37 protein-coding genes, 1 tRNA gene and 1 pseudogene (1 of these 39 only partly in view) are annotated in these 43,904 nt (G+C 72.6%); 18 read left to right on the top strand and 21 right to left on the bottom strand.

Annotated elements, in window-relative coordinates; all coding sequences use genetic code 11:
• The 3 genes from AB0K65_RS13015 to AB0K65_RS13005 form a co-directional block, all read right to left on the bottom strand.
• The coding region (locus AB0K65_RS13015) for a hypothetical protein (RefSeq protein ID WP_365715875.1) at window positions 1-1,010 on the bottom strand (1,010 nt) is incomplete at its 3' end.
• A gap of 120 nt (window positions 1,011-1,130) precedes the next feature.
• Window positions 1,131-3,794, bottom strand: a complete 2,664-nt coding sequence (locus AB0K65_RS13010) for an SUKH-4 family immunity protein (RefSeq protein WP_365715874.1) — start codon at window positions 3,792-3,794, stop codon at window positions 1,131-1,133.
• Between the two features lie 7 nt (window positions 3,795-3,801).
• A complete protein-coding gene (locus AB0K65_RS13005; protein WP_365715873.1) occupies window positions 3,802-4,788 on the bottom strand; it encodes an HNH endonuclease in 987 nt (328 codons plus the stop codon).
• Window positions 4,789-5,031: 243 nt separating this feature from the next.
• Between AB0K65_RS13005 and AB0K65_RS13000 the strand changes: the two genes are divergently transcribed.
• Together AB0K65_RS13000 and AB0K65_RS12995 are read left to right on the top strand one after the other, a co-directional pair.
• On the top strand, window positions 5,032-5,541 hold the full coding sequence (locus tag AB0K65_RS13000) for a YwqJ-related putative deaminase (protein WP_365715872.1): 510 nt from the start codon (window positions 5,032-5,034) through the stop codon (window positions 5,539-5,541).
• A 10-nt stretch (window positions 5,542-5,551) separates the two neighbouring features.
• Window positions 5,552-6,043 (top strand): SUKH-3 domain-containing protein, encoded by a 492-nt coding sequence (locus AB0K65_RS12995; RefSeq protein ID WP_365715871.1) that lies wholly within the window; start codon window positions 5,552-5,554, stop codon window positions 6,041-6,043.
• 80 nt (window positions 6,044-6,123) lie between these two features.
• On the opposite strand, the gene AB0K65_RS12990 is transcribed toward AB0K65_RS12995, so the two are convergent.
• A complete protein-coding gene (locus tag AB0K65_RS12990; RefSeq protein ID WP_365715870.1) occupies window positions 6,124-7,452 on the bottom strand; it encodes a histidine kinase in 1,329 nt (442 codons plus the stop codon).
• A 139-nt stretch (window positions 7,453-7,591) separates the two neighbouring features.
• Between AB0K65_RS12990 and AB0K65_RS12985 the strand changes: the two genes are divergently transcribed.
• The 7 genes from AB0K65_RS12985 (at window position 7,592) to AB0K65_RS12955 (ending at window position 13,179) form a co-directional block, all read left to right on the top strand.
• Window positions 7,592-7,667: transfer RNA gene (locus AB0K65_RS12985), tRNA-Gln, on the top strand.
• 108 nt (window positions 7,668-7,775) lie between these two features.
• Complete coding sequence (gene glmU, locus AB0K65_RS12980) at window positions 7,776-9,224, top strand: bifunctional UDP-N-acetylglucosamine diphosphorylase/glucosamine-1-phosphate N-acetyltransferase GlmU (protein ID WP_365715869.1); 1,449 nt, start codon at window positions 7,776-7,778, stop codon at window positions 9,222-9,224.
• Window positions 9,225-9,345: 121 nt separating this feature from the next.
• Entirely contained in the window at window positions 9,346-10,320 is a 975-nt protein-coding gene (locus tag AB0K65_RS12975; protein ID WP_365715868.1) for a ribose-phosphate diphosphokinase, read from the top strand.
• A 238-nt stretch (window positions 10,321-10,558) separates the two neighbouring features.
• Window positions 10,559-11,149 (top strand): 50S ribosomal protein L25/general stress protein Ctc, encoded by a 591-nt coding sequence (locus AB0K65_RS12970; protein WP_365715867.1) that lies wholly within the window; start codon window positions 10,559-10,561, stop codon window positions 11,147-11,149.
• Between the two features lie 115 nt (window positions 11,150-11,264).
• A complete protein-coding gene (gene pth / locus AB0K65_RS12965; protein ID WP_365715866.1) occupies window positions 11,265-11,861 on the top strand; it encodes an aminoacyl-tRNA hydrolase in 597 nt (198 codons plus the stop codon).
• A gap of 39 nt (window positions 11,862-11,900) precedes the next feature.
• A complete protein-coding gene (locus AB0K65_RS12960) occupies window positions 11,901-12,344 on the top strand; it encodes a hypothetical protein (RefSeq protein ID WP_365715865.1) in 444 nt (147 codons plus the stop codon).
• A gap of 94 nt (window positions 12,345-12,438) precedes the next feature.
• Window positions 12,439-13,179 carry an LPXTG cell wall anchor domain-containing protein gene (locus AB0K65_RS12955; RefSeq protein ID WP_365715864.1) on the top strand — a complete coding sequence of 247 codons (741 nt, stop codon included), beginning with the start codon at window positions 12,439-12,441 and terminating at the stop codon, window positions 13,177-13,179.
• Between the two features lie 74 nt (window positions 13,180-13,253).
• Here AB0K65_RS12955 and ppc read toward each other — a convergent pair whose 3' ends face one another.
• Complete coding sequence (ppc, locus tag AB0K65_RS12950) at window positions 13,254-15,983, bottom strand: phosphoenolpyruvate carboxylase (RefSeq protein ID WP_365715863.1); 2,730 nt, start codon at window positions 15,981-15,983, stop codon at window positions 13,254-13,256.
• A 307-nt stretch (window positions 15,984-16,290) separates the two neighbouring features.
• On the opposite strand from ppc, the gene AB0K65_RS12945 reads away from it, so the two are divergent.
• Together AB0K65_RS12945 and AB0K65_RS12940 are read left to right on the top strand one after the other, a co-directional pair.
• Complete coding sequence (locus AB0K65_RS12945) at window positions 16,291-17,274, top strand: fatty acid desaturase (RefSeq protein ID WP_365715862.1); 984 nt, start codon at window positions 16,291-16,293, stop codon at window positions 17,272-17,274.
• Complete coding sequence (locus tag AB0K65_RS12940; protein WP_365715959.1) at window positions 17,274-17,960, top strand: TetR/AcrR family transcriptional regulator; 687 nt, start codon at window positions 17,274-17,276, stop codon at window positions 17,958-17,960. The genes AB0K65_RS12945 and AB0K65_RS12940 overlap by 1 nt, the downstream gene beginning before the upstream one ends.
• A 72-nt stretch (window positions 17,961-18,032) precedes the next feature.
• On the opposite strand, the gene AB0K65_RS12935 is transcribed toward AB0K65_RS12940, so the two are convergent.
• Window positions 18,033-18,875, bottom strand: a complete 843-nt coding sequence (locus tag AB0K65_RS12935) for a trans-aconitate 2-methyltransferase (RefSeq protein ID WP_365715861.1) — start codon at window positions 18,873-18,875, stop codon at window positions 18,033-18,035.
• Between the two features lie 132 nt (window positions 18,876-19,007).
• Between AB0K65_RS12935 and AB0K65_RS12930 the strand changes: the two genes are divergently transcribed.
• Window positions 19,008-19,505, top strand: a complete 498-nt coding sequence (locus AB0K65_RS12930; protein WP_365715860.1) for a MarR family transcriptional regulator — start codon at window positions 19,008-19,010, stop codon at window positions 19,503-19,505.
• Here the strand turns inward: AB0K65_RS12930 and AB0K65_RS12925 are convergent.
• The 15 genes from AB0K65_RS12925 to rsmI all read right to left on the bottom strand — a co-directional run bounded on the left by AB0K65_RS12925 (window position 19,464) and on the right by rsmI (window position 37,922).
• The gene (locus AB0K65_RS12925) at window positions 19,464-20,228 is read right to left on the bottom strand and encodes a response regulator transcription factor (RefSeq protein ID WP_365715859.1); all 765 of its coding nucleotides are present in this window, start codon (window positions 20,226-20,228) and stop codon (window positions 19,464-19,466) included. The two genes, AB0K65_RS12930 and AB0K65_RS12925, sit on opposite strands and share 42 nt — an antisense overlap.
• A gap of 364 nt (window positions 20,229-20,592) precedes the next feature.
• Window positions 20,593-21,741, bottom strand: coding sequence for a galactokinase (gene galK / locus AB0K65_RS12920; protein WP_365715858.1), 1,149 nt, complete (start codon window positions 21,739-21,741; stop codon window positions 20,593-20,595).
• Entirely contained in the window at window positions 21,738-22,706 is a 969-nt protein-coding gene (galE, locus tag AB0K65_RS12915) for a UDP-glucose 4-epimerase GalE (RefSeq protein WP_365715857.1), read from the bottom strand. The genes galK and galE overlap by 4 nt, the downstream gene beginning before the upstream one ends.
• Window positions 22,703-23,746 carry a galactose-1-phosphate uridylyltransferase gene (gene galT, locus AB0K65_RS12910; protein ID WP_365715856.1) on the bottom strand — a complete coding sequence of 348 codons (1,044 nt, stop codon included), beginning with the start codon at window positions 23,744-23,746 and terminating at the stop codon, window positions 22,703-22,705. The genes galE and galT overlap by 4 nt, the downstream gene beginning before the upstream one ends.
• Before the next feature lie 209 nt (window positions 23,747-23,955).
• On the bottom strand, window positions 23,956-24,636 hold the full coding sequence (locus AB0K65_RS12905) for a response regulator transcription factor (RefSeq protein ID WP_365715855.1): 681 nt from the start codon (window positions 24,634-24,636) through the stop codon (window positions 23,956-23,958).
• A 215-nt stretch (window positions 24,637-24,851) separates the two neighbouring features.
• Window positions 24,852-26,624, bottom strand: coding sequence for a PQQ-binding-like beta-propeller repeat protein (locus AB0K65_RS12900; RefSeq protein ID WP_365715854.1), 1,773 nt, complete (start codon window positions 26,622-26,624; stop codon window positions 24,852-24,854).
• Window positions 26,625-26,669: 45 nt separating this feature from the next.
• Window positions 26,670-28,247, bottom strand: a complete 1,578-nt coding sequence (locus AB0K65_RS12895; protein WP_365715853.1) for a PQQ-binding-like beta-propeller repeat protein — start codon at window positions 28,245-28,247, stop codon at window positions 26,670-26,672.
• Between the two features lie 16 nt (window positions 28,248-28,263).
• Window positions 28,264-30,075 carry a PQQ-binding-like beta-propeller repeat protein gene (locus tag AB0K65_RS12890; protein ID WP_365715852.1) on the bottom strand — a complete coding sequence of 604 codons (1,812 nt, stop codon included), beginning with the start codon at window positions 30,073-30,075 and terminating at the stop codon, window positions 28,264-28,266.
• Between the two features lie 111 nt (window positions 30,076-30,186).
• Window positions 30,187-32,001, bottom strand: coding sequence for an ABC-F family ATP-binding cassette domain-containing protein (locus AB0K65_RS12885; RefSeq protein ID WP_365715851.1), 1,815 nt, complete (start codon window positions 31,999-32,001; stop codon window positions 30,187-30,189).
• A 183-nt stretch (window positions 32,002-32,184) separates the two neighbouring features.
• Window positions 32,185-33,156, bottom strand: coding sequence for a 4-(cytidine 5'-diphospho)-2-C-methyl-D-erythritol kinase (locus AB0K65_RS12880; protein WP_365715850.1), 972 nt, complete (start codon window positions 33,154-33,156; stop codon window positions 32,185-32,187).
• Window positions 33,153-34,013, bottom strand: a complete 861-nt coding sequence (gene rsmA / locus AB0K65_RS12875) for a 16S rRNA (adenine(1518)-N(6)/adenine(1519)-N(6))-dimethyltransferase RsmA (RefSeq protein WP_365715849.1) — start codon at window positions 34,011-34,013, stop codon at window positions 33,153-33,155. Before rsmA ends, AB0K65_RS12880 begins: the two co-directional genes overlap by 4 nt.
• Window positions 34,010-35,275, bottom strand: coding sequence for a ubiquitin-like domain-containing protein (locus AB0K65_RS12870; RefSeq protein ID WP_365715848.1), 1,266 nt, complete (start codon window positions 35,273-35,275; stop codon window positions 34,010-34,012). Before AB0K65_RS12870 ends, rsmA begins: the two co-directional genes overlap by 4 nt.
• Window positions 35,276-35,347: 72 nt before the next feature.
• Complete coding sequence (locus AB0K65_RS12865) at window positions 35,348-36,217, bottom strand: TatD family hydrolase (protein ID WP_365715847.1); 870 nt, start codon at window positions 36,215-36,217, stop codon at window positions 35,348-35,350.
• Between the two features lie 153 nt (window positions 36,218-36,370).
• Window positions 36,371-36,904 carry a hypothetical protein gene (locus AB0K65_RS12860; RefSeq protein WP_365715846.1) on the bottom strand — a complete coding sequence of 178 codons (534 nt, stop codon included), beginning with the start codon at window positions 36,902-36,904 and terminating at the stop codon, window positions 36,371-36,373.
• Between the two features lie 139 nt (window positions 36,905-37,043).
• Window positions 37,044-37,922, bottom strand: a complete 879-nt coding sequence (gene rsmI, locus AB0K65_RS12855) for a 16S rRNA (cytidine(1402)-2'-O)-methyltransferase (RefSeq protein ID WP_365715845.1) — start codon at window positions 37,920-37,922, stop codon at window positions 37,044-37,046.
• 61 nt (window positions 37,923-37,983) lie between these two features.
• On the opposite strand from rsmI, the gene AB0K65_RS12850 reads away from it, so the two are divergent.
• From AB0K65_RS12850 to AB0K65_RS12825, 6 genes and pseudogenes are all read left to right on the top strand, one after another.
• A complete protein-coding gene (locus AB0K65_RS12850; protein ID WP_365715844.1) occupies window positions 37,984-39,726 on the top strand; it encodes a phospholipid carrier-dependent glycosyltransferase in 1,743 nt (580 codons plus the stop codon).
• Window positions 39,727-39,787: 61 nt separating this feature from the next.
• A pseudogene (locus tag AB0K65_RS12845) lies at window positions 39,788-40,036 on the top strand (tyrosine-type recombinase/integrase); the annotation flags it as partial.
• Window positions 40,037-40,082: 46 nt separating this feature from the next.
• The gene (locus AB0K65_RS12840; RefSeq protein WP_365715843.1) at window positions 40,083-40,880 is read left to right on the top strand and encodes a hypothetical protein; all 798 of its coding nucleotides are present in this window, start codon (window positions 40,083-40,085) and stop codon (window positions 40,878-40,880) included.
• A 384-nt stretch (window positions 40,881-41,264) separates the two neighbouring features.
• Window positions 41,265-42,905, top strand: a complete 1,641-nt coding sequence (locus AB0K65_RS12835; RefSeq protein ID WP_365715842.1) for a penicillin-binding transpeptidase domain-containing protein — start codon at window positions 41,265-41,267, stop codon at window positions 42,903-42,905.
• Window positions 42,906-42,966: 61 nt separating this feature from the next.
• Entirely contained in the window at window positions 42,967-43,449 is a 483-nt protein-coding gene (locus tag AB0K65_RS12830; RefSeq protein WP_365715841.1) for a YbaK/EbsC family protein, read from the top strand.
• On the top strand, window positions 43,446-43,904 hold the 5' portion of the coding sequence (locus tag AB0K65_RS12825) for a DMT family transporter (protein WP_365715840.1). 393 nt of this gene lie beyond the right edge of the window; the window shows 459 of its 852 coding nt (coding positions 1-459); it begins with the start codon at window positions 43,446-43,448; the stop codon falls past the right edge of the window. Before AB0K65_RS12830 ends, AB0K65_RS12825 begins: the two co-directional genes overlap by 4 nt.

Genomic DNA, 43,904 nt, shown 5'->3' with positions numbered 1-43,904 from the left:
TCCGGTTCGCGGTCCCGGTCCTCGCGGTCCGGTTCGCGGTCCCGGTCCTCGCGGTCCGGTTCGCGGTCCCGGTCCTCGCGGTCGGGGTCCGGTTCCCGGTCCTGCTCCTGCCCGCCCCGGCCCTCGCCCCGGTCGCGGTCGCGCTCCCGGGCCGGGGCGACCCGGCCGGTCAGCGCCGCCAGGGACGTACGGATGTGGTCCATGTGGGCCAGGATCTCCTCGCGGGCCTCCTCGTGCTCGCGCAGCACCCGCTCCGTCTCGCGCTCCGCGCGCTCCTGACGCATCCTCGCCTCCGCGAGGATCTCCGCGGCCCGCGCCTCCGCGTCCTCTTGTCCGTGGCGGGCGTTCTCCTCCGTCTCGGCGTACGCCCGCTTCGCCGCGTCCCACCGCGACTCGGCCGCACCGAGCAGCTCCGTGTGCCGCGCCTCCTGCTCCACCCGCCGGGCCGTCGCCGCGCGGTCGGCGTCCTCCGTGAGCGACGCCTGCTTCCGCCGCTGCGCGGCGAGGAGCGCCTCGGCCCGCCGCCGCGTCTCCTCCAGCCCGGCCCGGCCCTCGCCCCGCAGCTCCTCCGCCTCGCCACGCGCCCGGGCCCGCAGCTCCTCCGCCTCGGCACCGGCCGCCCCCAAGGCCGCCGCGACCGCGGCGTCCGCCTCGGCGAGCACCCCGTCCGCGTGCGCCCGGGCCGCCTCGGCCACCGCCCGGGCCGCCGCCCGCGCCTCCTCGCCGAGGGCCTGCGCCGCGGCCTCTGCGGCGCGTACGAGCTCCTGTTGCTCCGTCTCCGCCAGCTCCAGGATCCTGCGCGCCCGCTCGCTCAGGGAGTCGTACCGCTGCGGCGCCAGGTTCTCCACGGCCTGCCGCAGCCGCGCGGCCTCCGCCTCCCGCTCCTCGACGAGGGCGGTGAGCCGTGCCGCGCGCTCCCAGGCGTCGTCGCGTTCGCCGGTGAGGGAGGTGACGTGGCGGTCGACCTGCGCGGGGCGGTATCCGCGACCCCGTCCGACGGCGAAACCCATTCCTGACGCCCCTTCCGGTCCTGGCTGACCTCTCCAGGATGCGGCATCGGGCAGGACAAAAGGCGCCCGACTTGGATACGTCGGACGCCTTCCGTCATAAACCGGCCAGGGCCGACAGCCCTAGAGCAGGCCGTCCCACATCTGCTCCAGGAGCACCGACCACCAGCTGTCCGGGGACGCCAGCGCGGCCGGGTCCAGCATCGCGAGCTGCGCCTGGAAGTCGACCGTCCAGCGGCCCGCCTGCTCGGGGTTGAGCCCGAACCGCAGCCGCCACATCCGCCCCAGCAGCGCCATGGACCGGGTGAACTCCGGCAGCCCGCTGTTCACGAACTGCGGTGGCACCGGCTGCCCGCCCGGACCGGACTCGACCGGTACGGCGACGATGTGCGCCGTACCGTACTGGACACAGATCGCCCGTCCGAAGTCGGAGCCGATCACGAGGTACGAGCCCGCGTCCGACGCCGGCTGGATCTGGCGCTGCGCGGCCAGTTCGGCGAGCGTCGGGACGACCGGCTGGGCCGGCTGGGCCCAGAAGAACGGCCCGAAGTCGGCCGGAAGACCCGCCCAGACGAGCGTCAGCGCCACCACCTCGGGCACGCCCTGCCGGGACACCGCCCGCTGGTCGAACCGGCAGATGCCCGGACCGAACGCGCCCGCCAGCTCCTGCGCGACGCCCTCCGGCGGGACCGGCGGGAGCGGCTGCACCTGCGGCAGCGGCGCTCGGACCGGGGCCGGGCGGGCGGGGCCGTCCGCCACCTGGTGCAACTCCCCCTGATGGGTGAGGAGCTGCCGCATGCCCTGCTGCCGGCTGGAGTGACCGGTGCCGTACGGGGCGATGTTGGTGATCCGCGCCTGCGGCCAGGTCTCCCGGATCATCCGGGCGCAGTAGCCACCGGGCAGCTCACAGGACTCCAGCTCCGTGTGCAGTTCGAGCACCTGCTGCGGCGGCACGTTCATGGCGCGCAGCTCGTGCAGGATCTGCCACTCCGGGTGCGGGGTGCCGGGCGCGGACCGGCGGATGATCTGCGCCTCCGACCCGTCGGGCGCGCGGTAGCGCAGCACGGCCTGGTAGCCGGGGCCGACGGTCGGCTGCCCCGTCGGCTGTTGCGGATAGCCGTACGCCGGCGGCGGCACGGCGGCGCCCAGGGGTCCGGGTGCCGGTGCCGGCGGGGGCGGGACGGCCGGACCACCGGGGCCGGGCTGCGCGAGCATCGTCGCCGCGTGGTGCACTCCCGGCGCACCGGGAGCGGCCGGAGCCGCGGGCGCGCCGGGGGCACCCGGAGGGCCGGGGGGCGTCGGCGGGCCACCGGGGCCCGGGTTGGCCAGCATCGTCGCGGCGTGCTCGACCCCGCCGCCCCGCGTCCCCGGCGCGCCGGGCGGCGCGGGCGGAGGCGGCGGCGTGCCGGGGCCGCCCTGGCTCGGGTGCGCGAGCATGGTCGCGGCGTGGTGCACGGGCTGCGGAGGCGTCGGCGGCCCCGGGGCCGCGGGCGCGCCGGGAGGCCCGGGAGGCTGGGGCCCGTCGGGTCCCAGCTGCGCCACCATCTGCGTCGGTACGTAGGCCCCGGCGGGGGCTCCGGGCACACCGGGCGCCTGCGGCGGCGGAGGTGTCGTGCTCCCCCCGCCACGGGTACCGCGCGGCGGCAGGGCGGCCTTGCTCGTGGCGGCGTCCGCGATGTCCCCGGCGCCCGGCACACCGGGCGCCGGCGTGCCGGAACCCGCGGCGCCAGGACCGGCGGATCCTCCGGGTCCCGCGGGCGGCGGAGTCGCGCCGCCGCCCGCCGGCGCACCGGCGTCAGCGCCGACGGGCCCCGACGGAGCACCGGGGGTGCCGGGAGCCGGAGACGCGCCGGGCCCGCCGGGGGCCGCAGGCGCTGACGCCTCGGGCCCGTCCGGCCGGGGGGCCTGGGGGTCCAGCCTCGGGGCGATGGCGGTCGGCGGCAGCGCGCTGCCGCCGGACATCAGCGCCGTGGGAGCGTCGGCCCCGACCATCGGCGGCGGGGTGTCGTCGTCGTCCGCGCCCGACAGCGGCGGCGCGAAGACCGTCGCCGGCAACGGCACCGACCCGTCCGCGCCACCCGAACTCGCGTTCGCGTCGGCCCACGCGGACGAACCGCCCGCACCGCCCGAGCTCGCGTTCGCGTTCGCGTCGGCCCACGGCGACGAACCGCCCGCACCGCCCGAGCTCGCGTTCGCGTCGGCCCACGGGCTCGCGGACGAACCGCCCGCACCGCTGTCGCCGCCCGTGGCGTCCGAAGCGCCCACGCCTCGCGCGCCCCCGGCGCTCGCGTCCGCCCACGGGCCGCTCGGCGCGCTCGCCGGCACCCCGTCCTGAGCCGTCGGATCGTAGTCGGGCACGGAGTCCGGCGTCGCCGGACTCCCGCCCGTCTGGGAGGCGTTCGGGCCCTTCGGCGGCAGACCCAGCTTGTCCGCCGCGTCCTGCAGCCACTCCGGCGGACTCAGCAGGAACGACGTCTGGTTCAGATCCACCCGCTCCGGAGGCGCCGCCGCCGGGCCCGTGTCCTCCGCCGCCCCGTACTCCTCCTCGTAGCGCCGGATCACCTCGCCCACCGGCAGACCCGGCCACAGCGTCGCCTCACCGCTGTCGCGCGCGATCACCAGGCGCTGACGACCGCCGTCCGACGTCGGGCCCTCCTCGCGGTCCTCGGCCCACACCACGAACCCCAGACCGAATTCCCGCACCCGCACCTCGCGGTGCTGGTACGCGGGCACGTCGCCGTTGATCCATTCCTCGGCGCGCTCCTGCGCCTGCGCGAACGTCACCATCGCTACGTCACTCCCCCACCGGGACCACGGGCACGGCACGCGCGAACCCGCCGTCCACCATCAGGTTCGCCACCGTCTCCAGCTCCGGCGGATTGCCCGCCAGACGCTGGAGGAAGACGTCGAAGTCCTCACCACACGGCAGGAGCAACCGCTCCACCCGCTCGTTCACCGTCCAGCCGTCCTGGTCCCGCGCGTCGTCGTACGCGCAGAACCACACCGTCCCGACCCGGTCGCCCTTCACCTTCACCGCGATGATCCCGCCCTGCGCGAAGGCCACACCCAGATAGTCCTTCGTCAGGTGGTCCCGCAGGCACTTGTTGACGTAGACGAGGTCATTGACGCCCGCCTCCTCGCGCACCGTGAAGAACGGCTGGTCCACCAGCAGGCCCAGCTCCGCGTCGAGCGCCGCGCCGACCGGCGCGCAGCCGCCCGCCGCCTTCAGGAAGGAGCGGTACGCGCCCGGCAGGCGGTAGCCCAGGTCCTCCTCCACACCGAGGAGCTGCTGCTCCGACACCGACACGCGCCCCTTCGGCAGCCCGAAGTGCGCCGGCCGGGTCTCCTGCAGCGGCCGCGTACCCCGCTTCGTCTGGTCCACGGCGGCCGTCGCGATCCCGCCGTGGTGGCGCAGCAACGCCTTCACCTCGACCGGCACCAGCTCCATCCGCCGGCCGCCCGCCACGTGGTGCCACGTCCAGCCGTGCGGAGTCGCCACGGCCGGGATCGTGTCCCACAGCTCGTGCCCCGTCGCCGCCAGCGCCGCGTTCGCCGACACGTAGTCCGTCAGCCGCAGCTCGTCGACCCCGAAGCCCTCCGGCGGTTCCGCGATCTCGGCGGCCGCACGGGCGTACGGTGAGAAGTCCGGGTAGCCCTGCTCGTCCACCCGTACCCCTCTGGGGTGCCGGGAGGCCCGGACCGGATCCGGGAAATGCACGACCTGCCCGGCATAGGCCGCGTTCGGTGGCGCGGCTGACTGCCCGAGCCGACCTGTCGTCATGGCGGATGCCCCCTGCGCTGGCTGCTGGCTGATTCCGCACAGCCTATGCGCTGCCACAAGGACCCGACCCGGCCCGATACGGCCACGACCACAGGCCGTGACCAACTGTCACGAGCGGATGACGCACCGGCGATAGTTCCGACACACCGGGAGCTGTTTTCGTGCCCCGCTTCCCCAGGAGGTGCCCCATTTGGCAGTCTGTTCCCGCAACTCGGGGGATTGCAGGAGGGGAAGAAACGCACCATGTACGCAGCACCGACGCCCACTCAGGGTGACCCACGCCTCAACTGGAGCAGCACCGAGACGACCCGCGCACCGTTACTGCGCTTCCGTCGCGACGGCATCCTCCCCACCGTCGGCGCCGCCCTGTCCGTACGCGGCGAAACCCTCACCTGCACCGCGGGCCGGGGCGACCAGCCCCCCGCGCTGCACCCGCTCGTCCAGGACTTCCTGGACACCCTCACCAGCGGCCAGCGCGAACGCTTCACGGGCCGCTGCCCCGAAGCGATCCTGCTCTCCCGCCATCTCGCGGCCACCGACGCCGGACGCTCCAAGCGCGCCCAGCGCAAGCCCCTCACCCACGGCGAGGCCCGCCGTTCGCTCAAGCACGCCAAGCTGACCGCCCGCCGCATCCGTGAGGCCGGCGACCCGCTCCACGGCAGTTACGCCGCGCCCTGCCGCTCCTGTACGGCGATGCTCGCCCACTTCGGTGTCCGCACCGTCGACCCCACCTCGACTGTCGAGAACGGCTGACCGCACCTCCATGCCCGACCACCTGAGCACCACCCGGTTCCCGGTCAACGTCGACGCCGCCCTCCGCGAGGCGGGCTGGCAACCCGGCCGCTGGGACATCAAGCTCGCCGAGCAGTGGGCCGACGCGCTCCGCGCCCACGTCTCGCCCGGGGGCCACCGGCACCACGTCTTCCCGGCCGCCGTCGAGGCCTGGGCGGAGTTCGGCGACCTGCGCGTGACCGCCCCCGGTGCCGGACGCCAGATCGCCCCGGCGACCGTGCGCTTCGACCCCCTCGCCGGTCTCCACATCGCCCGCACCCTCGCGGACCTCGGCCGCGCGCTCGACACCCGGATCGCGCCACTCGGCGAGGAGGGCGACCATCAGGCGGTCCTCGCGATCGACCTGGAAGGGCGCGTCTACAGCCTCGACCACACCGGCGACTGGTTCCTCGGACGCGACATCGACGCGGCCCTTGCGACCCTGATCACCGGGACGCAGCCCACACGGCTCGTGACCGGCTGAGGGCCGAGAGGGAAGGGCGGCGAACGGGCCGGCCCGAGGACGAGGCCGGACGCCGGGCGGTACGCCGCAACACCACCCCCCTACGCCGCCCGCTGCTCCCCCACCGGCAGCACGGCCGACACCCGGAAGCCACCCGCGTCCGTCGGCCCCGACACGAACACGCCACCCAGGCGGGTCACCCGCTCCCGCATCCCCACCAGTCCATTGCCCCCGCTCGGCAGATGCGCGTCCGCCGCCGCCGCCCCGTCCGAAGGGCCGTTCTCGACCTGCATGGCCACCTCGGCGTCCCGGTGCGCCAGACGGACCACGACCTTCGCACCGGCAGCGTGCTTGTGCACGTTCGTCAACGCCTCCTGCACCACCCGGTACGCCGTACGCTCCACCTCCGCCCCGTACCCCCGCGCCTCCCCCAGCACCACCAGCTCCACCACCGCACCCGCCTGGCGCGACTGCTCGACAAGCGACTCCAGCGCGTCCAGACAGGGCCCGTCCTCCGAAGCCGCCTCCGCCGCCGCGGCGGCCGCGAGCCCCACCGCCGCCAACGGCACCGCCACCGGAGCCGGGGCCGCCCCCTCCCGCAGCACCCCCAGCATCTCCCGCAGCTCCGTCAACGCCTGTCGGCCCATGTCACCGACCAGCGCCGCGTTCTTCACCGCCTTCTGCGGGTCCTTCAGCGCCACCGCCTGCAACGCGGCCGCGTGCACCACCATCAACGACACCCGGTGCGCGACCACGTCGTGCATCTCCCGCGCGATCCGCGTCCGCTCCTCCTGCCGCGCCCACTGGGCCCGCTGCTCCGCCCGGTCGGCCAGCAGCGACAGCTCCTGCTCCAGACTGTCCGCCCGCTCCCGCAGACTCTCCATGAGCCGGCGCCGCGCCCCTATGTAGAGGCCGAAGAGCACCGGCGGCGCGTTGAGGCCGAGTGTCATGAAGAGGGAGACCACGGGCACGTACCAGCCACTCGGGTCGAAGTCCCGCTGGTCGACGTCCGCCTGGGCGACGTCCTGGCGCAGCCGCACCACCGTCACAAGGAACACGGCGACCGTGGACATCCCCGCGAGGGCGGCGGTGATCCGGCGGGGCACCTCGGAGGCGGCGAGCGTGTAGAGCCCGACGATCCCCATCAGATAGCCCATCTCGGCCGGGGTGATGGCGATCGAGACGAGGACGACGGTGATGGGCCACCGCCGCCGCACGAGCAGCGCCGACCCGGCGATCAGCCCGAACAGCACCCCCACCGGAACCGGCAGCGACGCCTGTCCGGCGAACCCGACCCCCTCGAGCGCGCACTCCAGCGCCGACACGACGGCCAGCCCGATGTCCAGTACCGCACTACGCCGTCTCCCCCACCACCACGGGCCACGGGCGGTCGGACCCGTGGCCTCCTGGTGGGCCCCCGTTGTGGTCATGGCTCCCAGCCTACGGGCGGTGGCGACCCGTTTTCCGGAGAGCGCGGGGCCGCACCGTCGCATGGAGGGGCCTTGGTACGGCATAGTGTTGGGTGCCGGTCCGGCGACCTGACCTCATGTCCGGTTCAGCCGGATATCATCCCCCATGGTGTAATCAGGCAGCACTGCGGTTTTTGGTACCGTCTGTTCAGGTTCAAATCCTGATGGGGGAGCCACACTTCTCGCCGGGTCCCGACTGCGCAGTCGGGACCCGCGCTCGTTTCCGCCCGGAAACCCCCCGGTATCCTGCGGTTGTCCACCACCCGAAGCCGAAGGGCATTCCCGTGAGCGCCAACCGCCCGGCCGCCGTCGTCGTCCTCGCAGCGGGTGAGGGCACCCGCATGAAGTCCAAGACCCCCAAGGTCCTGCACGAGATCGCCGGGCGCTCGCTCGTCGGACATGTCGTCTCCGCCGCCCGCGAGCTGGAGCCCGAGAACCTCGTCGTGGTCGTCGGGCACGCCCGCGAGCAGGTGTCCGCACACCTGGAGGCGGAGTACGCCGGCACCCGCACCGCCGTGCAGCACGAGCAGAACGGCACCGGCCACGCCGTCCGCATGGGCCTGGAGGAGCTCGGCCAGTCGCCCGACGGCACGGTCGTCGTCGTCTGCGGGGACACCCCCCTGCTCTCCGGCGAGACGCTGCGGGCCCTCGCCGCCACGCACGCGGCCGACGGGAACGCCGTCACGGTGCTCACCGCCGAGGTCCCGGACTCGACCGGATACGGGCGGATCGTCCGGGACCAGGCCAGCGGCGCGGTCACGGCGATCGTCGAGCACAAGGACGCGTCCGACGCCCAGCGGGCGATCAAGGAGATCAACTCCGGGGTCTTCGCCTTCGACGGCCGGCTCCTCGCGGACGCGCTGGGGAAGGTGCGGACGGACAACAGCCAGGGCGAGGAGTACCTCACCGACGTGCTGTCGATCCTGCGCGAGGCGGGCCACCGGGTGGGCGCGTCGGTGGCCGGCGACCACCGGGAGATCCTCGGGATCAACAACCGGGTACAGCTCGCCGAGGCGCGTGCGCTGCTGAACCAGCGGCTGCTGGAGCGGGCGATGACGGCGGGCGTGACGATCGTGGACCCGTCGTCCGTGCTCGTCGACGTGACGGTGACGTTCGAGCGGGACGCGATCGTGCACCCCGGTACGCAGCTCCTGGGGGTCACCCACATCGGCGAGGACGCGGAGGTGGGCCCGAACACGCGCCTGAAGGACACGACGGTCGGCCGGGGCGCCCGGGTGGACAACACCGTCGCCGACGCGGCCGAGATCGGCGAGAGCGCCTCCGTGGGGCCCTTCGCGTACCTCCGTCCGGGGACGCGGCTCGGCCTCAAGGCGAAGGCCGGCACGTACGTGGAGATGAAGAACGCCACGATCGGCGAGGGCACGAAGGTCCCGCACCTGTCCTACGTCGGGGACGCGACGATCGGCGAGTACACGAACATCGGCGCGGCGAGCGTCTTCGTGAACTACGACGGCGAGGCGAAGCACCACACGACCGTCGGCTCGCACTGCAAGACGGGTTCGGACAACATGTTTGTGGCGCCTGTCACGATCGGGGACGGCGCGTACACCGCCGCCGGGTCCGTCATCACGAAGGACGTACCCGCCGGCGCGCTGGCCGTCGCCCGGGGCCAGCAGCGGAATATCGAGGGTTGGGTGGCGCGCAAGCGTCCCGGCAGCGCCGCCGCGCAGGCCGCTCAGGCGGTCGTCGAGGGGCCTGCCGGCGAAAGCTGACCGGAAACGGGTACGTCGAACTCGGCGTACCGTGATACGTGCACATAAATTCGGCTGGCTCGCACGCGCGCACGAAGGCTCGTTGGTCGCGGCCAGGGAACACGTCTGAGGAGACAGTGCTGTGACCGGGATCAAGACGACCGGCGAGAAGAAGCTGATGCTCTTCTCCGGCCGCGCCCACCCCGAGCTGGCCGAGGAGGTCGCGCACCAGCTGGGTGTCGGCCTCGTGCCGACCAAGGCTTTCGACTTCGCGAACGGCGAGATCTACGTCCGTTTCCAGGAGTCGGCTCGTGGCGCGGACTGCTTCCTGATCCAGAGCCACACGGCTCCGATCAACAAGTGGATCATGGAACAGCTGATCATGCTGGATGCGCTGAAGCGGGCTTCGGCCCGCAGCATCACCGTGATCATCCCCTCGTACGGCTACGCCCGTCAGGACAAGAAGCACCGCGGCCGTGAGCCGATCTCGGCCCGCCTGATCGCCGACATGCTGAAGACGGCGGGCGCCGACCGGATCCTCACGGTCGACCTGCACACCGACCAGATCCAGGGCTTCTTCGACGGTCCGGTCGACCACCTGTCGGCGCTGCCGGTGCTCGCCGACTACGTGGGCGCGAAGGTGGACCGGGCGAAGCTGACGATCGTGTCCCCGGACGCCGGCCGAGTGCGGGTCGCGGACCGCTGGTGCGACCGCCTGGACGCGCCGCTGGCGATCGTGCACAAGCGCCGTGACAAGGACGTCGCCAACCAGGTGACGGTGCACGAGGTGGTCGGTGACGTCGAGGGCCGGGTCTGCGTCCTGGTCGACGACATGATCGACACGGGCGGCACCATCTGCGCCGCCGCGGACGCGCTGTTCGCGCACGGCGCGGAGGACGTCATCGTGACGGCGACGCACGGCATCCTCTCGGGGCCGGCCGCGGACCGTCTGAAGAACTCCAAGGTCAGCGAGTTCGTCTTCACGGACACGCTGCCCGACCCCAGCTCCCTGGAGCTGGACAAGATCACGGTGCTGTCGATCGCGCCGACGATCGCGCGCGCGGTGCGCGAGGTCTTCGAGGACGGTTCGGTGACGAGCCTCTTCGAGGAGCAGTAGACCCCGCGGGCACGTCGCCGAGGGCCGTTCTCCCGTGTGCCGGGAGGACGGCCCTCGTCGTGTCACGGTGATCCAATTGGGTGACCGGGGGCAGGGCGAGTAGACTGCCGTAGTTGCTCGGCGAGGGAGGCCGTACCCGTGGTGGTACGGCGGTCCGTTATCGACGCGCTCTTCGTAGCAGGCCAGTCGTGGCCGGGTAGCCGACACACTGTCCGTTTTCTGCTTACGAGGAGTGCACATGTCCGAGGTCAAGCTCGCCACCGAGACCCGCACCGAGTTCGGCAAGGGCGCCGCCCGCCGCATCCGTCGCGACAACAAGGTCCCCGGCGTCGTCTACGGTCACGGCACCGAGCCGGTCCACGTCACCCTGCCGGGCCACGAGCTGCTGCTCGCCCTGCGCACCCCGAACGTCCTGCTGTCCCTGGACATCGACGGCAAGACCGAGCTGGCCATCCCGAAGGCCGTGCAGCGCGACCCGCTGAAGGGCTTCCTGGAGCACGTCGACCTGCTGCTCGTCCGCCGTGGCGAGACGGTCACGGTCGAGGTCGTCGTCGAGACCGAGGGCGAGCTGGCCCCGGGCAGCTTCCTGGTCGAGAACGTGCTCAACACGCTCTCCGTCGAGACCGAGGCGACCCACATCCCCACCTCCGTGACCGTGTCGATCGCGGGCCTGTCGGCCGGTGACTCGATCGCCGCCAAGGACGTCCCGCTGCCGTCCGGCACCACGCTGGCCACGGACGCCGACGCCGTCGTCATCCAGATCCTGGCCGCGCAGGCCGAGGAGCCGGCCGCCGACGCCGAGGGCGCGGCCGAGGGCGCCGAGGCCTGAGCCGTAGGCTCCGCCTGACGTGACGGGGTGACGGGCCGCGACAGCGGCCCGTCACCCCGTTTCTCCGTACGCGCGGGTGAACGCGCGTGCACGCATTCGAGGAGACGTGACGCACATGACGGACGACGCGAACGCCCCCTGGCTGATCGTCGGTCTCGGCAACCCCGGTCCGGAGTACGCGGCCCACCGGCACAACGTCGGGTTCATGGTGGTCGACCTGCTCGCCGGGCGGATCGGCGGGAAGTTCAAGCGGGCGCAGAAGGCGCAGGCGCAGGTCGTGGAGGGCCGGATGGGGCCGCCCGGACCGGCCAACCGCCGGGTGATCCTCGCGAAGCCGATGTCGTACATGAACCTCTCGGGCGGCCCGGTGACGGCGCTGCGCGACTTCTACAAGGTACCGACGGCTCATGTCGTGGCGATCCATGACGAGTTGGACATCGACTACGGCGTGCTGCGCCTCAAGCTCGGCGGCGGGGACAACGGTCACAACGGACTGAAGTCGATGACGAAGGCGATGGGGCCGGAGTACCACCGGGTGCGGTTCGGCATCGGACGTCCGCCGGGCCGGATGCAGGTGGCGGACTTCGTCCTGAAGGACTTCTCGTCGACGGAGCGCAAGGAGCTGGACTACTTCGTGGACCGGGCGGCCGATGCGGTGGAGTGCCTGGTGGAAGAGGGTCTGGAGCGGGCTCAGTCGGCGTACAACTCCTGACGGGTCACGCCTGCCGGTACGACTGTACGATCGCGGGTCATGAACCACGCCCGTAACGCCGCCATGGCCCTGGTCGCCCTGTTGCTCGTCGTCGGGGGCGTCTGGTCGTCCTGGGACACGGCGCAGCACATACTCCTTCCGAAGGGCCGTGAGCACGGCACGTTGACGGTGACCGGCTGCAACGAGGAGACGTGCAGCGGGCGTTACATCCCCGAGGGCCCGGCTTCGCCGCACCGGACGCTGACGATCGACCACTCGGTGGCGGCGGCCGAGGGCCAGACGCTGCCGGTGGTGGTGAAGCCGGGGACGGAGGAGGCGGTGCGCACCGGCTGGGGCGGCGGGCTGCACTCCTGGCTGCCCCTGGGCGGGGCGCTGTTGCTGGCCGCTCCGGTGGTCGGGGGCGGGCTGCGGATGACGCGAACGGCCTGGTCGGTGGCGGGTCTGGGCGGAGCCGTGCTCCTGGGAGCGTTCTTCGCGCTCTGATTGTTACCTCCACCTGGTTAAGGGTGGCTTAAATGCGCCGGTAGGCTGCCTCAGCCGCCCCCCACGGCCTCCCTCATCCCAGTTGGACAGCCCTATGAGACGTTCCCTGATTTCCGCCGGCACCGTCGTCACCGCAGTGACGGCCGCTTCGCTGCTGCTGGCTCCCGCCGCTTCCGCCACGGGCAACCCCAAGGGTGACCCGAAGGGGGACAACGGCACCGTGAAGATCCACGACGCCAAGACCGGCGAGGAGCTCCGTAAGAACGAGCCCAAGGTCTGCACCTTCTACCTGGACGCCTTCGGCTTCGACGCCGGCCAGAAGGTGGACTGGCAGATCAAGGCCTGGGCGAAGAACGACCAGGACAAGGGCACCGTCGTCAAGACCGGTGTCATCACGCTCGACGCCGATGGTCACGAGCGCACCGAGGACATGACCCTTCCGGACGGGCAGTACAAGCTGTTCTGGGACTTCGAGGGCAAGAAGGGGGCCCCGAAGCACAAGGTCTTCAAGACCGACTGCGAGCCCGGCACCGAGACGCCCGGGACCGAGACCCCGGGCACGGAGACGCCCGGCACGGAGACCCCCGGCACGGAGACCCCCGGCACGGAGACGCCCGGCACCGAGACCCCCGGGACCGAGACCCCGGGCTCGTCCGAGTCCCCCTCCCCCAACGCCCCCGGTGAGCAGGGCGGCAAGGACACGGGCGACTCCGACGGCAACCTGGCCGAGACCGGCTCCGGCGCCCCCGTGGGTGTCCTCGCCGCCGTCGCCGTCGCCCTCGCGGGTGTCGGTGGCTTCCTGGTGACGCGTCGCCGCAAGGCCCAGCAGCACTGATCCCGCTACGCGAGGTGCCCCCGTCGCGGTCCCGAGGACCGCGACGGGGGCACCGTCGTTCGTGCGGGCGGGTGTCAGCCGGTGTTGCGCAGGCCGGCGGCCACGCCGTTGACCGTGAGCAGCAGGGCCCGGGCGAGCAGCGGGTCCGGCTCCTCGCCGCGCTCGACGGCCGCGCGCTGGCGGGCGAGGAGGGCGACCTGGAGGTAGGAGATCGGGTCCAGGTAGGCGTCGCGGATGGCGAAGGTCTGCTGGAGGACGGGGTTGGAGTCCAGGAGCTTCTCGCCACCGGTGATCTTGAGGACCTCGGCGACGGTCAGCGCGTGCTCGGCCTCGATGGTGTCGAAGACGTGCTTGAGGTCGTCGGGGACCAGGGTGTCGACGTAGTGGCGGGCGATCCGCAGGTCGGTCTTCGCGAGCGTCATCTCCACGTTGGAGAGGAAGTTGCGGAAGAAGTGCCACTGCTCGTACATCTCGCCGAGGACCGGGTCGAGACCGGCCTCGCGCAGGGCCTTGAGGCCGGAGCCGACGCCGAACCAGCCGGGGACGATCTGCCGGGACTGGGTCCAGCCGAAGACCCACGGGATGGCCCGCAGGCCGTCCAGGGAGACGCCCGAGCCGGGGCGGCGGGAGGGCCGCGAGCCCAGGTGCAGGTCGGCGAGCTGGTCGACCGGGGTCGAGGCGAGGAAGTACGTCGGCAGGTCCGGGTCCTCGACCAGCCTGCGGTACGCCGTGTGGGCGGCCTCCGAGACGGTGTCCATGGCCGCGTCCCAGCGGGCGAGGGCCTCGTCGGACTGCCGGGGCGCGGTGTGCAGGGCGGAGGCCTGCAGCGTGGCGGCGACGGTCAGTTCGAGGTTCTCCCGCGCGAGGGACGGGATCAGGTACTTGTCGGAGATGACCTCGCCCTGCTCGGTCACCTTGATCTCGCCCTCCAGGGTTCCCCAGGGCTGGGCGAGGATGGCGTCGTGCGAGGGGCCGCCGCCGCGGCCGACGGTGCCGCCGCGGCCGTGGAAGAGGCGGAGCCGTACGCCGTAGCGGTGGGCGACGTCGCGCAGCCGGCGCTGGGCGCGGTGGATCTCCCACTGGCTGGTGGTGATGCCGCCGAACTTGGAGGAGTCGGAGTACCCGAGCATGACCTCCTGGACGTCACCGCGGAGGGAGACGAGGCGGCGGTAGGACGGGTCGGCGAGCATGCCGTCGAGGATGACGTCGGCGGCCTTCAGCTCCTCGGTGGTCTCCAGGAGCGGCACGATGCCGATCTTGGCCCAGCCGGCGTGCAGGTCGATGAGGCCGGCCTCGCGGGCGAGGACGGCGGCGGCGAAGACGTCGTCGGCGCCCTGGCACATCGAGATGATGTACGACTCGATGACCTCGGGGCCGAACCGCTCGAAGGACTCCTTGATGGTGTGGAACACCCCGAGGGTCTTCTCGCCGGCGGCGTCGAGCGGGGCCGGGGTGGGCGCGAGCGGGCGGCGCGAGCGGAGCTCCTTGGCGAGGAGCTTCTGCCGGTAGTCGCGGGGCATGTCGGCGTACCGCCAGGACTCCTCGCCGAGCCGGTCGAAGAGCTGGCCGAGGGCGTGGTGGTGGGCGTCGGCGTGCTCGCGGACGTCCATGGTGGCGAGCTGGAGGCCGAAGGCGGTGAGGGTGCGGATGGTGCGGTCCATCCGGCCCTCGGCGAACAGGCCGCCGCGGTGCTCGCGCAGGGAGGTCTGGATCAGGGCGAGGTCGTGGACCAGTTCGGCGGTGCCGAGGTAGTCGCGGCCGTCCTGGTGCGCGGTGCCGTTGGCCAGGCGCTCGCGGGTGTTGACGAGCTTCTGGCGGATGCAGGTGGCCTTGAGCCGGTAGGGCTCCTCGGCGTTGAGGCGCTTGTACCGGGGGCTGATCTCCGGCAGGCGCTCCAGGTCGGCCTGGAGGGAGGTCAGCAGCTCGTCGGTGGCGCCGGCGTAGCGGATGGAGTTGGAGAGGAAGCCGCGCAGCTCGTCGATGAGGTCGAGGGCGTCGTTGATGCCGTGCTCGTGCTGGAGGATCAGCACTTCCCGGGTCACCGCGGGGGTGACGTTGGGGTTGCCGTCGCGGTCGCCGCCGATCCAGGTGCCGAAGGTGAGCGGGCGGGTGCCGGGCGGGAGTTCGACGCCGACGCGCTCGAGTTCGGCGGCGAGGTCCTCCAGGACGTCGCCGACGGCGTTGGCGTGCAGCTCGTCCAGGTAGTAGATGGCGTTGCGGGCCTCGTCGGCCGGCTCGGGGCGTACGACGCGGAGTTCGTCGGTCTGCCAGATGAGGTCGATGTTCTCGGCGAGCCGGAGGTCGATGCGGCGCCGGTCGGCCTCGATGACCGGGGTCTCCAGGAGGGCGGCGATCCGGCGCAGCTTGTTGAGGACGGAGCGGCGGGCCGCCTCGGTGGGGTGGGCCGTGAAGACCGGCCGGACGTTGAGGTTCCGCACCGTGGCGCGGACATGCTCGGGGTCGCCGTCCTTGAGCATGTCGGCGGTGCGGGCGAGGAGTCCGCCCTCGGCGGCACGCTTCTCGCGCATCTCGCGGCCGCGGTGCACCTGCTCGGTGACGTTCGCCAGGTGGAAGTAGGTGGAGAAGGCGCGCACGAGCTTGGCGGCGGTCTCCAGGTCGGTGTCGCCGAGCAGCTCGGCGGCGGCCTCGCCGTCCTCGCGGGTGAGCCGGCGGACCTTCTCGACCAGGTCGAGGAGGTCGTGGCCCTCCTGGCGGACGAGGGTCTCGCCCAGCAGGTCGCCCAGTCGGCGGATGTCGGAACGCAGCTCGGCGCTGGCGGTGGGGGTCTGGTCGGCACTGCTCACAGGTGCGGCTCCTTGCAGTGTTTGAGCACGTCTGGAGGGGGTCTGGAGGCTTGCGGACCGCGCTGTCCGACGCACCAAGGATAGGTGTCCGTGGGCGCGGCGCCGCCGGTGGCCCTGTTGCGCCCTCTTGCCGCGCGCCACCGCGCTGCCATACTTACGTCGCCGTAGGTTACGGAAGCGTAGCCACGCGCTGGCGTTCGTCCGAGCTTGTCCTACATCCTCCCCTTCCGCTCCTCCGCTCTTTCGTCCGTTCGCCACGCTTCACCCCATCACCCCCCTTCCTTCCTTTTCTCCCCAAGGGACACCTATGACCACAAGCCCCGAGGTGACCTCGGACCCCGAGGTACGCGACTCCGCCGCCGACCTGCCCTCCGCCACGCTCGGCGGGGACAGCAAGCGATCGATCGAGCAGATCACGCTGCTGCTGTTCATCACGGTCCCCTTCCTCGCCCTGCTGGCGGCGGTGCCGCTGGCCTGGGGGTGGGGGGTGAGCTGGCTCGATCTGGGTCTTCTGGTGGCGATGTACTACATCGGCTGCCACGGGATCACCATCGGCTTCCACCGCTACTTCACGCACGGTTCCTTCAAGGCGAAGCGGCCGCTGCGGATCGCTCTGGCGGTCATGGGGTCGCTGGCGGTGGAGGGTCCGCTGGTGCGCTGGGTGGCCGATCACCGCAAGCACCACCGGTTCTCCGACGCGGAGGGCGACCCGCATTCGCCGTGGCGCTTCGGCGAGACCGTGCCGGCGCTGATGAAGGGCCTGTGGTGGGCGCACATCGCCTGGATGTTCGACGAGGAGCGGACGCCGCAGCACAAGTACGCGCCGGATCTGATCAAGGACCCGGCGATCCGGGCGATCTCGCGGCAGTTCATCTTCTGGACGATCCTGTCGCTGGCGATCCCGCCGCTGGTGGGCGGGCTGGTGACGATGTCGTGGTGGGGCGCGTTCACCGCGTTCTTCTGGGGCTCCCTGGTACGGGTGGCGCTGCTGCACCACGTGACGTGGTCGATCAACTCCATCTGCCACGCGGTGGGCAAGCGCCCGTTCAAGTCGCGGGACCGTTCGGGCAACGTGTGGTGGCTGGCGGTGCTGTCGTGCGGCGAGTCCTGGCACAACCTGCACCACGCCGACCCGACCTCGGCGCGGCACGGGGTGCTGCGGGGCCAGGTCGATTCCAGCGCGCGGCTGATCCGGTGGTTCGAACAGCTCGGCTGGGCCTCGGACGTGCGCTGGCCGGACGCGTCCCGGATCGAAGCCCGGCGCCGGGGCGAGCCCGCCGACGCGGCATGATGGAGAACGTGGCGATCGACGGCAGTACCAGCGGTACCGGCACCCCCGGCGGCGAGAAGCCCCGGCGCGGGCGCCGGGTGCGGATGACGGGCGCGGAGCGCCGCGAGCAGTTGCTGGACATCGGCCGGACGCTGTTCGCGGCCAAGGGCTTCGAGGGCACGTCGGTGGAGGAGATCGCCGCGAAGGCGGGCGTCTCCAAGCCGGTGGTGTACGAGCACTTCGGGGGCAAGGAGGGGCTCTACGCGGTCGTCGTGGACCGCGAGATGCGCCAGCTGCTCGACATGGTGACCGGAGCGCTGACCGCGGGCCATCCGCGCGAGCTGCTGGAGCAGGCCGCCTTCGCGCTGCTCGACTACATCGAGCGGTACACCGACGGCTTCCGGATCCTGGTCCGCGACTCGCCGGTGGCCCAGTCCACCGGCACGTTCGCCTCGCTGATCAGCGACATCGCCACGCAGGTGGAGGACATCCTCGGGCTGGAGTTCAAGGCCCGCGGCTTCGACCCGAAGCTGGCCCCGCTCTACGCCCAGGCACTGGTGGGCAGCGTGGCACTGACGGGCCAGTGGTGGCTGGACGTTCGCAAGCCGAAGAAGGCCGAGGTCGCGGCCCATCTGGTGAACCTGGCCTGGCACGGTCTGGACGGTCTGGAGCAGAAGCCCCGGCTGATAGGGCACCGCAAGAGCTGATCCGCGCGGCCGGGGCGGTGGTCCCGGTGACAGGTCGGGGGCGTCGCCGTGGGCGGCGCCCCCGGCCGTGCGTCAGGCTCCCTTCCGGGCGACGGCGAAGATGCGCCGGAACGGGAAGACCGTGCCGCGCGGGCCCCGCGGGTAGGCCGCGCGCAGGAGGTCGCGGTACTGGGCGAGGAAGGCGTCCGTCGCCTCCTGGTCGCCTTCCAGCGCGGTCAGGACGGGGCGCAGCGCGGTGCCCTTGACCCAGTCGAGGACGGGGTCCTCGCCGGGGAGCAGCTGGGAGTACGTGGTCTCCCAGACGTCGGTCTCGCAGCCGAGGTCCGAGAGCCGGTGGAGGTAGTCGGCGGGGTCGAGGACGTGGACGAAGCGGCGGCCCTCGTCGCCGAGGCGGTCGCGCCACTGGGGGGTGTCGCAGAGTTCGCCGAGCAGGGCGTGGCTGGGCGAGGTGAAGTTGCCCGGGACCTGGAAGGCAAACGTTCCGCCGGGGCGCAGCCCTTCGATCCAGGGGGCGAAGGACTCGGGGTGGTTGGGGACCCACTGGAGCGCGGCGTTGGAGACGATGAGGTCGTAGGGCTCCTCGGGGGTCCAGTGGGCGGCGTCGGCGGGCCGGAAGTCGAGCCAGCCGCCGCCGGCCGTGGTGCCGGCGTGGTCCTTCTCGGCACGTTCCAGCATGTCGGGCGAGAGGTCGAAGCCGGTGATGTGGGCGTCGGGCCAGCGCTCGGCGAGAAGGACGGTGACGTTGCCGGGGCCGCAGCCGAGGTCGGCGATCCGGGCGGGGCGGTCGCCGTGCGGAAGGTGCGGTATTCGGGCGAGCAGGTCGAGGAACGGACGGGTGCGGTGGCCGGAGTGACGGAGGTACTGCTGTGGGTCCCATGTCGGTGCGACAGAAGCAGAAGCTGGTCCGGAATGCATGTTCGAAGCCCCCTTGCTGGAACGAGTTGCCGAAGCGGAACAGGGTTCCGGCCCGGTCCTTCCCCATAGTCCAGCGGAATATATCTTGACGTCAAGAGACTTTATGTCAACAGACCGTTTACACTGATCGTCATGGAGGACGAGGTCGACCGTCTGGTCGCTGCATGGCGCCGCGAGCGCCCCGACCTCGACGTGGAACCGCTCGAGGTGCTCAGCCGCGTCTCGCGGCTCGCCCGGCACCTCGACCGCGCCCGTCGGCTCGCCTTCTCCGAGCACCACCTGGAGCCCTGGGAGTTCGACGTCCTCACGTCGCTGCGCCGCGCCGGCGCCCCCTACCAGCTCTCCCCGGGTCAGCTGCTGACCCAGACCCTGGTCACCTCGGGCACCATGACCAACCGCATCGACCGGCTCACCAAGAAGGGCCTCGTCGAGCGGCTGCCGGACCCCAGCGACCGACGGGGCGTCCTGGTCCGCCTCACCCCCGAGGGCCGCGACCGGGCCGACCAGGCGCTGGCCGGCCTCCTCGCGCAGGAGCGGGCCATCCTGGCCCAGCTCTCCCGGACCCAGCGCGGCGAACTGGCCGACCTGCTACGCCAGCTGACCGCCCCGTTCGACAACATCCCCGGCTAGGTCCGCGGGCCCCACGCCCGCCCGGCGCGCCAGCGCCACCGCGGCCAGGGTGGAGTGCACCCCCAGCTTCCCGAGCACGTTCTGCATGTGCGTACGGACGGTGTGCGGGGACAGGAACAGCCGCTCGGCGACCGCCTTGCGACCCAGGCCCGCCACCATGCAGCGCAGCACCTCCCGCTCGCGCGGCGTCAGCGACTCCACGAGCTGCTCGCTCTCGCTGCGGTGCTTGCGGGCCGCCGTCAGCTCCCGCAGCACACCGGTGAGCAGCGCCGGGGGCAGATGCGTCTCGTCCCGCAGGACGCCCCGGATCACGGCGAGCAGCCGCTGGAGCGAGCAGTCCTTGGCCACCCAGCCCGACGCCCCGGCCTGCAGCGCGAGAGCGGCCCGGTGCGCGTCGTCCCGCTCGGCCAGGACGACCGTACGGACGGCGGGGCGGGCCTCCGCGACCCCGGCGACCAGCGAGATGCCGTCGACCACGCCCTCGGCGTCGTCCGGCACGGCACGGGCGACGGCCGGCGGGCCCGGGGCCACGCCCAGGTCGGCGTCGACCAGCATCACGTCGTAGCGGCGGCCCTCGGCGGCCGCCCGGTCCAGACAGCGCAGAGCGGCCGGGCCACTGCCGGCCGCGGAGACGTCGACGTCGGGCTCCGCCGCGAGGGCGGCGGCCAGCGACTCGGCGAAGATGCGGTGGTCGTCCACCACGAGGACCCGGATACGGACCACGGACACCCCCAAGTGTCGAGGAACGGACCGGCGCGGGCACAGCGCCGGAGAGGAGGTCCGTCGTCGCACGGCCGCCGCCGTGCTGACCCTTACCCCGCCCCAGGCGCCGTACCCGACTGGTCTCACCCCTGATCAGCACCGGCCCCCACCGGTGCTGCGCATCAGAGTACGGGCGAGGCGCCCCGGCGGAAGCCGATTCGCGGAACTGGTGGAACGCGGCGATACGCAGGGGGCGCATGTGTCCGAACGCGACTGGAGTCGACAGATCAGGAGCGGTTTCCGGGTCTCTCCCCGACCCTTTCCCGGTGCTGTTTCCCGTGGCATGTGCCGGGGCCCGGCGGCGCTCCCGGCCCGGCGCCACCGGTCAGCCGGAGAGCCTGCGCGCCCCCTCCGACGGCACCGCGGGGAAGATCCCCGGCGCCGCGTACCCCGCCTCGGCGAAGGCCTTCTCGACGGCGGCGGCCACCGCGTCCGCCGCGAGCGACTCCACGAGCACGACCGCGGAGCCGCCGAAACCGCCGCCCGTCATCCGGGCGCCGAGCGCCCCGGCCGCGTTCGCCGCCTCGACCGCGAGGTCCAACTCGGCGCAGGAGACCCGCAGGTCGTCCCGGAGCGAGACGTGCCCCTCGGTGAGGACCGGGCCGACCGCCCGCACGTCCCCGGCGTCGAGGAGGGCGATCGTCCGCACGACCCGCTCGTTGTCGGAGACGACGTGCCGGACGTAGCGCCGAACCGTTTCGTCGTCCAGACGCGCGAGAGCCTCGGACAGGTGCGCGTACGGCACGTCACGCAGGGCGCGCACACCGAGCGCCCGCGCGCCCGCTTCACACCCGGCGCGCCGCTCCGCGTACGCGCCGTCCCCGAGCGCGTGCTTCACCCGGGTGTCGACGACGAGGAGCCGCAGGCCTCGCGCGGCGAGGTCGAAGGGCACCTGACGGCAGGACAGGTCCCGGGTGTCCAGGTGCAGGGCGTGCCCCGCGACGGAGCACGCGGACGCCATCTGGTCCATCACCCCGCAGGGGACGCCCACGAAGGCGTTCTCCGCGCGCTGGGCGAGCACCGCGAGCTCCGGGCGGGACAGGCCGAGCCCGAACAGGTCGTTCAGCGCGAGCGCGGTGACGACCTCCAGGGCGGCGGAGGACGAGAGCCCCGCGCCGGTCGGGACCGTGGAGGAGATGTGGATGTCCGCGCCGGTGACCGGGTGGCCCGCTTCCCGCAGGGCCCAGGCGACACCGGCCGGGTACGCGGCCCAGCCGGTGTCGCCGGAGAGGGGTTCGAGGGAGTCGAGGTCGAGCAGGACGACGCCGCCCTCGACATCGGCGGAATGGATCCGCAGCGCCCCGTCGGTACGGCGGGCGACGGCGGCGACCGCCGTGTGCGGCAGCGCCATCGGCATCACGAAGCCGTCGTTGAGATCGGTGTACTCACCGATCAGGTTGACGCGCCCCGGGGCGGCCCAGACGCCCTCCGGCTCCACCCCGTACAGCTCCTCGAACTCCCCCGTCACGCTCATACGCGTCCCTGCTCCCTCTCCCTCGCGAACGCCCAGGCGTCCTGCACGATCTCCGCCAGGTCCGGGCGGGACGGATTCCAGCCGAGCCGCTCCCGGGCGACCTCGGCCGAGGCGACGAGCACGGCCGGGTCACCGGCGCGGCGCTCGGCCATGACCTCGGGAACCGGGTGCCCGGTCACCTTGCGGACGGTCTCGACGACCTCCCGCACGGAGAACCCGTTGCCGTTGCCGAGGTTGCAGATCAGGTGCTCGCCCGGGGTCATGGCACCCAGGGCCAGCAGGTGGGCCTCGGCCAGGTCGGCGACGTGGATGTAGTCGCGGACGCAGGTGCCGTCCGGGGTCGGGTAGTCGTCGCCGTAGACGTTGATCGCCTCCCGCTTGCCGAGGGCGACCTGGAGGACGAGCGGGATGAGGTGCGACTCGGGGTCGTGCCGCTCGCCGTTCACGCCGTAGGCGCCGGCCACGTTGAAGTAGCGCAGCGAGACGGCGGCCAGGCCGTGGGCGGCGCACTCGCCGCTGATCATGTGGTCCACGGCCAGCTTGGAGGCACCGTAGGGGTTGGTGGGCGCGGTCGGGGCGGCCTCGGTGATCGGGACGGACCGCGGCTCGCCGTAGGTGGCGGCGGTGGACGAGAACACCAGCCGGCGCACGCCCGCCTCGCGCATCGCGGCGAGCAGGGCCATCGTTCCGCCGACGTTGTTGTCCCAGTACTTCGACGGGTTGACGACCGACTCGCCGACCTGCGAGAAGGCGGCGAAGTGGAGCACTCCGTCGAAGGAGGAGTCCAGCCAACGGGCGGCGTCCTGGATGCGGCCCTCGATGAAGGTCGCCCCGGCGGGGACGCCCTCGCGGAAGCCGGTGGAGAGATCGTCGAGAACGGTGACCTCGTGGCCCGCCTCCAGCAGGTGGGTGGCGACGACGCCACCCACGTAGCCCGCTCCACCCGTCACCAGATATCTGCTCACTTGCTCGCAACCTCTCGGAGTCTGTCGGCCGCGGACTCCGGTGGCACGTCGTTCATGAACGCGCCCATACCGGACTCGGTGCCCGCGAGGTACTTCAGCTTGCCAGAGGCCCGGCGGACGGTGAAAAGCTCCAGGTGCAGCGCGAACTCCGCACGCCGCTCGTCCCCGAACGGCGCCTGGTGCCAGGCGGCGATGTACGGCGTCGGCGGCCGGCCGGGGCCGAAGAGCCGGTCGAAGCGCCTGAGCAGCTCCAGATAGACCGGGGCGAAGTCCGCGCGGGCCCTCTCGTCGAGAGCCCTCAGGTCGGGCACCCGGCGGGTCGGGTAGAGGTGGACCTCGTACGGCCAGTGCGCGGCGTAGGGGACGAAGGCGATCCAGTGCTCGGTCTCCAGGACGACCCGCACGGCGTCGGCCCGCTCCCGGGCGACGACGTCGTCGAAGAGGTTCCGTCCCGTGCGGGCCAGGTGCCCGGCGGCGCTGCGCTGCATGAGCGCGGTGCGGGCGGTGGTGTAGGGGAAGGCGTAGATCTGGCCGTGGGGGTGGCCCAGGGTGACGCCGATCTCGGCTCCCCGGTTCTCGAAGCAGTACACCTGCTCGACCCCCGGCATCTCGGCGAGCGCGGCCGTCCGGTCGGTCCAGGCGGCGAGGACGAGCGCGGCCCGCTCGGGGGTGAGGTCGGCGAAGGAGGCGTCGTGGTCGGAGGTGAAGCAGACCACCTCGCACCGGCCGGCGCCTCCGGAGAGGGCGGGGAACCGGTTCTCGAAGACGGCGACCTCGTAGTCGGAGGAGGGGATCTCGCTGAGCCGCCCGTCCCGGGAGGGGCACAGGGGGCACTCGTCGGCGGGCGGGTGGTAGGTCCGCCCCTGCCGGTGCGAGGCGATGGCGACGTGGTCCCCGAGCAGCACGTCGTGTCGGAGCTCCGAGGCGGACGCGACGCGGTCGAGGGGGCGCGCGTCGACGGCGTCGCGCACGGCGTCGTCGGCCGCGTCGTAGTAGATGAGCTCGCGCCCGTCGGCGAGCGTGGTGACGGTCTTCTTCACGGCGTGTCCTCAGGCGGGGAACCGAACAGAACCACACACAAGGAACCACAATCAAACATCGGAGTCAACGCCAAGCACCGGACCGCGGCCGATCACCAGGTCCGGTGCGCGGGAGAGGCGACCGTCTCAGCCGTCGCGCGGCCCGCGGGCCGCGCCCGCGAGGAGCCGGCGTCCGGCCGGTGGACGCGGCTCCCGGCCCCCGCGAGCCGTCACGGGCACGACCGGGGCCGCGGCGCGTGGTCCAGCAGCCCCGTCCGGGCCGCCAGCGCCGCGGCCTCCAGGCGTGACCCCACCGAGAGCTTCATCAGGACCCGCTGGACATGCGTCCGCGCCGTGCTGGGGGCGATCCCCATCCCGGCCGCGATGCCCCGCGTGTCCTCCCCCTCGGCGACCCTGACGAGGACCTCGACCTCCCGGGGCGTCAGCATGCCGAGCAGCCGCTGCCCCTCGTCGTCCGGCTGCGCCGCCGGATGCAGCAGCTCCGCGAACGCCCCCTGGAGCAGCTGCGGCGCCACGGCCGCCTCCCCCGCCCGCGCCTTGATGAGGGCCCGCTCGACGTTCTCGATGCGCTCGTCGTGCCGTACGTACCCCGAGGCGCCGGCCGCGAAGGCGGCCGCGATCCCCCGGGGGGAGGGCACGGGGCCCAGGACGACCACGGCCACCTGCGGCCGTTCCCGCTTGATCCGCACGATCGGGTCGAAGGCGCCCGGTTCGGCCGGGGCGGCCGTGCCGAGCAGGCACACCTCGGGCGCCCGGCTCACCACCAGGTCCGCCGCGCCCGCCACCGGGGCGGCCGACGCGAGCACCCGGTGCCCGCGTAGTTTCAGTGCCGAGGCGAGCGCCTCGGCCAGCAGTCGGTGATCGTCGACCACCATGAGCCGCACGCCCATTGGGCAACCCCTTTGTCCCCCCTGGAGCCGTCCCCCGGCCCCAGCCAGCGTTGATGACCCGGCAAGTTACACGCTCGTGCCCCGGGACTGTCGAATTCTTCGCCCCTCGGGGCCCGTGCAAACGGCCCGGCGCGTCGAGTGACTCGATGCGCCGGGCCGTCGCGGTTCCCCCGGCAGGGGCTCACGGGCCGATCAGCCGGTGTTCCGGCGGGTGATCAGTGGGTGGTGAACGCGAGCGCCAGGTACTCCTTGGTGGAGGACGACGTGCGCGGCTTGCTCAGCATGGTGTCCGAGATGAACATCCGCCCGTCGCGGTAGAGGATCTCGGAGTAGTCCGTGCCGAAGCTGTTCTCGGCGTCGCGCACGGAGTCGTCCGAGGGGTTCTCCATCAGGGTCGTCGCCTTCATGGTGCCGCCGTCGATGGAGACGATCTGGCCGCCCTTGTCGTACGGCGGGACCTTGTACGCGATGAGGTTGCCGCCGTCCACGCGCAGCGGGACGAGCGTGTACTTGTCACCCGCGTCCGCCTTGTCGGTGGTCGGCTTGCCGGTGGCCAGGTCGAACGAGACGATCTCGTTCGTCTCGTCGCCGTACTCGCCGGTGCTGCCCTCGTGCTCCTCGGTCGGGAGGTAGATCCGGCCGTTGCCGACGAGGACCTTCTGGCAGCTCTCCACCTCGGTGGAGCGGCAGCGGCCCGCGAACCGGTCCGCGTCCGCCGCGATCTTCGCCTTCAGCTTCCCGGTCTTCTCGTCGATCGAGAAGAAGTCGGAGATGCCGCTGCCGTCGCCGGCGGTGTCGCCGACGTCGGCGGCCACGACGAGCGGCTTGGTGGAGACGATCGACGCGTACTCCACGCCGGCGGGCATCTTGAACTGCGAGATCGGTGCGCCGGTGAGCGGGTTCAGGTTCTGGATCACGACGTACTGGCTGTCGTACGGCCCGCACTTGCGCGCCGCGACGAGGCCCTCGCCGCCGCCGTAGCCCATGTCGTGGCAGTCCTGCGCGTTGGGCTTCGGCGACCAGCGCACGTTGCCGTTGGCCAGGTCGAAGGCGGCGCCGCCGTCGGTGCCGCCGGCCGCGACGGTCGTGCCGCTGAGGGTGACCTCGCTGAACCGGGCCTTGGTGTCACCCGCGGAGCCGCCGGTGACGGCCTTGGTCCACACCATCTTGCCCGCGGTCAGGTCGATGACGCCGACCTCGGTGCACGGCTGGTAGAAGCGCGGTCCGACCCGCTTGGTCGCCTCGAAGAGGATGGCCGTCTTGTTGTCGGCCGTGACGTGCTTCGACGCGGCGCAGACCTGCCCGGGCAGGGCGAGGGTCCACAGGGCGGTGCCCTTGTCGAGGTCGTAGCCCACGATCGAGTCGACGCCGGTCTTGACGTACGCCTTGTCGGTGAGCCAGGAGCCGGAGACGTCCGTGATGTCCTGGACCTTGGGCTGGGGCAGCTGGAACGCCAGCTTGGCCTGCGGGTTGGCGGGGGCCTTCTCCTTGCCGTTGCCCCCCAGCCCGTTGCCGCCCTTGCCCTGGCTCCCGCCCGTGGTCGCGCCCGCGGTGTCGTTCTTCTCCTCACCGCCGCCGGAGTTGGCGTACCAGATGCCGCCGCCGACGATCAGGACGACGGCCACCGCGGCCGCGATGATGATCTGCATCTGCGCGGACAGCTTCTTGCCGCCGGAGGGCGGGGGCGTCTGCGCGAACTGCGGCTGGGTCGGGTACCCCCACGGCGCCTGGCCCGGCTGCTGCTGCTGCGGGTAGCCGTACGGCGGCTGCGTCGGCTGCTGCTGCGGGTAGCCGTACTGCGGCTGGGTGGGCGGCTGCTGGGGATAGCCGTAGGGCTGCTGCGGCGAAGGCGCGGGAGCGCCGAACCCGCCCTGCGGCGGGTCCTGCGGGGCGCCGAACCCGCCCGGCGGGGGGTCCTGCGGGGCCCCGAAGCCGCCCGGCGGCGGGCCGGGCGGCTGGTTCGGCGGGGGCGGAGGGGGCTGCGTCATGGCGTGGGTACCTCTGAGGTGTGGAAGGGCGGGCGGGAACCGGTGTCACTTGCCGAAGGCCAACAGCGTCTCCCTCTTCATCTCCTCGGCGTCGGTCGAGCCGACGACGGCACTCTGCACGAGGATGTACCGGCCGTCGGCGTACAGCGCCGGGGAGTCGTAGAAGCGCGACTCGGACAGGCCCGCCGAGCGCGGGACCCGGAGCAGGTCGACGGGTTCCGTCGAACCCGGAGCGACGGTGGCCAGCGAGCCGGGCTCGCCGAGCAGCGAGGCCATCCGGACCACCAGCGAACCGCCATCCATCCGCAGCGGCCAGGCCGTGCGTCCGGGGCGGCCCGGGATCCGCCGGACCTCGTTGCCGGTCCTCAGGTCGAAGGCGACGATCGCGTTGGCCTTGACCTTGGACGCCCCCGCCGTGGCCATGTAGAGGGTGGTGGCGTCCGCGACGACCCGGCAGCGCTGAAGGTCGCCGTCGAACGCGGACTGGTCCGCGCACCCTTCGGCGTACTGGTCCTTGCCCTTGAGCGACGTGCGCTTGGTCCCGTCCTCGTTGAGGACGACGACGCCGTGCATTCCCTGGGCCCGGTTGGTGGCCGAGACGACGAGGGGCCGTACGGACAGCACGTGGTCCACGCGGTAGCCGACCGGAAGCGGGTACTTCCAGCGGGACTTCCCGGTCACCGGGTCGACCTCGTGGATCTCCTCCCGCGGCTTCTCCGGGTCGGAGGTCGGGCAGGAGACCGCCGCGACGAGCTTCGGACCGCCGGCGTACGCGTACGGCTGGCACTGGCTCTTGTCCCACCGGCCGAACAGCTGCTTGCCGTCGCTGAGGCGGTAGCCGGTCGAGTACCCGTGCCGGCCCGCGGTGACGGTGCCGCCGCTCATGGCGATCGAGTAGTCGTTCATGAAGTCGAAGTCGCCCTCCTTGACGATCTTCTGCCGCCAGCCGGCCTTGCCGGTGCGCAGGTCGATCATCTGGAACCGGCGGCACTCGTCCATGTCCGCGTGGAGGCGCTCCTTGAGGGCGAGGACGATCTTCCCGTCGTCGGACGGCAGATGCGGCGCCTTGCAGATCTCGGTGTCCAGCGTCAGCCGCCACCTGACCGTGCCGTCCACGACCGAATGGCCCGTGACGGTGCGGTACATCGCGGTGACGACGGTGTCCCCGACGAGCCAGGGGCCGAAGACGTCGCCGGTGAGGGTGGTGACGTCGATGTCGTTCTTCCGGACCCACAGGACCGAGGCGTCCCCGGGGGCCCGGTCCTTGTTGTAGCGGGCCGCGGCGGCGGCGTCGGGCGCGTTCGGACCGGCGGGCCCGGCCGGACCGGAGGACGTCGGCGACGGGGCCGGCGCGGCGCTCGTGGGCGCCTTGCCGGGCTTGTCGTCGCCGTCACCGGATCCGCCCAGGGCGTACCAGGTCACCCCGCCGACGGCGAGGAGCGCCGCCACGGCGCCCGCGACCACCGCCACGGCACGGCGCCGGCCGCGCGGGGGCGGCGGAGCCTGGGGCGGGAACGCGGGCGGGGTGCCCGGCGGTCCGGCGACCCCGCCGCCGTACGGATTGAGCGTGCCGTAGGGCCCGTACGACGGCTGGGGCGGACCGGATGGCTGCGGTGTCGTCATCGGAGTCGGACGGCCCTCACTTGGCGAAGGCCATCATCGTCTTGGTCTCCATCTCGGCCTTGTCGTTGCTGGCGCTCACCCGCCCGGCGGCGATCACGAACGTGCCGTTGCCGTAGGCGTAGCCCGCGTCGTAGAAGCTGCTCTCGATCTGGGCGGTCGAGGCCGGGTGCTGGAGCAGGACCTTCGGCGCGCCGCCCGTCGGGGCGATGGTGGCGACGGTGCCGCCCTTGTCGTACGACGGGTCGGCGTAGACCAGGACCTCGGAGCCCTCCATGCGCAGCGGGATCATGCTCTGCTCACCGGGGGCCTTGGAGCGCCACTTGGACTTGCCCGTGTTCAGGTCGAAGGCGACGACCTCGTTGGGGGTGCCGTAGCTGGTCTCGGTGGCCATGTAGAAGGTGTTCGCGTCGGCCGCGACACCCACGCACCCCGAGAGGTTCTTGCCGAAGATGACGAACGAGCCGCCGCACTTGGGGGCGTACTTGTCGGTGCCGCCCTGGATCTGCGAGCGCAGCTTGCCGTTCGCGGTCAGCGCGAAGATCGTCCACTTCTTCTCGTCGCGCTGGGTGGCGGAGACGACCAGCGGGTTGACCGAGTAGACCTTGTCGACCTCCCAGTTGGCCTGGATCTTGAAGCTCCACCGGGGCTTGCCCGTGTTCGGGTCGACCTCGCTGATCTGCTGCTGCTTCTTGTTCACGTCGCCGGTGGGGCAGCTGTCGGCGGAGATCAGCTTCTCGCCGCCCGCGTACGCGAACGCCTTGCATCCGCTCGCGGGCGTGCCGAAGAGCTGCTTGCCGTCGGCGAGGGAGAAGCCGTACGAGCTGCTGCTGCCGGCGGCGGTCACGGTGTTGCCGCTGATGGCCAGCGTGTTGTCGTCGAAGGCGAACAGACCGGTGGCCTTGGGGACGGACCTCTTCCAGCCGGCCTTTCCGGTCTTGAGGTCGACCTTCTGCAGCGTCGTGCACTTGGCGCGGTCGCCGGCCTTGTCGTGGACGCCGATGACCATCGTGCCGTCGGCGGCGGGCGCCGGCGGGGCGGCGCACATCTCGAAGGGCAGGTCCAGGTGCCACTTCGGCGAGCCGTCGGTGAGGCTGTAGCCGTCGAGACCCTTGTACATGCCCTTCACGACCACGTCGCCGACGATCCACGGACCGTAGACGTCGGCACCGTTCTTGGGAAGGTCGACGCTGTTCTTCAGCAGCCAGTTGATCTTCGCCTCGCCGGGCTTGCGCCCGCCGTTGAGGTCGTCCCCGCTGTCGCGGCCGCCTCCGTCGCCGCTGCCGTCGCCCTGGTCGACGGAGGGAGAGCCGGTGGGGGCGGTCGGGGTCCCGGTCGGCTTGGCGACCGGCTTCTCGTCGTCGCCGCCGCTGAGGGCGAACCAGGTGCCGCCGCCGATGACGAGCAGCGCCGCGACCGCCGCGGCGACGATCACGCCGGGCTTGCCCTTGAAGGGGTTGTTCCCGCCGGGAGGGGTGGGCGCGCCGGGGTACTGCGGCTGGCCGGGGTAGCCGCCGTAGGGACCGGGCTGCTGACCGTAGGGACCGGACTGCTGGGCGTACGGCCCGGGCTGCCCGGGCTGCTGCGGGTAGCCGTAGCCGGGCGCGGGCGCCTGCTGCGGATAGCCGTAACCGGGCTGCGGCTGCTGGCCGTACGGGCCGGGCGCGGGCGGCGGCGTCTGCGGGGCCTGGCCGTACGGGCCGGGCGTCGCGGGCGGCGGCGTCTGCGGGGATTGCGGCGGAACCGGGGGCAGCGGCGGGACGCCTTGGTTGCCCTGGTTCGGATCCGGTGCGCCGAAGCCCGGCGGCTGGTTGCTGGGCGGCTGGGTCATCAGCGTTCCCCCTTGATGTGAGCGGGTTTTCTTTCTACCACTCGGGGGATGGCGCAAAAGTGACCGGTCCGCCCCTTGTACCCAAGGGAGGACCGGCCCGTGATGCCCTCGTTACGCGTCCTCGGCCAGTTCGAGCCAGCGCATCTCCAACTCGTCGCGTTCCGCGACCAGTTCACGCAGCTCCGCGTCCAGCTTGGCCACCTTCTCGAAGTCTGTGGCGTTATCGGCGATTTGGGCGTGCAGCTTGGTCTCCTTGTCGGAGAGCTTGTCCAGCTGACGCTCGACCTTCTGCAGTTCCTTCTTCGCGGCCCGGGCGTCGGCGGCGGACACCGTCTTCGCGGAGCCGGCCGTCCGGGCGGCGGAAGGGGCCGGTGCCGGGACCGACGCCTCGATCATCCGCCGGCGGCGCTCCAGGTACTCCTCGATCCCGCGCGGCAGCATCCGCAGGGTCCGGTCGCCGAGCAGCGCGAACGTCTTGTCCGTCGTCCGCTCGATGAAGAACCGGTCGTGGGAGATGACGACCATGGAACCGGGCCAGCCGTCCAGGAGGTCCTCGAGCTGGGTCAGGGTCTCGATGTCCAGGTCGTTGGTGGGCTCGTCGAGGAAGAGGACGTTCGGCTCGTCCATGAGGAGGCGCAGGAGCTGGAGACGGCGGCGCTCACCGCCGGACAGGTCGCCGACCGGCGTCCACTGCTTCTCCTTGGTGAAGCCGAACTGCTCGCACAGCTGGCCCGCGGTCATCTCCCGGCCCTTGCCCAGGTCGACGCGGTCCCGGATCTGCTGGACCGCCTCCAGGACCCGCAGCGAGCCGGGCAGTTCGGTGACGTCCTGCGAGAGGTAGGCCAGCCGCACGGTCTTGCCGACGACGATCCTCCCGGCGGCCGGCTGGGTCTCGCCCTGGGTGACGGCCGCGTCGGCGAGGGCGCGCAGCAGCGAGGTCTTCCCGGCGCCGTTGACGCCGACGAGGCCGATCCGGTCGCCGGGCCCGAGCTGCCAGGTGAGGTGCTCAAGGAGGGTCTTGGGTCCGGCGGTGACGGTGACGTTCTCCAGGTCGAAGACCGTCTTGCCGAGCCGCGCGTTGGCGAACTTCATCAGCTCGGAGGTGTCGCGCGGCGGGGGCACGTCGGCGATCAGCTCGTTGGCGGCCTCGATGCGGTAGCGGGGCTTGGAGGTGCGGGCCGGGGCTCCGCGCCGCAGCCAGGCCAGCTCCTTGCGCATGAGGTTCTGCCGCTTGGACTCCTCCGTCGCGGCGATCCGCTCGCGCTCGGCGCGGGCGAAGACGTAGTCGGAGTAGCCGCCCTCGTACTCGTGGACGGCGCCGCGCTGCACGTCCCACATGCGGGTGCAGACCTGGTCGAGGAACCACCGGTCGTGGGTGACGCAGACGAGCGCCGAGCGGCGCGTCTGGAGGTGCCCGGCCAGCCAGGCGATGCCCTCGACGTCGAGGTGGTTGGTGGGCTCGTCGAGGACGAGCAGGTCCTGGTCGTCGATGAGCAGCTTGGCGAGCGCGATGCGGCGGCGCTCACCGCCGGAGAGCGGACCGATGACGGTGTCGAGGCCGTGCTCGAAGCCGGGCAGGTCGAGGCCGCCGAAGAGTCCGGTGAGCACGTCGCGGATCTTGGCGCTGCCGGCCCACTCGTGGTCGGCCATGACGCCGATGACCTCGTGCCGGATGGTGGCCTTCGGGTCGAGGGAGTCGTGCTGGGTGAGTACGCCGAGGCGCAGCCCGCCGCTGTGGGTGACCCGGCCGGTGTCGGCCTCCTCCAGCTTGGCGAGCATCCGGATCAGGGTGGTCTTGCCGTCGCCGTTGCGTCCGACGACACCGATCCGCTCCCCTTCGGAGACGCCGAGAGAGACGCCGTCGAGCAGGGCACGGGTGCCGTACACCTTGCTGACAGCCTCGACATTGACCAGATTGACGGCCACTTTGACTCCTGTACGGGGGGATCGATCGACGTCCCAGGGTAGACGGCCCGCCGGTGGGACGGAGTGCGTGATCACCCGCGGCCGTACGGGCGCCCGCGGCGGCGCCCTCCGGACCTCACCCGCGGGCCCGGCCCGCTCGGCCGGAGCGGGAGTCCGGGCCGGAAGCCGGCCCGGCGCCCAAGGTCAGGCCAGGACCGCCGCGCCCGGCGCCGGGGAGGTGGCCGCGCGGGCCGTGCGGCAGGTGCCGGAGGCGATCAGCGCGGCGGCCACCGCGTCCGCCGACGCCGCGTCCTGCACCAGGAACGCCGTCGTCGGACCGGATCCCGAGACGAGGGCGGCCAGGGCGCCGGCCTTCGTGCCCGCCTCCAGGACGTCCGTCAGGGACGGGCGCAGGAAGACGGCGGCCGGCTGGAGGTCGTTCATCAGCGTCGCGGCCAGCGCGGCGGTGTCGCCGGTGCGCAGCGCCTCCAGGAGGGCCGGGGAGGCGACCGGTTCGGGGACGTCGACACCGTCGTTGAGGCGGTCGAAGGCGCCGTACACGGCCGGGGTCGACAGACCGCCGTCGGCGACGGCGAAGACCCAGTGGAACGTGCCGCTCACCGGCAGCTCCGTGAGCCGCTCACCGCGGCCGACGCCGAGCGCCGCCCCGCCGACCAGGCTGAACGGCACGTCGCTGCCGAGTTCGGCGCAGATGTCGAGGAGATCCGCGCGCGGGGAGTCCAGCCCCCACAGGCGGTCGCACGCGAGCAGCGCGCCGGCGCCGTCCGCGCTGCCGCCCGCCATGCCGCCGGCGACCGGGATGTCCTTCTTGATGTGCAGGTGCACGTCGGGTGAGAGGCCGTGCCGGGCGGCGAGCAGCTCGGCGGCCCGCGCGGCGAGGTTCGTGCGGTCCAGCGGCACCTGGTCGGCGTCCGGGCCCTCGCAGGTGATCTTCAGCTCGGCGGCGGGGGTGGCCGTGACCTCGTCGAAGAGCGACACGGCGAGGAAGACGTTGGCCAGGTCGTGGAAGCCGTCGGGCCGCGCTCCGCCGACCGCCAGCTGGACGTTGACCTTGGCCGGCACGCGGACGGTGACACCGGCCGCCCGACCGTGCGCCGGAACCGGAACCGGGACCGTGGCCGTGGCCCGCGCGGCCGCCCCTTCCGTACCGCTCACTTCTTCGCCTCCGCGATCCGTGCGAACTCCTCCACCGTCAGCGCCTCGCCGCGCGCCTGCGGCGAGATCCCCGCGGCGACCAGCGCCTCCTCGGCGGCGGCGGGCGAGCCCGCCCAGCCGGCGAGCGCGGCCCGCAGGGTCTTGCGGCGTTGCGCGAACGCCGCGTCGACGACCGCGAAGACGTCGGCCTTGGAGGCCGTCGTGGCCACCGGCTCCGCGCGGCGGACGAGCGAGACCAGACCCGAGTCGACGTTCGGCGCCGGCCAGAAGACGTTGCGGCCGATCGAGCCCGCCCGCTTCACCTCGGCGTACCAGTTCGCCTTGACCGACGGCACGCCGTAGACCTTGTTCCCGGGCCGTGCGGCGAGCCGGTCGGCGACCTCGGCCTGCACCATGACCAGCGTCCGCTCGATGGTGGGGAAGCGGTCGAGCATGTGCAGGAGGACGGGCACGGCCACGTTGTACGGAAGGTTCGCGACCAGCGCCGTGGGCGGCGGGCCCGGCAGCTCCTGGACCTGCATGGCGTCGGAGTGGACGAGCGCGAAGCGGTCCTTCCGCCGGGGCATGCGGGCCTCGATCGTCGCGGGCAGCGCCCCGGCGAGCACGTCGTCGATCTCGACGGCCGTCACCCGGTCCGCCGCCTCGAGGAGGGCCAGGGTCAGGGACCCGAGCCCCGGGCCCACCTCCACGACCACGTCCTCGGGGCGCACCTCGGCCGTGCGGACGATCCGCCGGACGGTGTTGGCGTCGATGACGAAGTTCTGGCCGCGCTGCTTGGTCGGGCGTACGCCAAGCGCCGCTGCCAGTTCGCGGATGTCGGCGGGGCCGAGGAGGGCGTCGGGATCGGTGGTGCTCACCGGTACAGCCTACGGCCGCAGTGGGGCCAGGGACTCGCCCCCCGCTGCACGTAGAGCTTCTTGGCCCGGTACGTCTGCTCCGAGGCGGACGCGTTCTGCGCGACGCCGCTGCCGCCGAGCGAGCGCCAGGTGCCGGGGTCGAACTGGTAGAGACCGCCGTAGGTCCCCGACGGGTCGACGGCGTTCGGCCGTCCACCGGACTCGCACGCCGCCAGCGCGCCCCAGTCGAGGCCGTCGGCTCCGTCGACCGAGCTGGGCAGCGGCCGGGTGCCGACCCGCACCTTGCGGCTGACTGGCTCGCGGACGATCTCCTCGCCGATCCTCCTCGGCCGCTGCCGGACGCCGTTGACGGTGCGCAGGACGTAGGTGACCCGGCGCACGCCGTGCTCCCCCTGGCGTTCGACCACCTCCGTCCCGGCGAACAGGCCGGGGTCCCGCGTCCGCTCGACGGCGTACGGAACGGCCTCCTCCCGCACCTCCTTGGCGCCGGTGATCCGCATGACCGTGATCGTCTGTCCGTCGCGCGGGAAGGAGCCGGGCGGCACGGAGGTGGTGTCCTGGCCGGAGAGGGTGATCCCGGCCTGCTCGACGGCCTCGCGGACGGTGGCGGCGTTGGTGCGCAGGGTCCGCTCGCGTCCGTCGGCGAGGAAGGTGACGGTCCGCTCGGTGCGCACGTCCAGAGCGAGGCCCTGGCGGGAGATGGCCGCGGAGCGCGAGACGGAGAGGTACGCGCCCTCGGCCCGGACCCCCAGCTGGCGCAGGGCGCCGTCGACGGTCCGTGCAGTGGTCCACACCTGGCGGCGCTGCCCGTCGAGGGTGAGGGAGACGGGCCGGCCGTAGCGGACGACGACCTCGTCGCCGCTGGCCAGTTCCTCGCCGGGGGCGGGGGCGACGATGTCGTGCGCGCCCACGGTCAGGCCCTCGTCGGCGAGGAGTTCGTCGACGTCGTCGGCGAAGGTGTGCAGGGTGCGCGGGACCCCGTCGACGGAGAGCCGGACGGCCTTGTCGCTGGCCACGAAGGCGCTGGTGCCGCCGGCCAGGAAGGCGACCACGAGGGCCTGGGGCACGATGCGCCGCAGGCCCTCGCCCGTGGTGGGGGCGGCCTTGCGGCGCCTGGCCGCCCGCCGCGCCTCGGCACGGGTCGCGGGGGCCCCGCCCTGGCCGGGCACCAGGGGCGCCACCAGGGTCGGCTGCTCATGGAGGGAGGGTTCCGGCCGGCGTCCGCCGCGCGCGGCCCGGTGGCTTCCCTGCGAGTTGCTCACGAGGCCGGGACCCTAGCGGCAGCGGCCGTCACTCTCCAAAGCGCCCCGACTACGACACGTAACCGTTATGGATCAGTAATCGAAGGCGGTCGCGGTGTTGGCGGCGATCGCCGCGCACAGCTCGTCCTCGCCGATGCCGCGCACGGCCGCCATCGCGCGGACGGTGACGGGGATCAGATAGGGCGCGTTGGGCCGCCCCCGGTAGGGCGCCGGTGTGAGGAAGGGGGCGTCCGTCTCGACCAGGACGAGTTCCAGCGGAGCCACGGCCAGGGCGTCGCGCAGCGGCTGGGCGTTCTTGAAGGTCATGTTGCCGGCGAAGGACATGTAGTAGCCCTTGGCGGCGCAGATCCGGGCCATGTCGGCGTCGCCGGAGTAGCAGTGGAAGACCGTCCGCTCGGGCGCGCCCTCCTCGTCGAGGATCCGCAGGACGTCGGCGTGGGCCTCCCGGTCGTGGATCACCAGTGCCTTGCCCTGCCGCTTGGCGATCTCGATGTGGGCGCGGAACGAGCGCTCCTGGGCGGCGATGCCCTCGGGGCCGGTGCGGAAGTGGTCGAGCCCGGTCTCGCCGACGGCGCGGACGTACGGCAGGGCCGCGAGGCGGTCGATCTCGGCGAGCGCGTCGTCGAGCGCCGCGTCGCCGCCCGCCTCGCGGGCGCCCTGGCGGGACCATCCGTCGGGATCGCCGAGGACGATCCGGGGGGCCTCGTTGGGGTGCAGGGCGACGGCGGCGTGCACGTTCTCGTGCGCGGCCGCGGTCTCGGCGGCCCACCGGGAGCCCTTGATGTCGCAGCCCACCTGGACGACGGTCGTGACGCCGACGGCGGCGGCCTTGGTGAGGGCCTCCTCGACGGTGCCGGACTGCATGTCCAGGTGGGTGTGCGAGTCCGCCACGGGCACGAGAAGCGGCTCGGGCAGCGGCGGCGGGGCGTCCTTGGAACTCATGCCCCGATCGTACGAGGGGTCACGGGGCCGCCCGCGGCGGCCCGGGGCCCCGGGCGCCCGTCGTCGGGAGCCGCGGGCACGGGCGGTCCGCCGTCAGGAGCCGGGAACCCGGGGCCGCCGCCGTCGGGAGCCGGGAACCCGGGCCGTCCGCCGTCAGGAGCCGGCCGGGGGCCTGCGGTGGAACAGGTCCCCCAGGCGCCAGTGGTGGGGTTCCCGTGCGTGCTGAGGCTCTTGAGGTTCCTCGTGCGTCGCCGCGCGGACCGGTCCCGGAGCGTCGCGCCCCGATCCCCGCGTCCGCTCCGACCGCCGGGCCCGCTCCGGGGAGCCGGTGCGCTCCAGATCCTGGCCGATCGGCCCCGCGAGTCCGATCGGTCCCGCGGGCGCGACGCGCCTCCCCGCCCTGACCTCGTCGGGATGGTGCGCCTGCTCCCACGAGTCGAGCACCGATGACACCTGTCCCGCGCGCATGATGCGGACGACGTGTCCGCCGCAGTTCACACAGGTGGGACTGGACAACGGTGACGCGACCCGCTCGCCGTTGGCCTTGTAGACGACGAATTCCTGGCCGGAGGCGTCGACGTGGTGTTCGATGTCGTACGCCTGTTCCCAGCCGTAGCCGCAGCGCATGCACGCGAAGGCGTACGCCTCATGCGCGACGGTGATGCCGGTGCCGGTGATCTCGCTCATTCCAGCTCCTCTCCACTGATTCAGTGGACGCCTTTTCGGGCCGGAGCGCATCAGCGCCGGTCGAACAATGGAAAGCTCTTTGGCCTTCCCTTGCCCGGAGGCCCTCAGGAGGCCCGCCGCGCGGGTTTCGCTTTGCCTTTCACGATAGACCTTTACCGTCCGGGGGGCTTGACGCGGCCGCGTTCTTCGCCGCGACGACGGCGTCGAACACCTCACGCTTGGGCAGGCCGGCCTCGGCGGCGACCGCCGCGATGGCCTCCTTGCGCCGCTCCCCCGCCTCCTCGCGCACCCGCACCCTGCGCACCAGCTCCTCGGGGCCCAGGTCGGCGGGCGCGGCGGGCGGGGCGCCCTCGACGACGACGGTGATCTCGCCCCGTACGCCCTCGGCGGCCCAGGCCGCCAGCTCGCCCAGGCCGCCGCGCTTCACCTCCTCGTACGTCTTGGTCAGCTCGCGGCAGACGGCGGCGCGCCGGTCGGCGCCGAAGACCTCGGCCATCGCGGCCAGGGTGTCGTCGAGCCGGTGCGGGGCCTCGAAGTAGACGAGGGTCCGCCGCTCGTCCGCGACCTCACGGAGCCGGCCGAGCCGCTCGCCGGCCTTGCGGGGCAGGAACCCCTCGAAGCAGAAGCGGTCCACGGGGAGCCCCGACAGGGCGAGCGCGGTCAGCACCGCGGAGGGCCCGGGGACGGCGGTGACCTTGATGTCCGCCTCGACGGCCGCGGCGACCAGGCGGTAGCCGGGGTCGGAGACGGAGGGCATGCCCGCGTCGGTGACCAGCAGCACCCGCGCGCCGCCGGCCAGCGCCTCGACCAGCTCGGGCGTACGGGCGGCCTCGTTGCCCTCGAAGTAGGAGACGACACGGCCGGAGGTCTGCACGCCGAGGGCCCTGGTGAGGCCGCGCAGCCGGCGGGTGTCCTCCGCCGCGACGATGTCGGCGGACCCCAGCTCCGCCGCGAGCCGCGGCGGGGCGTCCGCGATCTCCCCGATGGGTGTCCCTGCAAGTACCAGCGTTCCTGTCACATGGGTCATCCTCGCAGCCCGGACAGGCGACTCGCACAGGCGCGTTCCCTACGATGGCGCGGTGACCAGTACCGCACCTGAGGCCCTGCAGGGTCCGCACGCCGTGGAAGAGCCCCCGCCGTGGCAGCAGCGTCTGCGGCGCTTCGGCTACACGCCCCGGGCCGGGGGCGCCGCCGGGCCCGGGCTGCGGGAGCGTCTCGTACCGCCGTACACCCGGCCCTCGCAGCGCCTCCGGTCGCTCCTGGGGATCTCGCCGGGCGGCGGGGACCTGCTCTGGCGGCTGGCCGCCTGGGGCGGTCCGCTGCTGGTGGCGGCGTTCGCGGGGGTGCTGCGGTTCTGGAACCTCGGCAAGCCGCACGCGGTGATATTCGACGAGACGTACTACGCCAAGGACTCCTGGGCCCTGATCAACCAGGGGTACGAGGGGGCGTGGCCCAAGGACATCGACAAGACGGTCCTGAAGGACCCGGGCTCGGTCCTGATTCCGACGGATCCCGGCTACGTGGTCCACCCGCCGATGGGCAAGTGGGTCATCGGCGTCGGCGAGAAGCTGTTCGACTTCACGCCCTTCGGCTGGCGGTTCATGGTGGCGCTGCTCGGCACGCTGTCGGTGCTGATGCTGTGCCGGATCGGGCGGCGGCTGTTCCGCTCGACGTTCCTGGGCTGTCTGGCGGGCACGCTGCTCGCGGTGGACGGCCTGCACTTCGTCATGAGCCGCACGGCGCTGCTGGACCAGGTGCTGATGTTCTTCGTCCTGGCCTCGTTCGGCTGCCTGCTGGTGGACCGCGACTGGGCGCGGCGGCGGCTCGCGGCGGCGCTGCCCACGGACGAGGAGGGCGTGCTGCGGCCGGACGCGGCGGTCGCCGAGACCCTGCGCCTCGGCCTGCGGCCGTGGCGGCTCGCGGCCGGGGTGATGCTGGGACTGGCCTTCGCCACCAAGTGGAACGGCCTCTACATCATGGCCGCGTTCGGTCTGATGGCGGTGCTGTGGGACGCGGGCGGCCGGCGCACGGCGGGGGCGGTCCGCCCCTACCTCGCGGTGGCCCGGCGGGATCTCGTACCGGCGTTCGTCTCGGTGGTGCCGGTGGCGGTCCTCACCTACGTGGCCACGTGGACGGGGTGGATCGCCTCGGACAAGGGCTACTTCCGCAACTGGGCGGCGGAGCAGGACAAACTGACCGGCGGCGGCTTCTGGTCGTGGCTGCCGGACTGGCTGCGCAGCCTGTGGCACTACGAGACCGAGGTCTACGAGTTCCACGTCAATCTCACCTCGCACCACACGTACCAGTCGAACCCGTGGAGCTGGATCGTCCTCGGCCGCCCCGTCTCCTACTTCTACGAGAGCCCCTCCCCGGGCCAGGCGGGATGCCCCGCCGACGCGACGGAGAAGTGCGCCCAGGAGGTCCTGGCGCTCGGCACGCCGCTGCTGTGGTGGGCCGCGTGCTTCGCGATCCTCTACGTCCTGTGGCGCTGGTTCTTCCGCCGTGACTGGCGGGCGGGCGCGATCGCCTGCGGCATCGCGGCGGGCTGGGTTCCGTGGTTCCTCTACCAGGAACGCACCATCTTCCTTTTCTACGCGGTGGTCTTCGTCCCGTTCCTTTGTCTCGCGGTGACGATGATGATCGGGGCGATGGTGGGGCCGCCGGGTTCGTCGGAAAGGCGGCGGACATTCGGCGCGGTGGGAGCGGGAGTTCTCGTCCTGCTGATCGTCTGGAATTTCATCTACTTCTGGCCGATCTACACGGGCACGTCGATTCCGATGGACGAGTGGCGCAATCGGATGTGGCTCGACACGTGGGTGTAGCAGGGCGGGAGCACCACTCCGGGCCGGGCGGCGACCATGTCCGCGTGAGCTACTCAACGGCTTCATGGGGAAGCCCGCTCTCGCAGCCGGGGGCGTCATCCCGGAGCCGCAAGACGGCGAGCGGCACGCGTCCGCCCCGGAGCACGGCATGCACGCCCTGCGGCACTTCTACGCCGCCGTGCTCCTGGACGCCGGCGAGAATATCCGGGCCCTGAGCCGGTACCTCGGCCACGCCGACCCCGGGTTCACGCTCCGGACGTACACCCACCTCATGCCGAACGGCGAGGGGCGAACCCGGAAGGCTGTGGAGGCTAATCCCACGCCTGAAAGCCGTCCCCGCCCTACTATCAACGCCCATGTCCACCACTACCTCACCGATACCCGTCCTCCGGGGCCGCGCTGGTACCACCCTCCAGGCTCAGGACGACGTCCTCGTCCTGAGCCGGCGGCGCAAGGAGAAGCGGATCCCGCTCCAGGCCGTCCGCCGAGTCGGCGCCGAGGGCCGTGCCCTTGCCGTGGAGCTGACCGCCCCGGCCGGGACGGCCCCGGCCACGTACACGGTCCGGGGCGTGAGTGAGGCGGCGGCCGCGGCGTTCGCCGACGCCGTCACCGCGATGCTGCCGGAGGAGCGGGCGGCCGACGGCACGGCTCTCGTCACCGACAGCGCGCCGGCGGGGTCCGACGACGACTGGTACACGCGCGCGTTCAGGCTCACGGCGTGGGTCACCGGCCTGGTGGCGGTCGGGGTGGCCGTACCCCTGGGCATCGTGGAGTCGGTGAGCCGCGCGATCGCGTTCTTGATGTTCACCCCCATCGCCGTGGGCATCGCCGCGTTCGGGGTCGCGTGCCTGTCCATGCAGTACCGCGAGTGGACCTACCCCCGGTACGGCATCACCGTCGAGGCGGTGCGCCGCGGCCACAGGGACTACGCCTACACCGACCTGCACGGCGTGGTCCGCGGCGCGTACATCTCCGGCAGCGCGCCGACCATCAAGGTCGCCTACCACCCGCGGAACCCCGCCGACCCGGTCCACGCGAAATCGTGGATCGCCAAGGCGGCGGGCACGCTCGTCCTCCTGGCCGTCATCGCCGTCGGTCTCGCCTTCCTGGCCCTCACCGTCTCCATGGCCGTCGACGGCTTCCAACGCGCCTGATTCCCCCCGGCGGACGAACTCCCGACGGTCCGGGAGCCGCCCCGGAAGTACCCCGTGAGCCGCCCCGAAGGTCGCCGAGGCCGCCCTGCTTGCCCGACCGTCACGGCCCAGGGACGGCCCAGCCTCGGCATGGCGGCCCCAGACGCCGAAGGAGGCCGTGCGAGCCGGCGTTCGCGAGGCTTCATCTGCTTCTGGCCGATCCACACGGGCACGTCGATTCCGATGGACGAGTGGCGCCATCGGATGGGGCGCGACACGTGGGTGTGGGGCATCACAGGGGGCTTGCCCGCTCGCGGGCCGGGTCGCGGAACGGTAACAAGCGTCACCCTGCTCACACCTGTCACCTAGGTTGGGTTGATCGCCTGGGGGAGGGGAGGCGCAGCCATGCGCAGTGGGGTCAAGGTCGCGATCGTCGGGGGAGTCTTCGTCGTCGTGGCGAGCGGGGTCGGGTACGGGAGCTACAACCTCTGGACCGGGATCAACGGGGGTTCCGAGGTGGCTTCCCGGGCGGCGCCCGAGGAGAAACGTTCCGGGCCCGTCACCGGGGACGAGGTGACGAACACGGCGAAGGAGTTCCTGGCCGCCTGGGCGGCCGGGGAGTCGGACCGGGCGGGACAGCTGACCAACAACCCCGTCGACGCGGGGCCCGCGGTGCTCGGTTACCGCGAGGGGGCGATGGTCTCCAAGGCCGTCATCACGCCCGGCACGGCGGTCGGCGCGAAGGTGCCGTTCACGGTGAGCGCCACGGTGACGTACGAGGGGCGGTCGAAGCCCTGGACGTACTCCTCGGAGCTGACCGTGGTGCGCGGGCTGACCACCGGGCGGCCGCTGGTCGACTGGGAGCCGGCCGTCATCCACCCGAAGCTGACCAAGGGCGCGACCCTGCGGACCGGCGAGGCGAAGACCGCCGCCGTCAAGGCAGTCGACCACGACGGTGTCGAGCTGACGGCGGAGAAGTACCCGTCGCTCGGGCCGGTCCTCGCGCAGCTGCGCGAGAGGTACGGCGAGCGGGCCGGGGGCGAACCGGGCGTCGAGACCTGGATCGAGAGCGCCGACGACGCCGTCCCGGACACCACCGTGCTGACCCTCGCCGCCGGCAGGCCGGGCGAGCTGCGGACGACCATCGACGCCGGGGTGCAGGCGGCGGCCGAGCGGGCGGTGAAGCGGTACGAAGGGGCCTCGGTCGTCGCGATCAAGCCGAGCACCGGGGAGATCCGGGCCGTCGCCAACAACCGCGCGGACGGCTTCAACGCGGCGCTGGAGGGCCGGCAGGCCCCCGGTTCGACGATGAAGATCGTCACCGCCGCGATGATGCTGGACAAGGGGCTGGTCGACGGCCCCTCCGGCAAGGTCGAGTGCCCCTCGACCGTCGACTGGGACGGGCGGACGTTCCACAACCTCGACGACTTCGCCCTCCCGTCCGGCAGCACCCTCCAGCGGGCCTTCGCCCGCTCCTGCAACACCACCTTCATCAAGCCGGTCAAGCCGCTCGGCGCCGAGGCCGGCACGGCGCTCGGCGACACGGCCCGCAAGTACTTCGGCATCGGACTGGAGTGGAAGACGGGGGTGGTCTCGCAGGACGGGTCCGTCCCGCCGTCGACGGGCATCGAGACCGCCGCCTCGTACATCGGCCAGGGCCGGATCACCATGAACGCCCTCAACATCGCCTCCATCGCGGCGACCGCGAAGAACGGCTCCTTCAAGCAGCCGATCATCGTGGCGACGGACCTGGACGGCCGCGAGACCGCGAAGGCGGAGCGGCTGCCCGGCTCCATCGGCAAGGCGCTGCGCGAGATGATGCGGGCGACGGCGCGGGGCGAGGGCACGGGCGCCGGTGCGATGGCCGGCGTGGGAGGCGACAAGGGCGCCAAGACGGGGTCCGCCGAGGTCGACGCGGCCGCCTCCTCCAACAGCTGGTTCGCCGGATTCGCCGACGACCTGGCGGCCGCCGCGGCCGTCGAGTCCGGTGGGCACGGCTCGGACGCGGCCGGCCCGGTCGTGGCGAGCGTGCTGAAGGCGCGGTGACGCGGCCGCGGGCCCACAACGCGGTCGCGTGGCTCGTACACGTACCGCTACGGTGCAGCGCATGACGACATCGACCGCGCATCCGCTCTTCGCCGAGGCCCTGCGGGAACTGGGCCTCGACGTCGAGATCCGCAGCTTCCCGAACGAGACCCGCACCGCCGCCCAGGCCGCAGAGGCCATCGGCTGCGAGGTCTCCGAGATCGTCAAGTCGCTGATCTTCGCGGCGGACGGCGTCCCGGTCCTGGTCCTGATGGACGGCGCCTCGCGGGTCGACGTCGAGCGGGTGCGCCGGGAGCTGTCCGCCGGGGCCGTCACGCGAGCCGACGCGCGGCTCGTACGGGAGACCACGGGGTACGCGATCGGCGGCGTCCCGCCCTTCGGGCACCGCACCAGGACCCGCGTCCTGGCAGACCGGGGGCTGCTCGACCACGAGGTGGTGTGGGCGGCGGCGGGCACCCCGCACACCGTCTTCGCCCTCGACCCCCGGTCGCTGGTGGCGCACGCGGGCGGCACGCTGGTGGACGTCCGCGAGCGGTCGGCGTGACCCCGCCGGTCGCGGCGGCGGTGCTGATAGCCGCCGTGACGCACGCCAGTTGGAACGCGATCGCGCACCACATCCGCGACCAGCTGGTCTCGTTCACGCTGATCTCCGGCGGCGGCGCCCTGATCGGCGCGACCCTCGCCTTCTTCGTCCCGCTGCCGGCGGCGGGGGCGTGGCCGTACCTGATCGCCTCCGCCGTGCTGCACGTCGGCTACTACGCCCTGCTCATGCGGTCGTTCACGCTCGGCGACTTCGGGCAGATGTACCCGATCGCGCGCGGCACGGCGCCGCTGGCGGTGACGGTGCTCGCCGCGGTCTTCGTCGACGAGGTCCCGGACGGCCGGCAGCTCACGGGCGTCGCCATCGCCTGCGCGGGCCTGACGGGTCTGGCCCTGTGGGGCATCCGAGGCTCGGGCCGCCGCCCCGACTGGCCGGCTCTCCTGGCCGCGGGCGGCACG

It is taken from the genome of Streptomyces sp. NPDC053755 (assembly GCF_040677675.1).
GTDB lineage: Bacteria > Actinomycetota > Actinomycetes > Streptomycetales > Streptomycetaceae > Streptomyces.
This window is presented reverse-complemented; position numbering and strand designations above follow the sequence as displayed.

Bases quoted from the DNA above. Each gene is read 5' to 3' on its own strand.
- AB0K65_RS12955 (WP_365715864.1), top strand. From the start codon at position 12,439: ATGAGACGTTCCCTGATTTCCGCCGGCACCGTCGTCACCGCAGTGACG.
- galK (WP_365715858.1), bottom strand. From the start codon at position 21,741: ATGAGCGTGACGGGGGAGTTCGAGGAGCTGTACGGGGTGGAGCCGGAG.
- AB0K65_RS12895 (WP_365715853.1), bottom strand. From the start codon at position 28,247: ATGACGACACCGCAGCCATCCGGTCCGCCCCAGCCGTCGTACGGGCCC.
- AB0K65_RS12935 (WP_365715861.1), bottom strand. From the start codon at position 18,875: ATGCATTCCGGACCAGCTTCTGCTTCTGTCGCACCGACATGGGACCCA.
- AB0K65_RS13010 (WP_365715874.1), bottom strand. From the start codon at position 3,794: ATGGTGACGTTCGCGCAGGCGCAGGAGCGCGCCGAGGAATGGATCAAC.
- AB0K65_RS12900 (WP_365715854.1), bottom strand. From the start codon at position 26,624: ATGACGCAGCCCCCTCCGCCCCCGCCGAACCAGCCGCCCGGCCCGCCG.
- AB0K65_RS12990 (WP_365715870.1), bottom strand. From the start codon at position 7,452: ATGACCACAACGGGGGCCCACCAGGAGGCCACGGGTCCGACCGCCCGT.
- AB0K65_RS12930 (WP_365715860.1), top strand. From the start codon at position 19,008: ATGGAGGACGAGGTCGACCGTCTGGTCGCTGCATGGCGCCGCGAGCGC.
- pth (WP_365715866.1), top strand. From the start codon at position 11,265: ATGACGGACGACGCGAACGCCCCCTGGCTGATCGTCGGTCTCGGCAAC.
- AB0K65_RS12995 (WP_365715871.1), top strand. From the start codon at position 5,552: ATGCCCGACCACCTGAGCACCACCCGGTTCCCGGTCAACGTCGACGCC.
- AB0K65_RS12945 (WP_365715862.1), top strand. From the start codon at position 16,291: ATGACCACAAGCCCCGAGGTGACCTCGGACCCCGAGGTACGCGACTCC.
- AB0K65_RS12865 (WP_365715847.1), bottom strand. From the start codon at position 36,217: ATGAGTTCCAAGGACGCCCCGCCGCCGCTGCCCGAGCCGCTTCTCGTG.
- AB0K65_RS13000 (WP_365715872.1), top strand. From the start codon at position 5,032: ATGTACGCAGCACCGACGCCCACTCAGGGTGACCCACGCCTCAACTGG.
- AB0K65_RS12830 (WP_365715841.1), top strand. From the start codon at position 42,967: ATGACGACATCGACCGCGCATCCGCTCTTCGCCGAGGCCCTGCGGGAA.
- AB0K65_RS12860 (WP_365715846.1), bottom strand. From the start codon at position 36,904: ATGAGCGAGATCACCGGCACCGGCATCACCGTCGCGCATGAGGCGTAC.
- AB0K65_RS12940 (WP_365715959.1), top strand. From the start codon at position 17,274: ATGGAGAACGTGGCGATCGACGGCAGTACCAGCGGTACCGGCACCCCC.
- AB0K65_RS12970 (WP_365715867.1), top strand. From the start codon at position 10,559: ATGTCCGAGGTCAAGCTCGCCACCGAGACCCGCACCGAGTTCGGCAAG.
- AB0K65_RS12835 (WP_365715842.1), top strand. From the start codon at position 41,265: ATGCGCAGTGGGGTCAAGGTCGCGATCGTCGGGGGAGTCTTCGTCGTC.
- AB0K65_RS12840 (WP_365715843.1), top strand. From the start codon at position 40,083: ATGTCCACCACTACCTCACCGATACCCGTCCTCCGGGGCCGCGCTGGT.
- AB0K65_RS12960 (WP_365715865.1), top strand. From the start codon at position 11,901: ATGAACCACGCCCGTAACGCCGCCATGGCCCTGGTCGCCCTGTTGCTC.
- AB0K65_RS12905 (WP_365715855.1), bottom strand. From the start codon at position 24,636: ATGGGCGTGCGGCTCATGGTGGTCGACGATCACCGACTGCTGGCCGAG.
- AB0K65_RS13005 (WP_365715873.1), bottom strand. From the start codon at position 4,788: ATGACGACAGGTCGGCTCGGGCAGTCAGCCGCGCCACCGAACGCGGCC.
- AB0K65_RS12890 (WP_365715852.1), bottom strand. From the start codon at position 30,075: ATGACCCAGCCGCCCAGCAACCAGCCGCCGGGCTTCGGCGCACCGGAT.